The sequence below is a fragment of the uncultured Pseudoflavonifractor sp. genome (assembly GCA_904419835.1).
GTDB lineage: Bacteria > Bacillota > Clostridia > Oscillospirales > Oscillospiraceae > Pseudoflavonifractor.
The window spans coordinates 1-57,671 of the sequence record CAJFTA010000009.1; the positions used below are offsets into that span (position 1 = coordinate 1).

Below are 57,671 nucleotides of genomic sequence, written 5' to 3' on the forward strand. Positions count from 1 at the left end.
CGCATCATCGCGGCGCAGGTGATTGTAAAGCCGGAGTGCGTGCTGGGCCTGGCCACGGGGTCCTCCCCGGTGGGCACCTACCAGCGGCTGGTGGAGCGGTACAAGGCGGGCAAGCTGTCCTTTGCCGGGGTGACCACGGTGAATCTGGACGAGTACAAGGGGCTGTCGGGCGCCCACGACCAGAGCTACCGGTACTTCATGCAGCACAATCTGTTTGACCACATCGACGTGCGGCCCGAGTGCACCCACGTGCCCAACGGCCTGGCCGAGGACGCCGAGGCCGAGTGCGCGCGGTACGACGCCTTTGTCCGCAGCCTGGGCTGCGCGGACCTGCAGCTGCTGGGGGTGGGGCGCAACGGCCACATCGGGTTCAACGAGCCCTGCGACGAGTTCGTGGTGCCCACCCACGTGGTGGACCTGACCGAGAGCACCATTGAGGCCAACGCCCGGTTCTTCGCCTCCCGGGACGAGGTGCCCCGCCAGGCCCTGACGATGGGCATCGGGGTCATCATGGGCGCCCGGAAGATTGTGATGGTGGCCAGCGGCGCGGACAAGGCGGACGCGGTGTACGGCATGGTGAAGGGGCCCGTGAATCCCCATCTGCCCGCCTCCATCCTGCAGCTCCACCCCGACGTGACTCTGGTGGCGGACAAGGCGGCCCTGTCCAGGCTGTAAGTACACAGGCGCCTGACGGCGCAAGGAGGAATACACGATGAAGATTACAGGCGCGCAGGTATTTGAGGCCCGGGGCACGTTTGTCAGCCGGGACCTGTATGTGGACGGCGGCATGCTGACCGACCGGGACTGCGGCGGCGAGGTGCTGGACGCGGAGGGGTGCTATGCCATCCCGGGACTGACGGACATCCATTTCCACGGCGCGGTGGGCCACGACTTCTCCGACGGGGACGCGGAGGGTCTGGCGGCCATTGCCGAGTATGAGCTGAGCCGGGGCGTGACCCAGATCTGCCCGGCGGGCATGACGCTGCTGCCCGAGGCGCTGGAGAAGATGTGCGCCGTGGCGGCAGAGCACCGGAGGGCGGAGAAGCCTGGGGCCAGCCTGTGCGGCATCAACCTGGAGGGCCCCTTCCTGTCCATGGCCAAGAAGGGGGCCCAGAACGGGGACTGGCTCCAGAAGCCCAACATGGAGCTGCTGCGGAAGCTGGAGGAGGTATCCGGCGGGCTGGTGAAGCTGGTGTCGGTGGCGCCGGAGGTGGAGGGCGCCATGGACTTTATCCGGGAGGCCTCCAATGAGGTGCGGGTGTCCATCGCCCACACCACCGCCGACTACGACACCGCCATGGCCGCCTTTGGGGCGGGGGCCAGCCACGTGACCCATCTGTTCAACGCCATGCCGCCCTTCACCCACCGGGCTCCCGGCGTGGTGGGCGCGGCCTTTGACACGCCGGACTGCTGGGTGGAGCTGATCTGCGACGGCATCCATATCCACCCGTCGGTGGTGCGGGCGGTGTTCAAGCTGTTCGGCGCGGACCGTGTGGTGCTGGTGAGCGACACCATGCGGGCGGCGGGCATGGCCGACGGGGGCTACTCCCTGGGGGGCCAGCCGGTGGTGAAGAAGGGCAAGTACGCCACCCTGGCCGACGGCACCCTGGCCGGCTCGGTGACCGACCTGATGGACTGCATGCGCACGGCGGTGTCCTTCGGCATCCCCCTGGCCGACGCGGTGCGGGCGGCGGCGGTGAACCCGGCCCAGTCCATCGGCATTTACAGCCGGTGCGGCAGCCTGGAGAACGGCAAGTGGGCCAACGTGGTGCTGCTCAACAGGGACCTGTCCATCCGAACTGTGATGTTCAAGGGCAAGATTGTGAAATAACAGTGCAGAGCCGAAAATAGCCGTCCCACGCCGGGACGGCTATTCAGGCTGTCGAAAAAGTCCCTGGACTTTTTCGACAGCCTTTCAAAATGCCGTTACTTTCACGCCGCACAGCGGCGCAAAAGTCCTCGCTCCGCTCTCCGCAAGCCTTGCGCGGCAAGGCATTGCGGGGCATTCGATTCCACGCGAGGCGGGCGGCTGCCCCCTCGCGCTCCCCCGCCCCAGCTCAGGCGGGTGCTGTTCGACTGAAATTTTTCGACACGCTAAATAGCCGTCCCACGCCGGGACGGCTATTTTTGATCCAGGGCAGGCCGCAGCACAGGGAGGAAGCGTATGAGCCGTTTTGCAATCAGAGCGCAATTCTGCCTGGACGGCGCACAGGAGGCCGTGAAAAAGGGGCTCAAGCAAAAGCGAAAAGACCCGTCCCGCAGGAAACAATGCGGGACGGGCTTTACGCAAACAAAGCCTGGTGGTACAATCAAAAGCTGCAGATAAGGAGGAATGATATGCTGAACCAGGAAGGTTTTGATTTATGGGCGGATGGTTATGACCGGAGCGTCGGACGTTCCGACGAAAGCGACACCTATCCCTTTGCCGGATACAAAAATGTTCTAAGCGGAATTTACAGCCGGGTTCTGTCGCGTCCGGGAAGAACTGTATTGGATATCGGGTTTGGCACAGCCGTTCTTACGGCAAAGCTCTATGCTCGGGGCTACACGATCTTTGGGCAGGATTTTTCGTCCAGAATGCTTGCGCTGGCGCAGGAGAAAATGCCGGAAGCGCGGCTGTACCAGGGTGATTTCTCCCAGGGGCTGGCGGAAGCCTTGAGGCAGAACCAATACGACGCAATCGTCGCCACCTACTCGCTGCACCACCTGACGGATGACCGGAAGGCCGCGTTTTTACACAGTCTCCTGCCCCTGCTGCGCAAGGGCGGCGCCATCTATATCGGGGATGTGGCCTTTCGTACCCGCGCCCAATTGGAGCAGTGCAGGGTGCAGGCGGGCAATCAATGGGATGAGGACGAGATCTATTTCGTATATGAGGAGCTGAAACGGTCTTTTCCTGAGATGGAATTCCAGCAGGTCTCCCACTGCGCGGGAATCCTCTCTCTTGAATGATGAACACCGGCTTGACGGGCAAAAACCGACACCGCGAGCCCGCCGGAGCATGACGGGCGGATACAAAGCAAAAAGCAGCAGCCGGAGCACCTGGTTCCGGCTGCTGCTTTTGCTGTATATGGCGGCTTTTGCTCAAAAAACATGGAAAAAGCGGAGAATTTAATAAAAATGAAAAAATATTTTAGCTTTTACAAGGCCATTGACGGCTTGCGGCGGCGCGGCGTACAATATGGCTGAAACTTAAAATTATAATTTGTAACAGAGGCTCGATAAAAGAACTTGCCGGGAGGCGGAAAACAGGCATGGAGCAGGCGTTTAATCCCTATCTGCCCGGCTGGGAATACGTCCCGGACGGGGAACCCCACGTGTTTGGCGACCGGGTGTATGTATATGGCTCCCACGACCGGTTCGGCGGTCCTCTCTTCTGCATGAACGACTACGTCTGCTGGTCCGCGCCTGTGAGCAATCTGAAGGACTGGCGGTATGAGGGCGTCATCTACCGCAAGGACCAGGACCCAATGAACAGGGGCGGCCGGCGGTGCCTGTACGCGCCCGACGTGACCCGCGGGCCGGACGGGCGCTATTATCTCTACTACGCCTTTGACTTTCTGGGGGTCATGGCGGTGGCGGTGTGCGACACTCCGGCAGGACAGTACCAGTTCCACGGCCACGTGAAGTTTCAGGACGGCCACATCTGGGGCACCAGATCGGGGGAGCCCCTTCCCTTTGACCCGGGCGTACTGACCGATGATGACGGCCGGGTCTGGCTCTACTCCGGCTTTGCCGCCAAGGTGCCCGCCGTGGCCTCCGGATTCCACAGCCTGACCAACCCGGGGGGCGTGGTCCTGGAGCTGGAGCCGGACATGGTGACCATCAAGGCGGGACCCGACCTGCTCTTCCCCACCAGGGGCAAGCCGGGCGCCTTTGCGGGCCACGCCTTCTTTGAGGCCAGCTCCATCCGCAAGGTGGACGGACAGTACTGCTTTGTCTATTCTTCGGAGCACAACCATGAGCTCTGCTACGCCATGGGGTCCAGTCCCAGGGGACCTTTCGCCTTCGGCGGAACTCTGGTGGACATCGGCGATCTGTTCCTGGACGGCAGGGAGGATGAGCGCAGGGCGGTGAACTACCTGGGCAACACCCACGGCGGGATTGTGGACATCGGCGGACAGTGGTACGTGTTCTACCACCGCCAGACCAACCGGCACTCCTACTCCCGCCAGGCCTGCGCCGAGCCTCTGGAGCGGCGGGCGGACGGGGGCTTCTGTCAGGCAGAGGTCACCTCCTGCGGCCTCAACGGCGGGCCGCTGAAGGGCAGCGGCCAATACCCGGCCCGGATCGCCTGCAGCCTGTGGAGCGGGAAAGGGACGGCCCGGTACGACATCCGGTTCCCCCGGCTCCGGCTTGCCGCCCACCCCTACTTCACCCAGGAGGGGAAAGACGGCGAGGAGCGGGACAGCCAGTACATTGCCAACATGCGGGACGGGGCGGTGGCCGGCTTCAAGTATTTCGCCTTTGCGTCTCTGAAATCCCTGTCCGTTCAGGTTCGGGGCAGCGCCAACGGAGCGCTTCTGGTGTCCGATACGCCGGATTTCGAGGCCCCGGCGGCCCGGATTGAGATAAAACTCAGCGGGGGAGACTGGGAGGAGCTGGGCGCCCCCTGCGCCATTCCGGACGGAACCCGGCCGCTGTACTTCAAGTTTACGGGGAAGGGAAGGCTGGACTTCCGCTCCTTCACGCTGACGGGCGGCGCACTGTGATGTCTGCCGGGAGAGCTTTCTGCCGCAGATGATAAGATTTCAAGAATAGGGGGAGCGGCCCTGCCCCACCCAACGGAAAATTCATTTGCCTGGTGTCCGGCCCCTCCCCCTGCTCAAAGGGGGAGGGGCCGGAGCACATTTTCCCGCCGGGGCGCGCCTCCGGCCGGGCCCCTAAACAGGACTCAGGCGGGACACTGCCTGCCGGTATGGTCGATGGTGTAGTCTGTGCCGCAGGTGCCGGGGAGGATGAGCTGGGAGATGGGCACAAAGGCGTAGCCCTCCTGGAGCAGGGTCTCCAGAATGGTGGGCAGAGCCTCGGGGGTGTGGAGGGCGGCATTGTGGAAGAGCACGATGGATCCCGGCTGAACCTTGCCGGTGACCCGCTGGACAATCTCCGAGGCGGGCAGATCCTTCCAGTCCAGGCTGTCCACATCCCACTGGATGGGCTCCATGCCGATGGAGCGGATAGCGCTGATGACAGTGTCGTTATACTCGCCGTAAGGCGGGCGGATCAGGGTGGGGCGCACCCCGGTGACCGCCTCAATTTTGTCGCTGCACGCCTCGACATCGGCAATGATCTCCTCCCGGGAGAGCTTTGACATGTGGGCGTGGGTGTTGGAGTGGTTCATCACCTCGTGACCTGCGTCATGGAGCGCCTTGACCGACTCGGGGTATTTGTCCACCCAGTCCCCTACCACAAAGAAGGTGGCCTTGACGTTGTACCGGGCCAGGATATCGATGAGCTCCTGGGTGTCCTCGTTCCCCCAGGGTGATGTCATGTTGCGGCGGGGGAGGAGGCGGCCTTTTTTGCATCAAAAAGCAGATCCAGCACTTCCCGCACAGCGCCCTCGCCGCCTCTGGCGGCACAGACATAGTCGGCCTGCCTGCGCACGGCGGGGTGGCGTCTGAGGGGCAGGCGCTGATTCCGCAGACCTCCATACAGGTGAGGTCATTGCAGTCATCGCCGATATAGAGGACCTCTTCCGGCGCGCACTGGTACCGCGCTGAGGCGCAGGCCGCCAGCGCGTCTCCCGGCACCAGCGCCGCTGTGGTGCTGGAGGTGGGGGACAGCTCAGCGATGGATAACTTTGTAAATTATGCGATTTAAAAATTCCATGAATTTGGAAAATTCAGGTGTATGATGAAATGATAAAAAGAAGACAATATTTGCAATGGCACTGCAAAGAATAAGCTTTAGAAGAGTGCGAATAATCAGAGACATCTCCGTTAAAAATTGAAAAAAAACCCAACAAATAAGGGCTGCAATTATTAGGACAAAAATATACCTGACGATTTTTTTTACATATTCTCTGACGGGGCGGTCAAAGCCATATCTGAATACGACGTAAGGGTCATACCATAGGCTAGTCATTGCTCGGGCGATAAAGGTGGCAAATAAAATGCCAAAAAGTCCAAGATATGTTCCTAAAATTACAGAAAACACTACATTTAAGATGCCGGTAAAAAACTGAATGAACCGGCCATGGTGAAATAAGCCCAATGTATGTTTATAAGTCCAGACGGCATTCATTATGCCTACACTGAAAAAATTTAATGCCATCACAAAGGGAATATCAAGAGAAAGTACATACTCCTCGCCAAAGCAGAGCCGGACCAGATCGCTGGAACAGAAGAAAATTCCCAATGCGCCCCAACCAAATAGCCAAAAATTAGCGAAATTTAAAAAGCTAAATAATTCGTAGCGCTTCTCTACAGACTCGCTGGCATTATGGTTGCCGATGCTGGCAGTTAACCCATTAAATACCTGCCCGAGGAGGGAATTAAGGGTGTTTATCAGAAGCGTGTAATTGGAGGCGATGCCGGTAGTGGCTAAGCCATTAAAAAAGGTAATAAGGATATTGTCGGTACTGTTTACCATCAAGCCGGATACCTTGTAGATCATCAGGTCCCGTATATTGGAAAACAGGGCGCGCTGTTCCTCTTTGGGCAGCGGTTTGACGTCCTTGCTTTGAATATAAGGAAATTGTTTAACAGCCACCTTGGAAACAATTACGTTATACACAAGGGTGCCGATGGTCTGGATTAGAAGATATCCTAAATAGTTCCGGAACAGCAATAGAAAAATCATCTGGAGGATGCTCTGAAGGATAGTAACAGCATAGTTAACGCCGCTGACGATGTAGTTGCGCTGGGCGGCGATCAGCAGAGAGCTTCTGTAGCTGAAGAAATAGGAACTTGCTGTATTAAACAGATTGATCACATACAGCAGATAGATGCTTTCGGAGATATTTGGCTGTTCCTGAATAATGAGGCTAATAAAAGGCATCAGAATAAGACCAACTACGAAGATTACCGCACCGATGATACGGTATGCTTTGGCATATACCTTCATGAGAGAGGCGATCTTCTCCTGATCATTTGAAGCCAGAGGCTTATATAAGGCAAAAACGATTGCCCCACCAACCCCCAACTCTGCAAGAGAGAGCATAGTCAGGATGTTGGTAAACAGACCGTTGACACCTAAATAGTCCGCAGATAGGCACTGGACAAACACCATCCGGCATACAAAACCAAGAATAGTATTAAAAATATATCCACCGATGCCTACAAAAATATTTATTATTGAGTATTCGGTGCGTGAGCGCTCCTTCATAACAACTCCTAAAAAATAATCTGGATTACAAAGCTCCTATGAATAAAAAATCCACCAATGATTCATTAACCATTCAAATGCTTCAAAACGGCGTAACCGGAACAACTTCTCAATTTCTGTTAAACTTTTATCTTGAGTAGCTCCTTTTTTGGGGAAAAACCTGCTAAGCAGATTTGACTCGATGACAAAAATTGCCTTTCTTGTGTTTTTTGGCATATTTTGTGTTCGTATCCAGTTAAGCCTAAATTGTTTTAACAAGTCGTCCAAGGAAAAGGCGTACCCCCTCTTTGAGGCTTCGTTAAAACAATAGTAGGTCAAAAAGAGTGTATCTATACTTTCTTTTCGGGTATACAGCTTTTTGGTAATACTTTCAGGGCTTTGCCTATAAAAATAAATTATATCCGAGATAGTGCATATTGTCGAACAGTTGGGAATTAATAAAGTGGAGATAATAGTATCTTCATATACATAACCTGTTGGGAAGCACAAATTGAGCATCTTTTCTGAAGATATAATTTTTCCCCACGGGAAACCGTTGACAGCGACGGGGGTATCGTCTTTCAAATGTGTATAAATATCTACGTCTTTGTCATTTGAAAACTCTTTGTATGCCCCCTGAATAATGTCGGCACTTTCTTGAACTGCTGTATTCATTAGTACTTCAACAGCATTGTCTGCAAGCAAATCATCAGAGTCCACAAACATAACATATCGTCCTATTATGTGCTGTAACCCGCGATTTCTTGCACCAGCTATTCCGCTGTTTGATTGGTGGAAAACAGTTACCTTGTCCAAATGACTGTAGCTGTCTAAGATTTCCGACGATTGATCGGTAGACCCGTCGTCAACAAAGATAATGTGATAAGAGTACTTCGTCTTTTGGTCCAAAAGCGACTGAATGCAATCGTCAATAAAATGAGCTGAATTATATACAGGGACAATAATCATTAAATCAAATTTTGGTTGGTAAATAGTTTCTTGATTGAACTTAGGAGGAGCACTCGGCCAATTCAAAGTGCTCTTTGCTTCTCCAAGTGGAAGTTTCTCGACAATAGGGAACTTAAGATAGTAGGCAAGGAAAACGTATAGTTTTCGAATCAGGTTTTTTACAGTGTTCATGTTGCTTTCCTCATTTATAAGTTGTGGAGAACTGGGCTTTCCAAGCTTGGATATGCTTAAAAGGCATTTTAATATTAGTAGAAAATTCAGAATATACCTTCTGGCGCAGCTGGAAAGGAATATCCTCCCGAAGAAGGATAGGCAAACCTGTATCGTTTCCAATGTTTTCAGCTCGGTTATCAATGGAGATGACCAGGCTCCGGTGTCCTTTGCTCAATGCACGAATTCCAGCATGAAGCCGGGTTCCCACATAGTCCAGACCCTCCTGGGAAAGCACTGCGTCATAAGCTTCCAGAGTGGAATCGATCAATTCTAGTTTGTCCGCATAGCCCAGGGAGCGGATATAGGCAAGATCATCCTGACCTTGAAGCCAGAGATAGACTTTTTCGTAGCTGGTGAGAAGGATATCCAGCATAGCCTTGTCGTTTGTCTCATCCCGGTTATAGTCGGTGACGGTACAGACCACTTGGGAGGCCTTGGAAGTGGGGATACTTGCACAGTGTTCCGGGGTCAGGTTCCACATGGTAGGACAACCAGTGTTCAGTACATTGTGAATGCCCATGGATTTTAACTTCAGTTCAGAAAAGCTGTCCCGCACAGAATGAATACTGTCTTTGGAGAGAATCGTTCGAAATAATTGCCTTGTATAGACGTCGGAAGACACATCCTTGCTGTCAAAGCCCACTCCCATCAGAATTGTATTTTGATAGGGTGCGATTTGTGCACCTAGTCTCCAAAGCTTATAGGTGCGCATATGGCCGGAAAGGATATTGGTCCCGCACAGAATCTTTTTGCCAGCAGTATTCAGCAGTGAATACTCGGCATCAGTTGGAAAACGGTGGGTAGGAACGTGGCTCAGTCCAGAAAGAGACATACAATCTGACAGCTGCAATATGCAGCTTTCCATAATAATGCGGTCGCCGCAGTTGCCGCTATCCAGACTAGTGTCCAGAATGACTGGAGCCCCAGTGCCAGGACGAGTCAATTTAGCCTCAGCCAATCCCTGGTAATAGGGGATAGAATCGTGGAGTGCAATCAGCTTGGCTTTCAGCTTCTGCGCGCCGCGGCGGGGAATGGCATTCACCAGATCCTTAGGGGTGTATTTCTGGAACACACTTTCAGCATAAAGCACATAACCGCCCAGCTTTTTGCCAAAGCGATTTTGAATCTTCTGCTGATGCTCCATCTCAAATTTTATCTTTTCATCCACCCAGCTTGCAGAAAAGTGATGGATGGACACGGTTTGGGGAGTTTTGTGAAGTTTTCCGGTGCGGAATGTCTTGGGGCAAAGTACATCCGAACTGTAGATCTGTATCCCCTGCAGGGACTGGTTGCAGTTTTTTTGAATGAGGCCGAATTGCCGCAAAACTTGAGTAGTATAGTGGGGAGAGGCCAGAAGGTTAAGTGAGCCATCTGCATTAGTAAAACTGAGATGTTCATACAAATCCCTGGCCTGCCTGATTACTTCATGATGCGGCACAGCACCGAAACCGTGACCGCAATTTACAAAAAATTCGCCGTCGCCGGTGTCCTCAAAACCGAAAAAGCACTCATTTTCAAGAAGTGAGTCAAAGCTGCGTACCATCTCCACATCGGTGTCCAAATAGATGCCGCCATGCTCATAAATAATATCCAATCGGGCATAGTCCGGCACAAAGCCCCATTTTTTGGCCTCATAGGCTTGGCGCATATAATTGTTTTTAGTAAAATCGTAATTGGTCTCATTCCACTCCCGAATTTCATAATCCGGACAGTTTCGCTTCCAGCTTTCGATGCAGTAAAGTACGGATTGGGGTTTGGGATTTCCGCCAACCCAGCAGTAATGAATAATCTTTGGAATTGCCATAGGACACCTCTACCGCCTGTTCAAAAACGAGACATAATCAAAATCGTCGAGATAGCGCCGGACAAGGAACTGGTCCTTGAAATTCAGCGCTACACCCATACCGGACTCATTTTCAAAGCCGGGAATATAAAACGCGGATTTGATTTCCGGCCTTGGAATGTGGGTAAAAATCACTTTGTTTTTATAAGGAAGCGCATCGAAACGCCTCAGGCTTTCGTAAGTACAGTTATCGCCGTCGATGCCGAGAATGAAAAGATTATCCCAGTCAATGCGCCGTTTCCGTTCCTCCCACTTGGCAATGGCCTCATCAAAAGTTTTATAGTGGTTGAAACGGATTTCAATGTCCCCAAGCATACCACAGGGATACGCAAACCGATCATCCGGATAAGGGGTAATGGGTTGTTCCATATACCAGCGCAGATTCTCCAGGAATCTGACGTAGTCGTTCATGTCGAAACTCAGATTAATGGTAGGGGAGAGAAAACGCAGGCGCATATCATAGTAGATAAACGTGCCATTGCAGTTTGAAGAGATAATAGTTGCATTTTTATTCTTTAATCTCAGACGCTTAATTTCCTTGTAGAGGCGCCATTCGATTCGTTGAAGCAGGTTCATCATATTCTCCAATCAATACATCTAGCCTGGTTTTGCGAGTAAGCCTGTTAACCCTAAGACGGCTGCATCGAAAACCACAATTAGCGGATAAGTGTTTACGGAGGCAATTAAGTTAGTGGGGAGTGGGGGCAGGCAGATGACAAAGCTGTTGCGTTCAATCTGCTGCACAACAAAATTCTCTGCCCTTTTGATGGGCAAAAACAAAAAGATAATCTGAACGACAGAAAAACAAAGGCACATGAGGGATATCAATTACGTTCTTAAACAAGAGCAAGAAAGGAACCTGCCGGGTAGTTTTACAGCGTTCCCACCCGGCAGAATATAGAATGATGCTATGGTCTAGAACAACTAACCTAGTCAAAGCGGGACGAATAGTTCCAATTTGGACGAATTGCTTTTTCACGGAATTCTCCCGGTTAGAAGAGTGCGCTATGAATACGTGGGAAATACCGCAGCAAGCCTAACCGAATCTTCTGTTTTGCTCCGATGCGGGGAGCGCGCATCAGCAGTTGATATGCTGCTCGGTACCAGCTGTACATTTGGTGAAATTTTTCTGCGTTTTGAGTTGTTTTCTGAATATACTTTTCAGCGTTTGCAGCTGCAGCATACAGACTCAGCCCAGCCTCTTCCCCATAATATGGAACATTATGCGCAACCAAATATGTCATTCTTGCATAGACAGCCTCAATAAAGTCGAAGTAACGATCTGAATATTTGGGCTGCCCTAGAATGCTCTCTCTCCGGGAAAGGTAAAAGTAACCATTTTGGCCAGTCAAAGCAATACTGGATGCCCGATGGGCAAGAATGTGATATACAAAGGTATCTTCGTAATACTTCCCCTTGGGAAAGCGGAGATCTCGGAATAATTCCGCAATAAATAACTTATTGCATACAGAGGGCTGCTGTAGAGTCTCAAAACGCTGTTGACCAGCCAGTACCGTCAGCTTATCTGCCGGGTGGTAAAAGGGTTTCGTAGAGCCATCATCGTAGAGCCGGACCATATTGCACACCGCGATTTGGCAGCGCTGCTCTGTGGCGGCCTGATACAGCCGCGCTGTTGTATCCGCCGAGATGGAGTCATCCCCGTCGATGAACATCAGCCATTTTCCAGTAGCAATATCAATGCCGGAATTCCGGGCGTCGGATAGCCCTCCATTCTCTTTATGAATGACCTGAATACGGTGATCCCTTTGCGCCCATTGGTCGCAAATCTTACCGGAACCATCAGTAGCACCGTCATCTACCAGTATAATTTCTAAATTTCGGTAAGTCTGATTGGAGATGCTTTGTATGCATTTATCAAGATAACGTTCGACGTTATAAACAGGGACTATAATGGATACCAACTCATTAGACATCTATGCTCCTCATTTCATATAGCCAAAAGAATCTTTTAATATCTCACGCATCGCAATCTTTTCCTCTGATGTACTGGTGTGCCACTTGGACACGGGACCGTCGAAAACCGGGACCTTATCTAATTGTCCCATATGTTTGGCTTTGAATTCCTGAAGCGTACATCGGAGTGATTGCGGAAGTTTGATCCGATTATCAGACCTTGAGAGCATAAATACTCCATTTCTGCCTGTGCGGGTGTTTTACCCCTGAGCTTATTCAGAATCTTCCGCAGCAGAAAGCTAATAGGCATAATTACTCACCCAATTTTAATTGATTTCTGATTCTACAAGTCAGCTTTAACGAGAGACAAGCCATCAGAAGCCATATGGACTCTTTTGGGCTAAAAATAGAAAAAGAATGGAAAGAAATCGGATTTCTTTTTAAGACAGCGGATATATAGCGAAAGGCGGCATTCCTTTCGGTACCATCAAGGCCGCTCATTGCAAACTGCCCCTGATATAAGCAGGTAAACCAGAGATTTTTCAGGCTCTCTGCTGTGAGGAGCGGAAAGCGTGAAAGAATGTACTGGTGGCGCTGCTCTTTTGCTGCCAGCGCCTGCAGCCGTGCCTGGGGAGTCAGGGAGTGCATAATCGAAACCTGCTGCTGTCGGTAGGCGTAACAGATCCGCTCCGAACGGATAAGGGTTTTTGCGTTTCCCAGCACCTGATAGGTAAAGAATTCGTCATCTATTTTTGTCCCTGCAGGGAAGCGGATATCACCAATCATTTCTCGCCGGTAAAGCTTATTCCAAATTAGCTGACGAAAAATATGGTCACGAATATGCTCTTCCATGGCTTCCCGAGCGGTGTAGGTATGCACAGAGGTGTCGCTGCAATCAAAGGGCGCACTGTCATCATATACGTTCATATGACCGCATTCAGCGATATCTGCCCCTTGCTCCAAGAGGGAGTACAGATGGGTGTACATATCCGGCGACAGGTAGTCGTCGCTGTCCACAAAAGCGATCAAATCCCCCTTGGCAATATCCAGAGCGACGTTTCTAGCAGCACCAGCGCCGGCGTTTGACTGATGGATGACTTTAATCCTGCCGTCTCTCTCTGCCCACGCATCGCATATGGCCGGACAGTTGTCCGGCGAACCGTCGTCCACCAGGATAATCTCCAGGTCTGTATAGGTCTGCTCCACAATGGAGCGGACGCACCGGTCCAGATACGGCTCAACCTTGTAAACTGGGACAATGACGCTGATCATGCGCTTCACTCCACATCATACTTGCGGTAATTCCCGGTTGCGCGGTCATAGCACCAGCGCACCAGCCTGTACAGCGGCAGCAGCTCCGCCGCCCCCAGCGCCATATACTGCTCTTTCCTGGGCAGGCGCTTATGCTCTTCCTGCACGCTCAGCCGCTTCAGCTCCGCCCGGGCCTGCCGTGATACTTCCGGGCATGCCCGCTGGGCCGCGTTGGCGATCAACACCCTCACGTACCTCTGATAGGCGGCCTGATGAAGCTGCTCCCGGCCCTCTGTCGCCGTCCAGATCCTGTGGAGCACACGCTGCGGGTCAAGCAGTTTATAAGGCTGGATCTCCGCCTTGCTGGCAGAGCCTTTCCGCAGCATATAGTGATAGAGACACTCGTCCCGGAACACAGCCTTCTTTGCCCGCGAAAAGAGCAGGAAGTTCATCAGCAGGTCCTCATTGATTCGGATAGTCCAGTCCATCCGGTCTTCTGCCAGAAACTGCTCTATGAGCTCCCGGCGGTACAGCTTATTACAGAGACCGGGCTCCACAAAGTCGCCCCGCAGCAGGTCCAGCACGCCGGTCTCTCCATTTTGCTCCACAATGCGCCCGGTACCGTAGTATCGGTCAATGCGCCCGTTGGGAAACACCATTTGGTAACCACAGTGGGCTATCTCTGCCCCGTACTGCTCCGCGTCTCCAATCAGGGTCTCAAACATCCCCGGCTCTGTCAGATCGTCCCCGTCCACAAAGCCGATATAGTCTCCCCCAGCCCGCTTCAGGGCCGCAAGCCTTGCAGAGGTTACGCCGCCGTTTTTTTGATGGATGGCGATAATTTGGGGATGTTCCGCGGCATACCGGTCCAGAAGCGCCCCTGTGCTGTCGGTGGAACCGTCATCCGTCACGATGATCTCCAGTTCGGGGTAGCTCTGTGCCAGCAGGCTGTCCAGACATCTGCCAAGATAGGGCTCGATATTATAGGCCGGTACAATTACGCTGATCTTTTTCTTATTCATTGGTCCACACACCTATGTTTTACACTGGAAGAAATGATTTTTATACAGCTTATCTTTACAATCTCTCCAACATCTCTTCCACAGCTGCAACAGTTCTCTCTGTACAAAAGTCGCCGCCCCGCTCTCTGGCCCGCGCTCTGTACGCTTCCAGCTTGCCGGGCGTGGTCAGCATATTCCTGATACCCTGATACAGCGCTTCCTCGTCGTTTTCGGTGATAATACCGTATTCGCCGTTGGCGCCCAGCATCTCTTCCATGCCGGAAACCCGAGTGGTGATCACAGGTGTTCCAACAATCAGCGCCTCGGTGGCCGCCGTGGAAAAACCCTCGGCATGGGAGGCGCATACAAAGAGATCACATGCCGCTACATACTTATAAGGGTTTGTATGATATCCAAGCAGGGTAACGGAACGCTGTAAGTTGTTCTCCTGAATCCACTGCTCCAGCTGCGTTCTCTCGCCGCCCTCTCCGAGCAGATAAGTGTGGACCGGCAGATGCTCCTCGGCAAGAAGCCGCTTGTGAATGCGGAGAAGGCGGTCAAACCCCTTGCTTTGCACCAGCTTTCCGACGCCAACCAACTTAAGCTCTTCTTTGCAAAATATCTCGGGCTCTATCTGTTCGGCTGCTTTTGCCAAAATGACATCGCTTTCTACGGTGTTATAGAGCACCTCTGGCGGAGGATTTAATGAAAAAATTGACTGAAAATCGGCCGCTACGCTTTGAGCGACACAGATTGTGCGATCAAAGCGCTCATAGCAGCGCATGGCTTCACTGGGGCTGCGGAAAGAACTGGCGGCCTTCTTCATATTGTGCTGCTCAATATGGATCCAGGACACAAGCTTCGTCCCATCATCAGGGCACCCGCTGACGATTCGGGCACTGGGGCCCTCCAGGTAAGAGACGATTACATCATATTTCTCTTTTATGTAATGCCGGAACAGCATTTTGGGGGAGAACAGCTTCATGATATGGCTGTTGCCGGGAATCATCCGTGCATGCCCGTGGAGCAGCCGCACTTCCGGCGAGAGAAATTGCTCATTGACGCCGCCGCCGAACAGGGCCAGAATGGAGATGTCAAACCTGCTTTTATCCATGTGATTGACCAGATTGACCAGGACCTTTTCCGCGCCGCCGTGGCATAAATCATGGATAACAAATAGTATTTTCAACGAACTACTCCTTTGCGCGCATACGTATGTACCGACTTAATAAATATCCAGGAAAAACGCAGAATGCAGTTTTGACTTTGCGGGGAGACTCTAAAATAAAACTGTTGTTTTTTGCAAGGATACTATCGGCAACATAATGAATGCAATCAATCCATTCTCTTCTAGGAGACTGCGGATACTGCATACAAACCTTTCTCCAAAATGCAAAGCCCTTTGGATTATTCAAATACTGCCGCCACATGGTATTGCTGGAGCCATCCTGCTGATACTCCACATTGCAGAGGACCTCATTCAGCACAGCCAGCTTATAATCCTGATCGATCAGGCGGTATTTGTATGCCAGCGCCACATATTTTTCACCTTCAAAAACGGGATAGGGCGGATATTGGCGCATTACATCTGTCCGGTACACCAGCTTTTTATCTCCGCGGCCTCCTGCGGCATAATAGCCGGAAAGCGTGGTTTCGATCGTGCCGGCAGGAAAACCTGTCCCGATTAGATTACCCTGTAAATCGGCGTCAAGGCCGATGATACCGGCGTACTTGTCCTTCTGAACAGAATCCCACTTGGCCAGAATCTTTCGAACTGCTCCAGGCGCAAGGCAGTCGTCTGAGTCAATACAGACGTTTAATTCCGTGTCAATTACTTCATAAGCGGCATTATGCGCAGTGTGCATGCCGCCATTTTCCTTATAAAGATACCGGATTTCAAAGCTATGCTCCTGCGTCTGCCAAGATTTGACCAGTGCCCGCGTATCATCTGTTGATCCGTCGTCTATAATCAGCCAGACAAAGTCTTTGCAATCTTGACGGGAAAGGGAGGCATATGTCCGCGGAAGGGTATGCGCACGGTTGTATGTGGGTGTAAATACGGTCAATCTGGGCATATTACTTCTTCACGCTCCATTGCTCCAGATAATAGCTTTGCAGCCACTCGGCGTTTTGAACAATGTCAAACCTGGCTTTTATAATTGTTGCACTTGTATCTGGCCTTATTTGCTCCGTTTCCAATATCTTGTCTGCCCAGACCGTCACATCATCCTTCAAGGAAATGCGGTGGATTAGTGCTGTAAGATCACAGTCACCGGGGATCTGACTGGAAATCATGCATGGAAGTCCAGAAGCTTGCGCTTCTACCAAAGTGACGGGCAATCCCTCATAAAGCGATGGAAAGACGAACAGATCCATTGCCTGCAGAAGGTCGGGAACATCGCTGCGGACTCCGGTTAGAATGACTGAGCCTCCAAGGCCTAAATCCTGTATTTTTTGCTCGATTTGCGGACGCAACTCACCATCACCTACAAGCAATAGGGTGGTTTCGGCGTTTTTGGAATGAACGGAAGAAAAAACATCCAGCAAGAAAAGATGATTTTTGGGGGGAGAAAAGCGGCCGACATGTCCGAGCACCAAATTTTTCTCCGGAATACGGAGAGCGCTGCGACCACGCGCTCTCTTTTCGGGATGAAATTGATAGGCAGATACGTCAATGGCGTTTTGCAGTATACAGAAATCTGCGCCGCCAAACATCCATCTTCCGGCATCCTCACCGCAGGCAAACAGCTGTGTCGCATAACGTGGAATAAACTGTTTATAGTAGAGCTTAATTAAGTATTTGATATTTTTGTCCTGACTGCTGCTGTGGCTATGGGCGATCCTTACAGGGACGCCATTATGCTGCGCCGCCTTGAGAATGACCGAACTCAAACAGTCCTGATGGACATGGACGATCCGGTATTCCGGGTGGGATTGAAAAAACTGATTCAATGCGCGGCGGTACCCCATGCTCCAAGGAACCAGGCGGGGCAGGTGATAGATCTTCCCGCCAAGATGCTCTATTTCATCATCGTAATCTGCCTTTTCCTGTCTGTGCGTCAGGAAGTCAAACTGTACACGAGAGCGGTCCATGTGGCGGTAATAATTCATCAGCATGGTTTCGAGCCCACCGCGCCCCATATAGGTCACAACCTGCAATATACGTATCGGTTCATCCATAAGACAAGACCTCCTAAATACAGAAGGCTTTCATACAGAGCCGGCTCATGAGGAGCGCTGCCAATGCCCGTATTCCGCCCGCCGCCACACCGACGGCCACCCGCCCCGGAAAAGGTGCAAAATTTTGTTGAACTGTATTATAACACTTCTTTCCAGAAAAGGCTATTCAAACATATCAAAATCGTCATTTTTTGGAGCTCAGACAGGGATGCGGATGTTGATATATGTTATCTTTTGCCCCGGGGTCATTAAATTGGGATTATTGCGCCGTCATTTGTCGGGTAAAGGGGGAATTGCAGTGCCTCCAAATGGCTGAGGAGGGGAGGTGATAAGAGGGGGCACGCAGGCGCCGGGCGGGCAGCAATGACTTGCAGAGCTTTTGGCGCCGGAATGCCAAATATAAGTGGCTTTTTGGGGCGCTTTGTGCTATGATACAGGAAAACAGCACAGAGCGGCGGAGCGGCCCGGAACCGCCGGAGCAGGGAGCGAGCCTGTGTCCAAGCCGCAAAACAGAAAACGGAAAGATGGGAGGCCCCATATTGATGAACATCACGATTCCTGAGCTGCTCGATCTGTCCCACACCATGGCGGGGGAGTACCTCAGCCAGTTCCAGTACCCCTGGGAGGCCCTGGACGGCATCAAGGAGCTGATTCTCTCCCTGGGCAGCCGCCTCTCCCCGGAGGAGTACAGCCAGCCCCAGGAGCACGTCTGGGTCCACAAAACCGCTGTGGTGGCCCCCACCGCCTACCTGGGCGCGCCCTGCATCATCGGACCTGAGACCCAGGTGCGCCACTGCGCCTTTATCCGGGGCTCCGCGCTTGTGGGGGCCAACTGCGTGGTGGGCAACTCGGTGGAGCTGAAGAACGTCATCCTCTTTGACAGCGTCCAGACGCCCCACTACAATTATGTGGGAGACTCCATCCTGGGCTACAAGAGCCACATGGGCGCCGGTTCTGTCACCTCCAACATCAAGTCGGACAAGACCCCGGTGGTGGTGAAGGGAGAGACCGACATCCCCACCGGACGGAGAAAAGTAGGCGCCATTTTGGGCGACTTTGTGGATGTCGGCTGCAACGCGGTCCTTAACCCGGGTACCATCCTGGGCCGGCACAGCAGCGTATACCCCACCTCCTGCGTCCGGGGCGTCATCCCCGCCAACTCCATCTACAAGGACAAGGAGCACATCGTTCCCAGGCGGGAGAAGTAACGGGCTGGGACCGGCAAACAGCAAAGCCCCGTGCGCTGGACGGGATACAACGGATAAGACAGGAGAGAGCCCTCACACCGACCCACCTGAAGCAGGTGACGGAGTCGGTGGAGGGCTCTTTTATTTTCCCTGTCAGCCCGCATATTTCTGCTGCGAGGCCACATACAATGGGAGCAGAACGCCGGAGGGGAGGACACGCTGTGGCAGAACGGAATATGCCGGGGGAAAAGTGTGCGTGGCGGATATTCCGCCGGTTCGACGGCACCAGGGACCCGGAGGCCCTGGTGCGGGCCCTTATCCGGGCCCACAAGAACTGAGGGATTTACACCGAAGGGGGCGGGGATGTGGAGATTTGGAGCGCGGCGGGCTACCTGCGCCTGTCCCGGGAGGACGGGGACAAGGCGGAGAGCGACAGCATCGCCAACCAGCGGGGACTGCTGGAGCAGTACATAGACGCCCATCCGGAGCTGCGCCTGGCAGGCTTTTACCAGGACGACGGCTATACCGGCACCAACTTTGACCGCCCCGCCTTCCGCCGCATGGAGGAGGATATCGCCCGGGGAAAGGTGAACTGCGTGGTGGTCAAGGACCTGTCCCGGTTCGGCCGGGACTACATCGAGGTGGGGCGGTACCTGGAGCGGGAGTTTCCCGCCCGCGGGGTCCGGTTCATCGCCGTCAACGACCATGTGGACAGCGCCCGGGGCCGGTACGACATGCTGCTGCCCATGAAAAACATCTTCAACACCCAATATGCCCGGGATATCTCGGACAAGGTGCGCTCCGCCATCCGCACCAAGCAGGAGCGGGGGGAGTTTGTGGGGGCCTTCGCCAGCTACGGCTACCGGAAAGACCCGGAAAACCACAGCCATCTCCTCATCGACCCGCCCGCCGCCCAGGTGGTGCGGCGGATTTTCGGCCTGTTTGAGAGCGGGTGCGGGAAAGTCAGGATTGCCAAAATCCTGAACCAGGAGGGGATTCCCAGCCCCAGCGAGTACAAGCGGATTGTGGGGGAGCGGTACCGCAACGGCCGCAGGCTGGACAAGACCACCTACTGGACCTACGCCACCGTCCACCGGATTTTGCAGAACCAGATGTACGCCGGCAACATGGAACAGGGGCGGGAGAGCCGCTCCGCCATGCACGGCAGGGCCAGGCGGAAGGCCAGAGAGGACTGGGCGGTGGTGCCGGACACCCATGAGGCCGTCATCCCGCCGGAGCAGTGGGAGCGGGTGCAGGCCCTGCTGGGCAGGCGGACCAGGGAACTGAGCTTTGAGCAGAACCGGAGCCCCTTCGCCGGGTTTCTCCGCTGCGGCGACTGCGGGCGGGCCATGGTAAAGACCAGAAGCGCCGGAGGCATCTACTACAGCTGCGGATCCTACAAGCGCTACGGCCCCGCCGCATGCAGCAGGCACAGCGTCTCCCACAGCCTGCTGGAAGAGATTGTGCTGGAGGACCTGAACCGGATGATCGCCGCGGTGGAGGACATCGCGGCCATTGCGGACCAGGAGACGGCTCAGGCCGCGCGGAGCTCCCGGGCCGGGCGGGAACGGCTGGAGGGTGGGCTGGAGCGGATCTACCGGCTGAAAAAGGCCGCCTATGAGGACTTCCGGGAGGGGCTCATCAGCCGGAGGGATTTTCTCCGCTATCAGGAGGACTACGAGCGCCAGGAGCGGGAGGCGGCCGCCCAGCTGGAACAGCTCTCCGGCAATGGGGAGGACGGCGGCCGACGCCCCTGGGTGGACGACCTGATCCGGCAGGGGAAGCTGACTGCGCTGGACCGGGTCACCGTAGCGGAGACTGTGAAGCAGATTTTGGTTTTTGAGGACGGGCACATCGACATTGCCTATACCTTTTCTAATTCTGGTGGGTTTGAAAAATTACAGCGGTAGGCGGCCTCTTCGGGTTTGGGAAGGGTCCGCCTGCCGCTGTTTTTTGTGTTCCGGCCTCTCAATCCTCCCTGGCCGGTGAAAAACGCCGGCGGGCGCCCGGGAGTGGAGAAACTGTAAATTGCAGATGAAATCAATTGCCCGGCACAGCAGAATATGATTATGATATTATTATAATCAAAAAGAGACATAAAAATTCACAGAAGCGAGGCGAGCGTTCCGTTCAATACAGGCTGACGAGATGTGCGGCGCTCGCTTCCCGGGAAAGGACGGGCACAGGGAAGGTGAGTAAAATGTTCAATATTGCAGTGGTTGAGGACAATGACCAGGACGCAAAGACCATCATAAATTCCCTGACGCGGTATGCATCAAAAAAATCAGCTGGAGTTTCGGATTACGCGGCATCCCGACGCGCTCAAGCTGATCAACAAATACAAATCAAACTATGATCTGATCTTTATGGACATTGAGATGCCCCATATGTCCGGCATGGAGGCGGCGAAGGCCATCCGGCGGATAGATCACGGGGTGACCCTTGTATTTGTGAGCAACATGGCGCAGTATGCCGTGGAGGGCTACGCTGTGGAGGCATTCGACTACATCCTGAAGCCGGTCAACGACTACGCCCTTGACCTGAAGCTCAACCGGATTATAGCCCACGTGGGCAGCACCGTGGGGGAGCGGATTGTGATTCGGACGGAAGGGGAGACCGTGGGCCTCCAGGTGCGGAAGATATACTACGTGGAGGTGGACGGGCACTACCTCAACTGGCACACCCGGGACCAGGTATACCGTTCGCTGGGGACGCTGAAGTCCATTGACCAGCAGCTGCCGGAGAGCTTCTGCGCCATCAGCCGGTGGCACGTGGTCAACATGCAGTATGTGCGCAGCGTGGTGGGCGACGACGTGCTGGTGGAGGGGGAAAAGCTGCACATCGGCCGGTCGTACAAGCAGAAGTTCCTGCAGGCCTATGCGGAATACATGGTAGGTGGGACCTAGACGATGGATGAATTTCTCCTGGTATACATTGAAAATCTGATGTGTTTCTCCCTGTTTTTTGTAAATTTTTCCCGGAAAAAGCATTTTACGGCGCGTTTTATCACCTCTGTGGGCCTGGGGGCGGGGGGAGTATGCCTGATTGGCCGGCTGCTGTCCGTTTCAAACCTGCTGGTATTCGTCTACTACCTCCTCGAATTCTGCATGCTGCTGGCGATCTTTCACTTCTGCTTTCAGACCGGCTGGGAACAGGCGCTGGGTTGTGCCAGCGCCGGGCGCGCGACGCAGCACCTGATTTATCAGATTCTGCAGATCATCAGCCTGAGATTTGACCCGTCCGCATACCTGGACCCCAATTCCTGGATGTATTTTGCCGGGGCGCTCCTCTCCTATCTTCCCTTCTGCCTGGCCGTCTATCTGATCTTTTCCAGAAGGATTGGCGCCTTTAACATCGATTTTGAAACAATGGAATTTCGATTTGGGCTGGGCCTGCTCAGCGCGGTCATGGTGCTGATCTGCGTCGGAATCACCCGGCTGGTCAAAAGCGGCGGAGTCCGGTCGGAGAGCACCATCATTGCGGAGAGCCTTTACGCCATTATATGCTGTCTGCTGTGCCTGGTCATGCAGTTTGAGCTCTATCAGAAGGCCAAGCTGACCAAGGAGATTGAGATGGTGCGCATGCTGTGGAAGAAGGACAGCAAGCAGCTGGCCGAGCGGAAGGACACCATTGAGCTCATCAACATGAAGTGCCACGATATCCGCCACAAGCTGGAGGACTATCACCTGCCCATCACCGACGATGAGGAGAAGGAGCTCAAGGACCTCATCCGCATCTATGACCAGACCTACCGCACCGGCAGCCAGACGCTGGACGTGCTGCTGGCCGACCGGGCCCTTCTGTGCGAAAAGGACCACATTCAGCTGAGTTTCCTGGGGGACGGGAGCTGCCTGAAGTTCCTCACGGAGGCGGACGTCTATTCCCTGCTGGGCAACGCCCTGGGCAATGCGGTGGAGGCCGCCCGCAGGGTGGAGGAGGAGAAGCGCCAGATCAGCATGATTATCCGAAACAGCGGCGACCTGGTGTCCATCAGCGTGACCAACTACTACCAGGGGCAGCTGCACTTTGAAGAGGACCTGCCCGTCACAACCCAGCCCGACACAGAGGACTTCCACGGCTATGGCATGAAGAGCATGCAGGCCATTGCCGGGAAATACGGCGGAAAGCTGAAGGTAAAAGCGGAGAACGGCGTATTTAAGCTGACGATCTGGCTCATTGACAGCAGCCGGCAGCCGGCGTAGCATTCGGCAGAATGCCGGGCGGCGGGCAAAGCTTCATGCGCCGCGGCGACTGCCTGCGTGCAAGGCGCACCTCATCTGAGTTTTATACCTGTACCAGTCCAAACGGGGCCGGTACAGGTATTTTTTCGCCTCTGCCGGGATTTTCCGCGCCGGAAGGGAAGAAAACGGCCTTGGGCCGGGGATGGGAGGTGCCCGGGCACGGTTGATGCAGTTCGTGCAAAAAATCTGCGGCTTATGCATGGTTTGCTGTTCAAAATGGATAATTCGCATATAATGTATTCGGCTCGAAATTGGCCATATTTATGAGGAAGGAGAGTTACACATGAAGAGAATCGTTCCCCTGCTGCTCTCGGCAGCCATGCTCGTCTCACTGGCGACCTCCTGCACCAACACGGCTGAGAATACCCCCAGTCCCAGCCAGACCCAGACCCCCGCACCCACTCCCAGCGAGACCGCCATTCAGGACGGCTACATCCCCGCGCCCTACACCGTATCCAGCGAGGATGAGCTGACCGCCGAGTTCCTTGACCCCGTGTTCTATGAGAATGAGGACGGCCCCACCATCGGCGTGACCCTGCTGGGCGTGGTGGTTCAGGACGGCAAGTACTTCCGCGACCTGGACAACGACCAGGAGCTGGACGACTTTGAGGACTGGCGTCTGGACGCCCAGACCCGCGCCGAGGCCATGGCCGCGGCCCTCACCGACACCCAGCTGACCCACCAGGTTGTCAACGTTATGGCTTACAGCCCCAAGAGCACTGCCACCGCCGACGTGGTGGATGAGAACGGCGAGCCCGTCTGGACTCTGATGTACGCCCCCACCGGCGGTTTTGGTGGCGGCGACGACGAGGGCGCCACCAACATCGAGTGGCTGAACACCTCCAAGTCCCGCACCTTCGTGCTGCGCGCCAACCCCGAGACCGAGGTGGCCGTGTGGTTCAACAACGGCCTGGAGCAGTACAGCGAGTACGACGCCATCGCCAACGGCGAGGTGGCTGTCCCGTTCTTCATGTTCACCAACCCCATCGCCCACGGCCTGCCCAACTCTGAGGGCGTGGCCGCCGCCTCCCTGGGCGCGGGCAACGCCGACGCCGTGCTGGAGGACGCCCAGATGGACCGCCAGGTCATGTGGGCCAAGGGCGTGGACGGCCTGTACGGCCCCCAGATCGACCTGGCCACCGACCCCCGCTGGAGCCGCAACAACGGCACCTACGGCGAGCGTGAGGACATGAGCGCCGAGATCGCCGCCAACCTGGTCAAGGGCTATCAGAACGGCGACCAGGGCATGGTGGAGGGCAGCGTGCTCGTCACCGTGAAGCACTTCCCCGGCGACGGCGCGGCCTACAACGGCTTCGAGTCCCACGGACAGACCGGCCGCTACCGCATCTACTCCACCGAGAACTCCCTGGCCGACTATCAGCTGGTGCCCTTCATCGCCGCCTTTGAGGCCGGCGCCGCCGGCGTCATGCCCGGCTACTCCCAGCCCATCATCGACGAGCGTATCGCGCCCCAGTCCATTACTTACAACGGCGAGACCTACGACATCCGCCTGGAGGGCCGCGGCAACGCCTTCAACGAGGACGTGCTGCTGTACCTGCTGCGCGAGGTTCTGGGCTTTGACGGCCTCATCAACTCCGACTCTCTGCAGCCCAACTCCCAGCAGGGCGTGGAGGACCTCACCAGCTATGAGCGTATGGTCCTGTTTGTGAAGTCCGGCTGCGACGCTGGCGTTATCAGCTTTGAAGATGCCACCGCCTCCGAGCTGCTGGATCAGGCCCTGGCCGCCGGCGACGTGACCCGGGAGGACCTGGAGCGGGCCGCCACCAACCGTCTGCTGCCCCAGATGCAGAGCGGCAACCTGGACAACCCCTACCGCGACCTGGAGGAGAGCGTGGCCACCGTCGACGGGGTGACCCCCCAGGTGGAGGCTCTGGCCGAGGAGATGCACCTGAACTCCATCGTCCTGATGAAGAACTCCGAGTCCGCCCTGCCCCTGAGCGACACCAGCGTGAGCGTCTATGTCCAGGGCTTTAACCAGAACGACGACGCCGATGTCAGCGGCATGGTCTCCGCCCTGGAGGCCGAGGGCTTCACCGTTGTGGACGATTACAACGAGGCCGACGTGGCCTATCTGCGCGTGGATCCCACCATCGTGGGCACCGGCAAGAGCGAACTGGCCATTCTGGACCTGGCCGAGGACGTAGAGACTCCCGTCTATGACAACAACGCCAAGCGCACTGACGAGACTGCTCTGGTGACCACTGTGGCCAGCATGGATAAGTTCCAGGAGATCGCCGACGCTGTCCACGCCAACGGCGGCAAGGTTATCGGCGAGATCAACGCCTCCAACGCCTGGATCCTGACCAACATGGAGCCCTACTGCGACGCCCTGCTGGGCACCTTCAACAACACCGACGACGCCATCACCCAGATCGTGTCCGGCGCCGCCAGCCCCACCGGCAAGCTGCCCCTGACCATGGTGGCCGACGCCTCCGTCATCGCCCTGGTTGAGACCGACCTGAACGGCGAGGTCTGGGACGTCTGCGTCTCCCCCAACGACGTGCCCGGCTATGTGAAGGACCAGTACATGGACGCCGACGTGCTGGCTGCCTCCCCCTCCGGCTCTTACGCCTACATGGATGCCGACGGCAACCTCTATCAGTCCGGCTTCGGTCTGAGCTACTAACTCAGTCCGTTTTCCCGCCCGGACGGATGTCCCGGCGGAACACATGGGACAGGCCTCGCCCATCTGAGGCCTGTCCCCATGTGGCTATTTTCAAGTTATTCAACCGCAAATAAGTGCAAAAGGAGCGAATTGTCATGAACATGAAGAAGATTCTCAGCGCTGGCCTGGCCCTGAGCCTGAGCCTGATGATGCTCGCCGGCTGCGCCAACGAGACCACCCCCGCCACCGACGACGTCCAGCCCACCGGCACCACCCCTGTCACCGAAAGCGTCCAGCCCAGCGAGACCACCCCCGTGGAGCCCAGCGAGAGCACCCCCGCCGAGCCCTCCGAGGACGTGGCCGCCGAGCCCGACCCCAGCGCCCCCGTCACCCAGCTCTATTACAGCAGCGACGTGTCTGAGATGGAGGGCAGCTGGACCCTGTCCCAGGTCTACGCCGGCGGCTCCACCTATGACGCGGTGGAGAACGCCGCCACCTTCGCCATCACCTTCTCTCTGGATCCCTCTGAGCTGGTGGACGAGGCTGCCTACATCCACAACCAGGTGTACAACCTGACCGGCGACCTGACCTTCGGCGTGGCCGCCATCAACGACGCCCTCACCGCCGAGGGCCTGGACGCCGGCTACCGCGGTTCCACCGCCTGGTCCGACTTCCCCCAGGGCGAAGTGGTGACCGAGGGCGAGTTCTACAAGCAGCCCGGCCCCGCCACCATGCGCTTCCAGGACGTGGACGTCTGCGGCCTGTTCCTGGACCAGCTGGCCACCGGCGCCCCCGCTGACGTGGACACCACCGAGCGCAGCCTCATCATCGGCATCAACAACCAGGGCCAGCTCCTGCTGGGCGCCAGCGAGGAGCACCTGGAGCGTCCCGGCACCGAGGGCGACTGGACCTACTGCCTGATCTTCGACAAGGCCGCCTAACAGCCCGTTCCAACGCTGCGTATCATATGGTCATTTCCCGGACGGACAGGAGCGCGCTCCTGTCCGTCCGCCGAAAGGAGCGTTTTTCATGAAGACAAGCAAAAAAGCATTCGGCTTTTATGTCGGCATCTTGTCCTGCGTGCTGGCCGTGGCCGCTGCTATCTGCTACGGGGTAATCTTCCCCGGCATCGAGTACAAGGAGCAGGTGTTTGATGTCCGCATCTGCGTGATCCTGGCGGCTGCCGGCGTCATTGCCGCCGTGCTGCTGCTGGCGGGGGAGAAGACCGCTGGGTTTGCTCCGGCCCTTCTCTGCCTGGGCAGCGGAATCTCCCTGATGCTGTTTATCAACATCGCCATCTGGCCGGTTTCGGATACAATCTACGGAATCGAGCCCTTCCCCGCGTTTACGCAGCTGGTAGTCTGCGCCGCGCTGATTGCGGCGACCCTCGTGATCAGCGAGATTGCGCTCTATCTGAAAAAGTACCGGTCCGCCTGATGGAAAGAACTCGCAGAGAGGAGAACTTCCAATGAAATCCTCAAAGAAAAGAACACTGAAGAAACTTTTTGCCAATGTTACGGTGGGATTGCTGATTGTGGCCTACTTCGGCGGCACCATCGCCGGCCAGTTCTCCGGCCAGATCAACAGCTTCCTGGGCACCTCCACCTCCATGACGGTGACGGACGGCGAGGACTCCGGCGAGTATGTGCGCTACTATGAGTCCACCTTCAGCTCCGTGGCCGACCTGAAGGCCGCCGGCCTGGCCAAGGCTGAGGAGGTGGAGGCCGAGGGCGCGGTGCTGCTGAAAAACAACGGCATCCTGCCCCTGCAGAACCCCGAGGTCTCCCTGTTCGGCGCCACCGCCAACTCCCCCGTGTACGGCGGTACCGGCTCCGGCGCGGTGAATACCGCCGACGCCCCCTCCTATGTGGACGCCCTGACCGAAAGCGGCCTGACCGTCACCAACGAGGCCCTTCTGGACTGGTACACGGAGGAGGAGTACGGCCGTGATTTCTCCTCCAGCGGCGAGGAGATCAACGAGGCCCGCTGGAACGCCATCGCCGAGAGCGACGCGGCCAGCACCTTCGGCAACGGCGAGGTGGCCGTCTTTGTGGTGGGCCGCGTGGGCGGCGAGGCCAACGACCTCAAGAGCACCGGCCATATTGACGGAGGCACCAACCCCCTGGGCGCCGACGTGGGCGCCAACTCCGACTACCTGATGCTCAACCGCAACGAGCTGGGTATCCTGGAGGGCCTGAAGGCCATGAAGGACGCCGGCGAGATCAGCGGCATCGTGGTCCTGATCAACAGCGCCAACCCGGTCTCCGCCGCCTTCCTGAACGACGAGGCCTACGGCATTGACGCGGCCGTGTGGATCGGCTCGGTGGGCCAGAGCGGCCTGTACGCCGTGGGCGACATCCTCAGCGGCGCGGTGAACCCCTCCGGCTCCCTGCCCGACACCTGGTGGACCAACAACCTGCTGGATCCCGCCATGTCCAACTTCGGCGTCTACACCTATACCAACGCCGGCGACTACACCTACGCCTCCAGCCCTGCCAAGTTTACCAGCTACGTGGTCTACCAGGAGGGCATCTACGTGGGCTACCGCTATACGGAGACCCGCTATGAGGACGTTGTCCTGGGCACCGCGGGCGTGGGGGACTACGTCTATAACGACGTGGTGGCCTACCCCTTCGGCTACGGCCTGAGCTACACCACCTTTGACATGAGCGACATGCAGGTGGAGAAGACCGGCACAGGCACCGATACGGCCTATACCGTGTCCGTCACCGTGACCAACACCGGCTCCGTGGCCGGCAAGAAGGCGGTGCAGGTGTACGCCCAGAAGCCCTACACCGACTACGACCGCGAGAACCAGATCGAAAAGGCGGCGGTGGAGCTGGTGGGCTACGGCAAGACCAGCCTCCTGGAGCCCGGTCAGAGCGAGACCGTGACCGTCAGCGTCCCCGAGTACTTCCTCACCAGCTATGACGCGCTGGGCACCGGCGTGTATATCCTGGAGGATGACACCTACTACCTCACCGCGGCGGACAACAGCCACGCGGCCATCAACAACATTCTGGCTGCCAAGGGCTACACCACCGCCGACGGCATGACCGCCGACGGCAACGCCGCCATGACCTATGCCGCGGACTACACCTTTGACGCCCAGACCTACTCCAAGGCCTACGGCACCGGAAACGACGTCACCAGCCTGTTTGCCTCCGCGGACATCAACCGCTACGAGGGCAAGGGGGACAACAGCGTCGCCTACGTGTCCCGCAACGACTGGGAAGGCACCCTGATGCTCTGGGCCGACGAGAACCAGGACGGCGAGAACGACAACTATGTCCAGCTGTCCATGACCGACCAGATGTATGAGGACACCATTCTGGACGCGGCGGATCTCCCCGCCAACGACGACCAGTGGCCGGTGATGGGCTCCGACGAGACCAACTACAGCCTCATCCAGCTGCTGGAGAATGAGGACGGCAGCGAGATTGCCTACGACGATCCCATGTGGGACGACCTGCTCAACCAGCTGACCTACGAGGACATGTCCCGCCTGTGCGCCGTGGGCCTGCGGATGACGGTCTCCCTGGAGTCCATCGGCAAGCCCGAGACCCTGGACCACAACGGCCCCTCCGGCGTGACCCAGAAGTACTCCGCCGGTCCCAACGGCTACGCCAACCAGACCAATGACCCGGACAAGGAGATGACCGGCACCTGCTACCCCTGCAACGGCATCCTGGCCGCCACCATGAACGACCAGCTGGTCCAGGAGGTGGGCGAGCTCATCGGCGAGGACGCCATGTGGGCCGGCTACGCCGGCTTCTACGGCAGCGGCCTGAACATTCACCGCACCCCCTATGCCGGCCGTGTGTTCGAGTACTACTCCGAGGACGGCATCCTGACCGGCCTCATCGACACCTATGAGACCATCGGCATCCAGTCCAAGGGCGTGTATGTGTACAACAAGCACTTCGCCCTCAACGACCAGGAGCTGCAGCGGCAGGGCCTGGGCACATGGTGCAACGAGCAGGCCATGCGCGAGATCTACCTGCGGGCCTTTGAGCTGCCCATCGTCAATGCCGACGCCAAGTGCGTCATGACCGCCTTCAACCGCATCGGCGCGGTGTGGTCGGGCGCCTGCTCCGAGCTGCTCACCGACTGGCTCCGCGGCGAGGCCGGTATGACCGGCTTTGCCGTCACCGACATGTACGAGGGCGACTACATGAGCAAGCCCCACGAGGTGCTGGCGGGCAACGACATCCCCGACAACTTCCCCGGCACCACCGGCACCGGCGTGGACACCGCCTCCGGCGGAGACCTGGGCTTTGAGTTCGCTGCCTACGGTCCCGACGGCGCCACCCCCAACGCCCAGATCGCCCAGGCTCTGCGGGAGTCCTCCCACCGGATTCTCTACACGGTGCTGCACTCCCGCGGTATGGACGGCATCGGAGCCAACACCAGAATCGTGGCCGTCACCCCCTGGTGGCAGACGGCCCTTAACGTGACCCAGATCGTGCTGGCTGTGCTGAGCGTGCTGGCACTGGCGCTGCTGGTGGCCGACATGATTCCCAGCAAAAAGAAGAAGTCCAACCAGTAAGACAGGACCGGACCGGCCCTGCGGAAGCTGAATAGGTCCGCCGCAGGATCGGAGATTCTGCGGCGGACTTGCCTAACCCCCAATGCCTGCCGGCAAAAGACAGCCACAGGCGGGAGGGCCAACGAAAGCCCGGCGGGCCGGTATCCCCTGAAAGCAAACCTGATTGCAACCCTGTGCAAAAGAGCATTGAAATTAAAATTGGAACCAGAGATTGGCAGCGCTCGGACCTCGCTTCGAGCCAATGGATGCAGAGTTCCACCAACAGGAAGGAAGGAGAGGCCTGATGCGAAACAGCATTTGTTTAAACCAGGATTGGACCTTTTACGGACCCAAGGGAGGGCCGGAGAAGCTCGATCTGCCTCACACCTGGAATGCGGTTGACGGGCAGGACGGCGGAAACGACTACTGGCGCGGCACCTGTACCTATGAAAAGACGTTCCCCATGCCCGAATTTGACCCGGAGACCCAGGCGGTATACCTGGAGTTCCAGGGCGTGAACGCCTCCGCCGATGTGGAGCTCAACGGCAAAGCGGTGATGCACCACGACGGCGGCTACTCCACCTTCCGGGCGGAGGTGACCGGGCTGCTCCAGGCCGAGAACCATATGACCGTCCGGGTGGACAACAGCGTCAACGACCGGGTGTACCCCCAGAAGGCGGACTTCACCTTCTACGGCGGCATCTATCGGGATGTGACGCTGCTGGTGGTGAGCAAGCACCACTTTGACCTGGACTATTTCGGCGGTCCGGGCCTGCGCATCACCCCCGCTGTGGAGGGATCCACCGGCAAAATCCGGGTGGAGAGCTGGACCAACGCGGAAAACCCCACCGTGGAGGTGACCCTCACTGACGCCGGGGGAAGCACGGTGGCCAGCGGCCAGGGTACCGACGTGACCCTGGAGATCCCCAACGTACACCTGTGGGATGGCGTGAAGGACCCCTACCTCTATACCGCCACCCTGCGCCTGGTGGAGAACGGCGCGGCGGTGGATGAGATCTCCAGCCGTTTCGGCGTGCGCACCTTCCGGGTGGACCCCAAGGAGGGCTTCTTCCTCAACGGGCGGTCCTATCCCCTCCACGGCGTGTCCCGCCACCAGGACCGGAAAGGCCTGGGCAACGCCCTGACCAGGGCCCACCACGACGAGGACATGGCCCTTATCCGGGAGATTGGCGCCAACACCATCCGCCTGGCCCACTATCAGCACGACCAGTACTTCTACGACCTGTGCGACCAGTACGGCATGATTGTCTGGGCGGAGATCCCCTACATCTCCGAGCACATGCCCAATGGCCGGGACAACACCATCAGCCAGATGAAGGAGCTCGTCGTCCAGAACTACAATCACCCCTCCATCGTCACCTGGGGTCTGTCCAACGAGATCACCATCTCCACCAGGGACAAGGCGGACATGCTGGACAACCACCGGGTGCTCAACGACCTGTGCCACTCCATGGATGCCAGCCGGCCCACCACCCTGGCCTGCTATGCCATGTGCGGCCCCTTTAACCGCTCGGCACACATCTCCGACATTGTGTCCTGGAATCTGTACCTTGGCTGGTATGTGCCCGGACTGTTCCTCAACGACCTGTGGATCTCCTTCTTCCACCTGGTCTATCCCAAGCGGTGCCTGGGTTACTCCGAGTACGGCTGCGAGGGTATGCCCAACCTCCATTCCTCCAAGCCCCACCGGGGAGACCATACCGAGGAGTACCAGGCCATCTACCATGAGTTCATGCTCAAGTGCTTCCAGCGGCATCCCTATATGTGGAGCACCCACGTGTGGAATATGTTCGATTTTGCCGCCGACGCCCGGGACCAGGGCGGCGAGCCCGGCATGAATCACAAGGGCCTCATCACCTTTGACCGCAAGACCAAAAAGGACAGCTTCTATGCCTACAAGGCCTACTGGAGCGAGGAGCCCTTTGTGCACATATGCGGAAAGCGGTATGTGGACCGCCCCGAGGCGGAGACCACGGTGAAGGTATACACCAACCAGCCTGCGGTGTCCCTGTATGTAAACGGGAAGCTGCTCTCAGAGCAGACAGGGGAGAAGGTGTTCACCTTCCGCGTGCCCCTGGGCGAGGGAGAGACCCGGGTGGAGGCCCGGTGCGGAGCGCTGACCGATGAGGCGGTCTTCCGCCGGGTGGACACGCCCAATCCGGCCTATAAGCTGGTCAAGAACAAGAAGAGCCAGAACTGGGTGTAGGCAAAGGGCCTTAAGGCGCTCTTTTCATCCCGCTTCGGGGTGGGCAAATCTTAACGAAGAAGGAGCTTGAGCTTTTATGAAACGGGAATCCACGCCTGCTTCTGGACTGAACCGGGCAAAACCCTATCAACTTGTCCTGTTTCCCCTGAACAACGGCGCGACAAATGTGTACTACGTGCTGATACTGTCCTATGTAGCCACCTTCGGCAGCGCCGTACTGGGGCTGGCTGTGGCGTTCGCTTCCATCATGGTAACCGCCATGCGGGTGCTGGACGCCGTTACGGACCCCATCATCGGCGCCCTGATGGACAAGACCAACGGCAAATTCGGCAAATTCCGCCCCTTTATGGTGCTGGGCAGCATTATCATGGGAGCATCGGTGATCTGTCTGTACATGTTCACCCCCTTCGTACCGGACACCATGATGTGGCTGCGCTATGTGCTCTTCGTGGTGTTCTACGCGGTGTGGGCCATCGGCTACGCCTGCCAGACCTCGGTAACCCGTGCGGCCCAGTCGGTGCTGACCAATGATCCCAAGCAGCGCCCCCTGTTCACTGTGTTCAACACGGTGGGCTCCCTGCTGGGCATGGGCGTTATCCAGTTCCTGGGCCCCATCCTGGCCGGGGACGGAATGCTGGGCGACTACAACCGGACCTGGTTTGCCACCATGGCTCCCATCGGCATCGTGGTGTCTGTGGCGCTGACCATTCTGGCCATTATCGGCATCTGGGAGAAGGACCAGCCCAAATACTTCGGCATTGCCGGTGAAAAGACCGAGAAGGTCAAAATCTCCGAGTATGTGGACATCATCAGAAACAACAATCCCATTCAGCGCCTGATGGTGGCCGGCGCGGGGTGCAAGCTGGCCCTGTCCATCGCCACCAATATGAGCGTACTCATTATGCTCTACGGCTGCATGATGGGCAATTACGACAACCTGTACCTGCCCATGATGATCCTGGGCTATGTGTTCGCGGTGCCTTTCTTCGCCCTGACGGTGCGCACCGCCCAGAAGAAGGGACAGAAGGCCTCCCTGATGCGCTATGTGGCCGTAGCCCTGGTGTGCTATGTGGGCGTGCTGGTGCTGCTGCTGCTGTGGAAGCAGGACGACCCGGCTTTCAACTTCTCCATCTTTGAGGGCCAGCTCTTCGAGCCGGGCTTCCGCATCTCCATCAACCTGTACACCGTGCTGTTCATCCTCTTCTTCGGCATCGGCTACGGCGCCTACTACGCCACGGCGGATATGCCCATCCCCATGGTGGCCGACTGCGCCGACTACGAGACCTACCGTTCGGGCAAGTTTGTGCCGGGCATTATGGGTACGCTGTTTGCCCTGGTGGATAAGCTGGTGTCTTCCCTGAGCGCCACGGTGGTGGGCCTGGCGGTGGGCTTCATCGGGCTGGACGTGCTGCCCACCAAGGAGACCCCCTATGTGCCCGGGATGAACGTGGTGGTCATCGTCCTCTTCTGCATCATCCCCATGGTGGCCTGGATTGCGACGCTGATTGCCATGCGGAAGTACTCCCTCACCGGCGAACGGATGAAGGAAATCCAGGCTATCAACGCCGCCCGCAAGGCCGCCATTGATCAGGGCATGTCCCTGGAGGAGGCCATGGAGCGGTACCAGACCATGGATCAGGTACCCGAGCAGCTGAAAAACTGAACGGAAGGGGAGAAAAACAGTTGAAATCCTTTCTGAGCGATGACTTTCTGCTGGACACGGAGACTGCCCGGACTCTGTACCACACCTACGCGGCCCCCATGCCCATCGCGGACTACCACTGCCACATCGACCCCAAGGATATCTGGGAGGACCGGCGCTTTGAGAACATCACCCAGCTCTGGCTGGGGGGCGACCACTACAAGTGGCGGCTCATGCGCTCCAACGGTGTGGAGGAGAAGTATATCACAGGCGACGCCTCCGACTATGAGAAGTTTGAGAAGTTCGCCCAGACCCTGCCCCGGGCCATCGGCAACCCCATGTACCACTGGTGCCACCTGGAGCTGAAGAACTACTTCGGCTACACAGGGGTGCTCAGCGGGGAGACCGCCCGTGAGGTCTGGGAGCTGTGCAACGACAAGCTGCAGAACGACCCGGCCATGAGCGCCCGGGGGCTGATTCTGGGCAGCAACGTGGCCATGGTGGGCACCACCGACGACCCCTGCAGCGATCTGGTGTGGCACGAGAAGCTCTCGGGGGACGACTCCTTCCCTGTGCAGGTGTGCCCCAGCTTCCGGCCCGACCCGGCGGTGAACCTGCACAAGCCCGGCTTTGCCGCCTATCTGGACCAGCTGGAGAAGACCACCGGCCGGACCATCGCCACAGTGGACGACGTGCGCGCCGCCCTCAGCGACCGCATCGCCTTCTTTGACGCCCACGGGTGCCGCTCCGCCGACCACGGCCTGGACTATGTGATGTGCCGCATGGTCAGCGACGAGGCCGCCACTGCGGCCATGAACAAGGCCAGGGCAGGGGAGACCCTCACCCGGGAGGAGGCCGAGGGCTACCAGACCGCGGTGATTCTCCACTGCGCCCGGGAGTACCGGAGGCTGGGCTGGGTGATGCAGCTCCACTTCAGCTGCATGCGCAACCCCAACAGCCGCATGATGGAGCAGCTGGGGCCGGACACCGGCTTTGACTGCATCGCCGTCACCGACAGCTGCGCCGCCACCTACCGCCTCATGGACGCCCTGGAGCGGGAGGGGAACCTGCCCAAGACCGTGCTGTACAGCCTGAACCCGGCGGACAATGAGTGGATCGACACCCTGCTGGGGGCCTTCCAGGGCCCGGAGACGGCGGGGAAGATTCAGCACGGCAGCGCCTGGTGGTTCAACGACCACAAGACCGGCATGACTGAGCAGCTGACCAGCCTGGCCAACCTGAGCGTGCTTGGCAATTTCATCGGCATGCTCACCGACAGCCGCAGCCTCCTCAGCTACGCCCGGCACGAGTATTTCCGCCGGGTGCTGTGCGCCCTGCTGGGCCGCTGGGTGGAGAACGGGGAGTACCCCTGCGACCTGCCCGCCCTGGGCGGACTGGTGCAGGATATCTGCTTTAACAACGCCAAACGCTACTTCAATCTGTAATTAAAGGAGAACACAATGAAGCTTTCGTTTCGCTGGTACGGAGAGAGCGACCCCATCTCTCTGGAATATATCCGCCAGATTCCCGGTATGCGGAGCATTGTCACCGCTGTGTACGATGTCAAGCCCGGCGAGGTCTGGCCCGAGGAGAGCCTGGCGGCCCTGAAGAAGGACTGCGAGGACAACGGCCTGGTGTTTGACGTGGTGGAGTCCATCCCCGTCCATGAGGACATCAAGCTGGGCCGGGGCGACCTGGACCGCCTGCTGGAGGTCTACTGCGAGAACATCCGCCGCTGCGCCAAGTACGGCGTCAAGTGCGTGACCTACAACTTCATGCCCGTCTTTGACTGGACCCGCACCCAGCTGGACCGGAAAGCCCCCGACGGCTCCACCAGCCTGGTGATGTACTGGGAGCAGATGAAGGGCCTGGACCCCCTGAAGGACGATATCCACCTGCCCGGCTGGGACTCCAGCTACACCCAGGACGAGGTCCGCGAGCTTATCTCCGCCTACGGCGAGATCGGCGAGGAGGGCCTGTGGGCCAATCTGGAGCGGTTCCTGAAGAAGGTCATCCCCGTGGCCGAGGAGTGCGGCGTGAAGATGGCCATCCACCCCGACGACCCCCCGTACCCCATCTTCGGCCTGCCCCGCATCATCACCTGCGAGGCCAACCTGGACCGGTTCCTCAAGCTGGTGGATTCCCCCGCCAACTGCCTGTGTCTGTGCACCGGCAGCTTGGGCTGCGCCAGGAGCAACGACGTGGCGGCCATGGTGCGCAAGTACTCCGCCATGGGCCGCATCGCCTTCATGCACATCCGCAACGTGAAGATTATGGAGGACGGCTCCTTTGAGGAGCGGGCCCACCTGTCCAGCTGCGGCAGCCTGGATATGTACCAGATTGTCAACGCCCTGGTGGAGACCGGCTTTGACGGCTATGTCCGGCCCGACCACGGCCGCATGATCTGGGGCGAGACCGGCAAGCCCGGCTACGGCCTGTACGACCGGGCCCTGGGCGCGGCCTACATCAACGGCCTGTTCGAGGCCTGCGAGAAGGCAAGGAAGTAATCTGTTTTTTCTGAAAGAAGGAGCTTTATTATGATCAATCTGCCTCTGAATGTGGATTTTACCGGTAAGGTCGTCGTTGTGACCGGCGCCGGCGGCGTGCTGTGCGGCGAGATGGCCAAGGCCTTCGCCCAGGCGGGCGCCAAGGTGGCCGCCCTGGACCTGAACGAGGACGCGGTGAAGAAGCTGGCCGACGAGTGCAAGGCCGAGGGCTATATCTGCGAGGGCTACAAGGCCAACGTGCTGGAGCCTGAGGCTCTGGAGGCCGTCCACGCCCAGGTGCTCCAGGATCTGGGCCCCTGCGACATCCTCATCAACGGCGCCGGCGGCAACAACCCCCGGGCCACCACCGACAACGAGTACCAGCACGAGGCCAAGGAGGGTCAGAAGACCTTCTTTGACCTGGAGCCCAGCGGCGTGGACTTCGTGTTCAAGCTGAACTTCCAGGGCACCCTGCTGCCCACCCAGGTCTTTGCCAAGGACATGGTGGCCAAGCAGCACGGCTGCATCCTGAATATCTCCTCCATGAACGCCTATATCCCCCTGACCAAGATCCCCGCCTACTCCGGCGCCAAGGCCGCCATCTCCAACTTCACCCAGTGGCTGGCCACCCACTTCGCCGGCAGCGGCATCCGCTGCAACGCCATTGCCCCCGGCTTCCTGGTGTCCAACCAGAACCGGAAGCTCCTCTTCAATGAGGACGGCACCCCCACTCCCCGTACCGCCAAGATCCTGGCGGGTACGCCCATGAACCGGTTCGTGGAGAGCGACGAGCTGCTGGGCGGCGTGTTCTTCCTGTGCGACGACAAGGCTGCCAGCGCCATCACCGGCGTGGTCCTGCCCATCGACGCCGGCTTCGCCGCCTACTCCGGAGTGTAATAAGCTATGGCGCTTCATGTTATGGACGAGGCAGCGCGGTGCCTGGGCTGTAAAAAGCCCAGGTGCCAGGAGGGCTGCCCCATCGGAACCAATATCCCGGAGGTCATCCGCCTGCTGAAGGAAGGCAAGCTGGACGAGGCGGGCTGGATGCTCTTTGAGAACAATCCGCTGACCACCGTCTGCTCCCTGGTGTGCAACCACGAGAGCCAGTGCGAAGGGCACTGCATCCGGGGCATCAAGGAAGCGCCGGTCCACTTCTCCATCATCGAGAACTACATCTCCACCACCTACGCCAACAAGATGGTGAAGGGCCCTGCGCCGTGGAACGGCCGCCGGGCCGCCGTCATCGGCGCCGGCCCCGCCGGCCTGACCATCGCCATCATCCTGGCCCGGTACGGCTACCAGGTGACCATCTTTGATGGCCGGGACAAGATCGGCGGCGTCATGCGGTACGGTATCCCTGACTTCCGCCTGCCCGACGCCGTGCTGGACGACATCGCCTACCGGCACCTGGAGCTCAAGGGCATCAAGTTCCGCCCCAACACCTACATCGGCAACACCCTCACCATCGACGACCTGTTCCGGGACGGCTATGAGAGCGTGTTTGTGGGCGCGGGGCTGTGGCGGCCCAACCGGCTGAACATCAAGGGCGAGAGCCTGGGCCACGTGAGCTACGCCATCAACTATCTGGCCAACCCCGACGCCTTCCATCTGGGAGAGCGGGTGGTGGTCATCGGCACGGGCAACTCCGCCATGGACTGCGCCCGCACCGCCATCCGCAAGGGGGCCCGGCACGTGGTGTGCGTGGCCCGGGGGGACACCATCAGCGCCAGCCAGTACGAGACCAGCTACGCCAGGCTGGAGGGGGTGGATTTCCTCATGGACAAGACCACCCTGGAGATCCGGGACGACGGCGTGGTGCTGGCCGACAATCAGAAGGGGGAGGACGGCTCCGTTGCGCCCAGGGAGGGGACGGAGCAGCTCTACCCCTGCGACAGCGTGATCATCGCCGTCAGCCAGGGGGCGGAGAGCAACCTGGTCCAGACCACCCGGGGCATCGATACCACCGGAAAGGGCCTGCTGGCCGTGGACGAGGACGGCCGCACCAGCCGCCCCGGCGTCTTTGCCGCCGGCGACGCGGTCAACGGCGCCCGCACCGTGGTGGAGGCGGTGGCCAACGGCAAGCGGGTGGCAGAGGCCATGCACGCCTACATGCAGAGCCTGCCCATGCCGGAGCCCGACCGGTACGCGGACGTGCCGGTGGCCCAGGACGCCCAGGTGCTCCAGAACCCCGCCGGGTCGTAGACAAGATTTACTGCTGCTGAAAAGGAGCGTTATCAAGATGAATGCCATGAATGAAGCCATTTCCAACATCGGCGTCGTGCCGGTGATCAAGCTCAACCACCCCGAGCGGGACGCGGTGGCCCTGGCCAATGCCCTATGCGAGGGCGGCGTACCTGTCGCCGAGGTGACCTACCGGGCCGCCGGCGCCGCCACCGCCATCAAGCTGATGAGCCAGGCCAGGCCCGACATGCTGGTGGGCGCGGGCACCGTGCTCACCACCGCGCAGGTGGACGAGGCCGTGGCCGCGGGCGCCAAGTTTATCGTCACCCCCGGCCTGGACGTGGAGATCGTCAAGTACTGCCAGGAGAAGGGCGTGCCCGTCTACCCCGGCTGCACCACCGCCACCGACTACCACACCGCCTACAAGCTGGGCCTGGAGGTGCTCAAGTTCTTCCCCGCCGAGCAGTCCGGCGGCCTGGCCAAGATCAAGGCCCTCAGCGCCCCCTTCCCCATGTTCAAGGTCATGCCCACCGGCGGCATCTCCCTGAAAAACCTGAAGGACTACCTGTCCTGCCCAGTCATTTGCGCCTGCGGCGGCTCCTACATGGTCACCGCCGACCTCATCGACAACCAGAAGTGGGACGAGATTGTCAATCTGTGCAAGGAGTCCGTGGCCATCGTAAAGCAGGTGCGGGGCAATGGCTGAGTATACGCTGGCCCATGTGGGCATCAACGGCGCCAATGCGGAGGAGGCCCGGAAGGCGGCGGAGCTGCTGAGCACCCTGTTCGGCTTCACTGCCAAGGAGGGCAACAGCTCCATCTTTGCCGGCAGCGGCATTGAGGTCATGAAGGAGCCCTACAAGGGCACCCACGGCCACATCGCCATTGGCACCCCCGACGTGGCCGCGGCCCAGGCGGAGCTGGAGGCCAAGGGCTTCACCTTTGACCCCTCCACCGCCAAATACCTCTCCGACGGCACCCTCAACGCCATCTATCTGACCGATGAAATCTGCGGCTTTGCAGTCCACCTGGTGGGCAAGAAGTAAGGCGGCATACAGGAGGAATCCCGACATATGAAAGTTGTTACCTTCGGCGAGCTGATGGTCCGGCTCCAGCCCTACAACTACGAGCGCTTTGTCCAGGCCGACCACCTGGAGTTCAGCTTCGGCGGCGGCGAGGCCAACGTGGCCGTGTCCCTGGCCAATTACGGCGCCGACGCTCTGTTCGTCACCAAGCTGCCCGCCCACGCCATCGGCCAGGCGGCGGTCAACTCCCTGCGCCGGTACGGCGTGGATACCAGCAAGATCGTCCGCGGCGGCAACCGGGTGGGCATCTACTACAACGAGAAGGGCGCTTCCCAGCGGGGCAGCGTGTGCATCTACGACCGGGCCCACTCCGCCATCCAGGAGTCCCAGCCCTCCGACTTCGACTGGGACAGCATCTTTGAGGGCGTGGACTGGTTCCACTTCACCGGCATCACCCCCGCATTGGGCCCCAACCTGGTGGACGCCTGTGAGGACGCCTGCAAGGCCGCCAAGGCCCGGGGCGTGAAGATCTCCTGCGACCTGAACTACCGGGGCAAGCTGTGGACCCGGGACCAGGCCCGGGAGGCCATGACCCGCCTGTGCCAGTACGTGGACGTGTGCATCTCCAACGAGGAGGACGCCAAGGACGTGTTCGGCATCGAGGCCGAGGCCACCGACATCTACGCCGGCGAGATCAACCGGGAGGGCTACAAGTCCGTGGCCAAGCAGCTCGCCGACAAGTTCGGCTTTGAGAAGGTGGCCATCACCCTCCGGGAGTCCCACTCCGCCTTTGACAACGGCTGGAGCGCCATGCTCTACGACGTGGCCTCCGGCGAGTACTGCTTCTCCAAGAAGTACGATCTCCATATCATCGATCGCGTGGGCGGCGGCGACAGCTTCGGCGGCGGCCTCATCTACGCCCTGCTGTCCGGCAAGTCCACCCAGGAGGCGGTGGAGTTCGCCGTGGCGGCCTCCGCGCTCAAGCACTCCATCGAGGGCGACTACAACATGGTCACCGTCGCTGAGGTGGAGAAGCTGGCTGGCGGCGACGGCTCCGGCCGCATCCAGCGCTGAACATCACAAAAACAGGGCCGGCTGCACCAGCAGCCGGCCTTTTTTATCTATGACAGAGAGGAGATGCAGGCTATGATCCACCGCAATCCGCTTCTGAGCCAGCAGGGGGACACAGGGAAGTTCATCACCGTGGGCGAGATTATGCTGCGGCTCACGCCCCCGGACTACGGGAAAATCCGGGTGGCCACCAGCTTTGAGGCCAGCTACGGCGGCAGCGAGGCCAACATCGCCCTGGCCCTGGCCAACCTGGGCATTGACAGCACCTTTTTCAGCGTGGTGCCCAACAACAGCCTGGGCAAGAGCGCGGTGCGCATGCTGCGCAGCAACGACGTCCACTGCACCCCCGTCATCCTCAGCACCCCCCAGGAGACCCCCACTCACCGGCTGGGCACCTACTACCTGGAGACCGGCTACGGCATCCGCCCCAGCAAGGTCACCTATGACCGCAAGCACAGCGCCTTCGCCGAGTACGACTTCCGCCATGTGGATCTGCCCGCCCTGCTGGAGGGCTTTGACTGGCTCCACCTCAGCGGCATTACCCCCGCCCTCAGCCCCTCCTGCGCCCAGCTGGTGCTGGACTGCCTGAAGGCGGGGCGGGAGAAGGGCATGACCATCAGCTTTGACGGCAATTTCCGCAGCACCCTGTGGAGCTGGGAGGAGGCCCGGGACTTTTGCACCAAATGCCTGCCCTATGTGGATGTTCTGCTGGGCATCGAGCCCTACCACCTGTGGAAGGACGAGCACGACCACAGCAAAGGGGACTGGAAGGACGGCGTGCCCCTCCAGCCCAGCCTGGAGCAGCAGACGGCGGTGTTTGAGGCCTTTGTGGCCCGCTATCCCAACCTGAAATGTATTGCCCGCCATGTGCGCTACGCCCACAGCGGCAGCGAGAACAGCCTCAAGGCCTACATGTGGTACCAGGGCCGGACCTATGAGAGCCGCCTCATCACCTTCACCATCCTGGACCGGGTGGGCGGCGGCGACGCCTTTGCCAGCGGCCTCATCTACGCCATGCTGAAGGGCTGGAGCCCGGAGGAGACCGTCAACTTCGCCGTGGCCAGCAGCGTCATCAAGCACACCATCCACGGCGACGGAAATATTACCGACGACGCGGACACCATCCGCGCCATCATGAACCAGAGCTACGACATCAAGAGATAAAAGCGATGAACGCAAACAGGAGGCTCCGGACGGTCAGTCCGGAGCCTCCTGTTACGTTTCAGACAGGATCTCAGCCTCTGTCAGCCGCTCCGCCGCCTGCTGCCACTCCAGGGTGCCCTGGCCCCGGAATAACGTCTGAAATTCAGGCGACACACGGGTAAGGCGGGACAGGCGCTCCCAGTGGAGCCGCAGGCCATCCATGCCCAGGTGGTACCCGGTGGTGTAGTGGACCCGGCTCAGGCCGGCCCAGAGGGCCGCCCGCAGGGCGGCGGGGTCGGTATTGCGGTTCCGGGGGTCCCGGAGCGCGTCGGACAGCTTTTTCTCCAGCCCGGCGGCGGTGGGGATCTGCTGCTGGAAGAAGACACGGATGGCCGACTTCCACGCCTCCACGTCCAGCGGCACAGGCCGGAGGGGCCCGTACTCGGCCAGCAGCATGATGGTGAACAGATCCGGAGCATACCCCGCCTCCCTCCGCAGGCGGGGGCCGCACTGGCAGTCCTCCCACTCCCTGCGGTAGCGGCGCTCCAGCTCCTGCCCCAGAGCGGCCCTGTCCCGGATCGCGCCGTGGACATACAGCTCCGGCGTCTGCCGCTCCAGCAGCTCGTTGAGGAACCGGATGCGGCAGAGCTGGAAGCCCTTTCTCCCGCTGGTGCAGGAGCGGTTGGTGGCCTCCCACAGGAAATCCAGCTCCGCCTGGTTCCAATCCCGGTCCCGGCCTGGTCCGGGCAGGGCCTCTCCCGTCCCGCTCAGCCGCACCTGCCGCCGCAGCAGCAGGTCGGCCAGGCACCGGGCGGAGTAGGGCTGGAGCCCCCGCTGGATCTGGTAGATGCGCAGGTAGAGCTGCCAGGCGTGGAGCGCGTGGGCGCCGTCAAAGAGGGCCTCCCGGGGGATGGGGCTGTGCAGGTCCGGGTTCTGCTGGAAGAAGGCCAGTCCCGGGCTGTTCTCCAGCAGCTCCTGCTGGTTTTCGCAGAAGCAGCCCAGCATGTTCAGCGCCGGGCCGGAGGCCCCCTCGTGAAAGGCGGCGTAGATGCTCAGCAGTTTTGCCGTATAGGAGCACTCCACCAGGAACTTGACCGTCCCGCTGCCCATCCAGTCCCTGGACTGGTAGTGCTCCAGCCGCAGCCTGGCCCGGTCCGCCAGCGCCAGGAGGGCGGGGAGCACCGGGCGGCTCTGGGGCAGAAGCCGCCCCAGCACCGGGTCTGTCTCAGGCCAGTCCGAGCCCCGGGCCGCCAGGGTGTGCAGCGCTGACCAGACCTGATCGGCCAGGGCCCGCTCCTCCGGCGGAACGGCGGTAAGGGCCCGGTCTCCCGGGCTCCGGCCATTCAAGATCTGGGCCACCTGCTCCAGATAGACCTTGGCCAGGCTGTGGTATCCGTCGGAGTTTTTGAACTCCGGGTGGTCCCGGTGGACCCGGATGGCCTTTCGGGCGGCCTCCGCCCCCGGGGAAAACGCCCCCTCCAGCCGAAACTCCCGGGCCTGCTCGCACAGATCCAGCACGACATACTCCACCCCGATCCGGCCGGAACAGGCCCCGTCCATACCGGCGCGGAGGCCGGCGGCCGCGGAGAGCCAGGCCCGCTGCCGGGGCAATCCCACGGCGGCGCACAGCTCGGCGGCCAGCGTGCAGAGCAGATAGCCGGAGAAACCGGCGCAGGGGATGCGCTCCGGGCCGCCCTGGAGAATCTCCCGGACGGCCTCTTCTCCGCCAAACAGCTGGCAGAGGAAGCCGAAGGCCCCCTTCAGCACGGGCCGGGGCAGGTAGTGGGCGGGACAGTCCCAGAAGGGACCCTCCATATCCCCCTGATTTTTTATCGTTTGATGGTACGCGGCAAAAAACAGGTTGGCCAGGTGGAGCATGGCCAGATTGTCCCCCATGGCGTGGTTGACAAAGTGGTAGGCCCACTCCAGGGTATCCGGGTCAAAGCTGCGGTGCAGGACGGCGGCGGCCTGTCCGGCGGCAAGCCCCGCCGCGGTCAGAGCGTCGCCTTGGGTGGAAAGAATCTCCAGTCCGCCCCGCCGGTACTGGGGGAAATAGCGCAGCGCCTGCCGGAAGGCCGGGAAGCTCTGGCCGATGATCCGCTCCACGGCCGCGCTGTCCACCGGCTCGGCGGCAGAGGGCACATAGTAGCTGTCGCACACCCGGTGGGCCAGCATCCGGAAGGCCACGGCGGGCAGGGCAAACAGCAGGAAAAATGCGTCCAGCTCGCTGCGCACGTCATCCCCCGGGCAGCTCTCGCACCAGCGGCAGATCTGGACGCACAGGTAGCGGTAGAAGAGGGCCTCCTGCCCCTGCCCGGCGGGGGCGGGAAGCCATCGGTCCAGGACGCTCTGAAAGACAGGGGCGTGGGCCCCGGCGAGAAAGCGCCGGGTGGAGCCGTACAGGGTGAGAAGGAAGGGGGTGTTCAGGTCCTCACTGTCCTCCGGCTGCTCCTGGCCGCTGCGGCGGAGATAGTCCAGCCGCTGGGCAGGGGCGATGGTCTGAATCCGGCAGGGCACGCCGGCCCGCCACAGATTGGCCACGTCCCGCAGTCCAAGATGCCAGGCGGCGAGCTCCTCGGGGGGCAGCTTGCTGCTGACAATGATCCGCAGGGCGGGGAGCTGGCACAGAGCAACCAGGTCGTCGCACAGGGCCTGAATCCCCTCGGGGGCGGTGATCTCGTCCAGCCCGTCCAGAATGAGCAGTCGGCCCGACAGCGCCGCCTGGTCCGGCAGGGGGATACCCTGGAGCGCCAGCCAGGTGAGCAGTCTGGGCCGCCCGTTTTCCCGCTGAAGGCTGCGCATCGCGTAGGCGGCATACACCCGGCTCAGGGGCACGAAGATGGGCCGGAACTGGGGCGCGTACCGGCCCAGCAGCCGCAAGGAGGTGGTTTTCCCCGCGCCGGACACGGCGCTGTCCCGCTCCCCGCACAGGAGGAACAGCCGGGCGGCGTCCCATCGCTCCAGAATCTGCTCCATGGGTGTGCGGCAGGGACGGCCCTCCCCGGACGGGAGAGCGCGAAAGGTCTGACCCTCCACGGTCACGTCCGGGATCAGCGCCTCGGCGATCTCCTCCATATTCCACTGGAAGACGCCGCCGTCCCCGCTGAAATCCCAGCGGGGCGGGGCGGAGACGGCGCTGGCCGGACCGTCCTGGGCCCCGCCCTCCCCGGCCAGCCAGCGGCCCGCCGGGCTGCCGGGGGCGGGATAGCAGTCCTCGCTCAGCAGGGCCAGGATGAAGAGCAGGCTCAGCTGCCGCAGGGCCCGCTCACGCCCGTGGACCTGCCAGGAGACGGAGGGCCTGCCCAGCTCCCGGCGGACGCCCTGGAACAGTCCGTCGATCTGGAGCGCGGCCGTCCCGTCCAGCTGGAAGCCGCAGCGGGCGCAGCTCTCGTCCAGCCGGTCCCGCACCTGCCCCAGCCTCAGGGCGGGCTGGTCCAGATACTGGGCCAGCAGCCGGTCCAGGTACTCCCTGCACACCTCCTGCCGTCCCGTCTCCCGGTACTGATAACAGCCGTGCTGGAGAATGGACAGCTTATTCTGGACGCTCTTTTTGGTCAGGCCCTTCTCCCCGCGGAGCAGCTGGATGTCAAAGACGGTCCCGCCGAATACCCAGTCCATCAGCACATCCATTCCGGGCGACTTCCCCGCGCCCAGAATGGGAGGCTGGCCGGTACACAGCACCTCCCGCAGGCCCCACAGCGTCACGTGCCGCCGGGGCTCCGGGCCGACCCGGTGCAGCCGCTCCAGGGCCCTCCGGTACTGGCCGAGCTCCTTTTCCAGTTCCTCCGCACCGCCGGGCGGGGCGGAGCGGAGCCTGTCCTCCGTCCTGGCGATCTCTTTTGCCAGGTCAGCCGCCACGTTTTCCTGAAAGGCATCCAGCTTTTTGGCGCTTACCAGCCGTTCCCGCCAGGAACGCTCTCTCTTTCTGGACATGACAACGCACGCTCCTTAAAAGCATCCCGACAGCGTCGGGATGCTCAGTCTGTCGAAAAAGTGGCCTGCGCCACTTTTTCGAGGGAGATGCGCGCAAGATGGACCTCGATTCCGGACGGGAAAGTCGGTCCACCTTGCGCGAGAAGTGTCATTTCCAAGGCGCATGTCCTCGGAAATGACGGATTTTCATTTGATTCCTGCGGCTTCGGCCGCAGGAACGCTTCGGCCGCAGGAACTCTGCGAGGCTTTCCTTCAGGGAAGGTTTTTTAACACGCTCAAGCATCCCGACAGCGTCGGGATGCTTTTCTTCATATCAGCGCGAAAAAACGGGAATCAGAGGGGGAAAAACAAAAGAATCTTTTTGTCGCAATGGCAGGGGAAATAGCTGAATTTAGTGTACCATACAAATTTTTCTTCCGCAATCCCCGGAGAGGGGGGAGGGAGAGGTCCCGGCAGCGTCCCGACGGCTTCCCGGGGCGGCCGGTTGCGGGGTCGAAACATGGGGGGTAAGGTCAAATCAAAGAAAAACGGCAAAGGAGGACGGACCATGTCGAAGGGAGAACTGAGCCATAGAAGGGCGGCCCCGCTCCGCAGCGCAGCCGTGGGCCCCATGGCCGGTGTTGGATATGGCCGGCAGACCTTTGCGGAGCGCGCATACGCTGTTTCCGGGCAGTACTGGGCGGAGCGGCGCGCACAGGCCGGGGCGGACCGGCTGCTCCGGGAGGAGACGCGGCGCCTAATGTCCCGTCCTCTGTCCCGGCCCCGCCCGGCCTGACGGAGCGGCGGCTGTTCTCACAGAAAAAGGGTATGCACCGATGGAGGTGCATACCCTTTTTGCGTTTCCCGCACGGCCATGCCCCTGGGAGCGCTGCGCCGCTATCTTACATCACCCCAGGCCGCGTCGAAAGAGATGGAGACCATTTTTTGGTCGCGCTGGACGCAGTAGATGGGCAGCTGGCGGGTGGTGGCGGATACGCCCACCACAGCGGGGTGATTGACCACATAGAACATGGCGGCGGCTGCCAGCACACAGGCCAAGGCCGCCAGTATTTTGCGCCGGACCAGGAACAGCTTCATGATAAATTCCTCCTCTGATTTCTTATGGTATCTATATATGAGCCGGAGGCGGCCGTCATGTCGCCGGCAGCGCCGACCGGGCGATGGCCGGTGAGATCGAGGTCACGGGCATTGCCTGCGGCGTCACCGGCACCATAATGGACAGCGCTCCCCGCAAGGAGGCCCTGGCCCGATTTGTGCTGGATCAGAAGTAAAAACAACGCGAAAGCGCCCGGACCAAACGTCCGGGCGCTTTCGCATCATCAGAGAAGGCTGTGCGCTGAATCACAAGCCAAAGGAGGGGCCGGAGCGGGGCGGGAGAGGGACCGCGCCGCTCCGGCATAAGATGGGGGAAACAGAATGACTGCACAGCGGATTTTCGTTAGCTAAAGCTAACTATCCGTTGAAAAAATACTACCACATTGATGGGAATATGTCAAGCGGTTTTGCAAAAAAATGTGTCCGCGCCGGAAAAGAGCCGGAACGGACACAAAACGGAGCAATTGGAACAATTTACCCGGCCATAAACAGACGGTCCAGAAAGCGGAGGAAGATGCCGGGTACTGTGAGCCGATCCACCGCCCGCGCGGCCACGATGGGGATGGTCTGAAGCACCTGGCCGTCCACCGTCACCACCATCTCGCCCAGCTTCTGGCCGGCCTCCACCGGGGCTTCCACGTTCTCACACAGGTTGATCTGGGAGGTTACGCTGTTGAGCTGGGCCTTATCCACCAAAATGCGGCTGGACTGAGAAAGCACAGGCTGAACACAGTCCGCCTCGCCCAGAAGCACATCGATGGGGGGCAGGGCCTGGTCGGGGTAGACATCCATCAGCGTATAGTTGGCAAAGCCGTAGTCCAGCAGGGCCCGGGCCGCGTCAAAACGCTCCTGGGAGGTGGGGGACTTGAGCACCACCGCGATGAGCTCCATGCCGCTCCGCTCCGCCGTGGCCGAGAGGCAGTAGAGGGCGGAGTCGGTGGAGCCGGTCTTCAGGCCGGTGGCGCCGTCATAGAAGCGAATGAGCTTGTTGGTGTTGGTGAGCTGAAAGGCGCCGTCCCGCAGAGAGTCCATCCAGATGGTGGTGTACTCCCGGATGGAGGGATGGTTGAGAATCAGCTCCCGGCTCATGAGGGCGATGTCATGGGCGGAGGTCAGGTGCCCGGCGGCGGGCAGGCCGGTGCAGTTGACAAAGGTGGTGTCCGCCATGCCCAGCTCGGCGGCACGCTGGTTCATCAGGGCCACAAAACCCTCCTCGCTGCCCGCCACCAGCTCGGCCAGGGCCACGGCGCCGTCATTGGCGGATACCACGGCCACCGCCTTCAGCAGGTCGCGGACCGTCATCTGCTCCCCTTCCTTCAGCCAGATCTGGCTGCCTCCCATGGAGACCGCGCGGGCCGAGATGGACACCGTCTGGTCCAGGGAGATGCGGCCGCTGTCAATGGCCTCCATCACCAGGAGCAGCGTCATAATTTTTGTCACGCTGGCGGGCTCCAGCTTGTCGTGGGAATTCTGTTCATAGAGAATGGTGCCGGTCTCCTTCTCCATCAGCACTGCCGCGCCGCAGTTGACCGCAGGCGCACCGGATGCAGCCTGGGCGGCGGGGACGGGAAGCGCCAGAAGGGCGGCGGCCAGCACCGCCGCAAGGAGCTTTTTTCTGTGGTTCATATGGCAGTTCCTCCGTGGTTGATTTCTAACACAGAGGATATGGAATTCCGCCCGGTTCTATACAGCGCAGAGAAATTTTGATGAATGGATAAAAAACGCGTTCCCGACAGACGGCCCGGAGCGCGCTCAGCCCTTGGCCTTGGCGGCCATCTCCGCGGCGAAGGCGGACGCGGCGGCCAGGTCCGCCTGGTCGGGGTGGGAGAGGGCGTGGTCAAAGTTGGCCAGGAAGCTGGCAGGCTTCGGGTCATCGGGGTTTTGGGCGGCCATGGCCTCGTACCGGACCCGGACGGCGGCGGGCATCCTTCCCTGGCACATCCAGCCTCCCAGCACGATGTTTCCAGCGGGGAGCAGCGCCTGGGTCCGCTGGAGAATGGCGTCGAAATAGGCCTGACTGCCGCCGAAGCCGGCGGTGCCGAAGAGGGCCACCTGCTTGCCGCTCAGCTTGGCAAACAGCGCCTGCATGGCCGGGGGGCAGACGCCCTTGTCCGTCCAGAAGCCCAGAAAGAGCACCTCCTCCTCGGGGACGGCGGTGTCCGGTCCCACGGCCTCCAGCCGGGCCTCGCCGGCGGGAAGCGCGGCATAAATGGACCGGGCCACCTGTTCGGTGTTGCCGGTGCCGCTGGAATACAAAACTGCGTAACGCATGTACACACATCCTTTCAGGAGACAAAAGCGGAATGAAACGGCCGGAAGCGCTCCGGCAGAAGGAGCATACCACGTCTTGCCGCCCTTGTCGAGGGGGAGAAGGGATGTTATAATATGGTCTGCTATCAAAACGCGGGGCCGTGCAGCGGCCCATAAGGAGGCGCGCGGGATGGAAGGGATGTTTCTGCCGGTCCTGTCTCACTTTCAGAATGAGAATATCTGGATTGCCAGCGACGGCAAGCTGCGCTATCAGGTGACACCCACCACTGTGGCCGGTGAAGACGGAGCAGAGGAGCAGGTGCTGACGGCCGAGATCTGGGAGGGACCCTGGAGCCGGGAGTTCTCCGTCATCGAGTCGGTGGAGCAGTTCCCCATGAGCGGCGGCGGCATTGAGAAGCTGCGGGCCTGGCTGGGCCTGAAGAGCGGGGAGATCAACGCCCGGCCGGACAAGAGCCTGGAGGAGAACATGGCCCGCCGGGAGGCGGCCGTCCAGGCCAGAAAGGCCGCTGAGGCCGCCAAACAGGCGGAAGGGGAGAAAAGCTGACCTAATTTCTGGTTAAAACTGTAAAAAACCGCGCCTGTCAAAACGACAGGCGCGGTTCAGCTTGTCGAAAAACCTCCCAGAAGGGGAAGCCTCGCAGAGTTCCGTCATCCGCAGATGACGGAATCAAATGAAAATCCGTCATTTTCGGGGACATGCGCCTCTTTGCCGACAATTTCATCAGAAATCGAGGCAAAAATTTCATGAAGCTCCTTCGAAAAAGTGGCGGAAGCCACTTTTTCGAAAGCCTGAACCGCGCCTATCAAAACGACAGGCGCGGTTTTTGTTATGGCGTTCAGGCCTCCGCGGCGGCGAAGAGACCGGCGGCCCGGAGAACCAGGACAGCCAGCTCAGCCCGGGTGGCGGTGGCCTTGGGGGAGAGGGTGTCTCCCGTGCCGGTACCGGCGACCAGGCCGGCCTCCACGGCCCAGGCCATGGCGTCGGCGGCATAGCCGGAGACGTCGGACGCGTCGGCGTAGGCGCTCAGATCGGCCCTGCCGCTCACGTCCAGCCCCAGAGAGGCGGCGTAGTTGTACAGCATGACCACGGCCTGCTCCCGGGTGAGGGCGGCAGTGGGGTAGAAGGCGCCGCTGCTGCCCTGGACCACGCCGGCGGAGGCGGCCCAGTTGACTGCGTCGGCGAACCAGACGCCGTCGGCCACGTCGGAGAAGCCGGCGGACTCAGCCTCGGGAGAGCCGGCCAGCCGGTAGAGGACCATGGCCAGGGCGCTGCGGTCGGTGGTGCTCAGGGGGAGGAAGGCGCCCTTGCCGTTGCCCTGGAGCAGATCCTGGGCGGTGGCGCTGCCCACGGCCTCGGCGTACCAGTCAGAGGACTCCACGTCGGTATATCTGGCGGCGGCCAGGGCCTTGGCGTTGTCGCCGCTGTCGGCGCTGCCGGTGCAGATGCCACCCAGCAGGCTGGCAAAGGCGGTGTTGCTGATGAAGTTGAACTCATCCCGCTGGTGGACCTTGTTGGTCAGGGTATTGGCGAAGAGGACCAGGTTCAGGCCGCCGCCGTGGTACTCGATGGCCTGGACAGAGTTGTTGAGGAAGTCGGCATAGTGCGCGCCGGTGCTGGGCAGGAAGCCCTCCAGCAGCTCCCGGGAGCCGTCCAGCTGCACCAGCACCTGGGCGCCGTCGGGGATGGCGGAGAAGTATCCGGCGCCGTAGCCGTAGAGCACGTCGTCGCCCTCGGCCACATAGCTGGCGGTCACCAGGCTGTCGGCGGGGTAGGTCACATAGGCCAGGGCGTCCATGGCGGAACGGTCCACGGTCTCCCGGACCAGCTCGCCCTCGGCAAAGAGGGACACGGCGGAGCGCATGGCGTTGGAGCCGTAGCCGATATAGGGGGTACCGGCCTTGACGGCGGCCAGGGCCTGGTCGTCCAGGGCGGCGGCGCCGATGATGAGGTCGGCCTCAGCGGCGTTGTCGGTGACGGTGAAGCCCAGCAGCTCCATGGACTGCCGGTCGTAGTTGTACTGGGCGGCTCCGCTGACCAGGGTGCTCTTGACAAAGCCGGTCTCATTGTCGGCGGGCTTGCCGGAGATGTAGATCACAGGGGCCTTGGTGATGGTCAGGGACAAAGGGGCCTCTGCGGCGGCCACGCCCTTGCCGGTGAGCAGGTAGGTCTGGGAGACGGACTGCCAGTCGGCGTAGTCGCACAGGAAGGAGCCCTTGTCCTCGCCGGTGAGGATCATGGCCACGGTCTTGCCCGCCCGGAGCAGGTCGTTGACGGCGCTGGTGGAGTCCTCGGAGGCATTGGACAGGATGACCTTTTCACCGGTGACGCCGGTGAAGGAGGAGGACACATCCCAGCTGTCGGACACAGAGCAGGCGGCGGCGATGGCCTCATAGGCGGCGGGCTCGGCGCAGGTGATCATATCAAAGCCGCGGGTGTGGTTGAAGGCGGTGATGCCCTCGGAGTAGAGGACGGGCCACTCGGTGATGACAGTGCCGTCGTACAGCACGCCGTTGGCCACGCTCCGCTTGGCCTGATACATGGAGACCACGGCGGTGCCGGCGGGATACTCCACTCCGCCGTAGGAGAAGGCCTCGTCGGCCACCATCACGTCCACGCCGTTGCGGGTGAGATAGGTGAGCATTTCATCGGCGGCCTGGAGGTTGCTCTGATTGGCGCCGTCCAGGGGGATGATGTAGCACTCGGGATAGAAGTTGCCGTTCTGGCCCTCGCCGTCGTACTCGGGGCGGAACAGATCGGCCTCGGCGCCCTCCACGTCGTACTGGTCGGCGAACCACTGGCCCACCAGCTCGTAGGCGTCGGAGTTGGCGTTGGTCACGCCCCGCTCAAAGATTTTGGTCTGGCAGAGCAGGTAGCTCTCCTTGTTCTGGGCGATGTAGTCGCTCTGGCCCAGCTGGCCGTAGGCCAGGGCGGTGACCATATAGTCGTCGTAGGCGGGGACCTCCACGGTGTAGGACACCGTGCCGTGGAGCATGGCGTACTGGGGGGTATAGCTGGTGGACATGTCGTCCCAGGGGTCGTACCACTGGGTCTGATAGCTGCCGTCGGCGTTGACCTCGCCGGTGTAGCTCAGGTAGTCCCGCTGGGGGGTCACATAGCTGTTGTGGCCGCCGTTATTGGCCACGGCGGCAATGCCCAGGGCCTCGCCGCCGGTCATCAGGTGCTCGGCCAGCAGGTCGTACTCAAAGTTTGGCTCGTGAGGGGGATCGCAGGGCTCGCACTGGAAGGTCTCCACCCGGCCGTGGAACTCGGCGAAGCTGACAGGGTTCCACTCCGCGATGAGGGCGGTCATGTTCTGGGTCTCGGCCTGGGTCTGGAAGGAGTTGTCCCGGTTCAGGTCGAAGCCGCCGGAGGAGGTACGGGTCAGGTAAGTGCGGCCCTCCACGTTCTCCTCGGGCACCAGAATGAAGAACACGTCGCTGAGGAGGTCGTCCACATTGACGGTCTCGGTCTCGATGGTGTAGTACTTCTCCAGGTCCACCACGGTGGACACGTCGGCGGTGGTGCCGTCGGCGTTCTTACCCTTGATGTAGCCCAGGTAGGTGGCGGTGTCGGCCACCAGGTCGGGCACGGCCACGGAGCCGGCCTCCCCCTCGGGGCCCATCTGGGCGGCCAGCTCGGCCTCGCCCTCGGCGGTGAAGCCGGTGAGCCTGTCGTAGTCGATGGCGCCGTCGCCGGCGGCGGCGTTGAGGAGCATCCAGGCAAAGGCGGTGACGCCGTCGCTGGCGGCCACCTCGTTGGCGTGGACGTTGGAGTACATCACGGGCACCTGGTAGTCGCCCAGGGTACCGTTCTCAATCTTGGCGATGAGGGCGGAGGGGTCATTCTCGGCCTCCTCCTTAATCTCCTGCCACTTCTCCACGGCGGCCTTGTCCCTGGCCACGATGAGGTAGGGCATGTCCAGGCTCTCCAGCCCGTTGTCGCCCTGGCTCATGCCCATGGAGAACTTCTCCACGTACAGGTCGGTGTTCTCAGCGGCAAAGGCTACCATCTCGTCCAGTTCGGCATAGAGCTCGTCCATGGTGTGGAACTGGTCGTAGGGGGCAATCTTCACGCCCACGGAACCCAGGGTCTCCCCGTCGGCCTGAGCGGTCAGATTGAAGTAGCCGCACACGTCCATATAGTAGCCGCCGTTGGTGTGAGGCACGCTGAAGTCGTCCAGGAAGTAGCAGCTGTTGGCAAAGGTCAGGGTCACGTACACCTGGCCGTCCGCCTCCTCGGCGGAGGCGCTCAGGTCGGTGAAGAAGGGGGTCTCCCCGTCCTTGCACATCCAGGTGCTCAGGGCGCCGCCCTCAGTCTGGTTGGGGAACAGGGTGTCGTCCAGGTAGTCCTGGGTCTCGTCGGGCACCAGGGACCACACAGCCTCAGCGGCGGCGGCCTGGGCCTGGTCCAGGGTCATGTCCACCGGGAGCATGACCTTGAAGGTCCGCTCGGCGGTGAGGGAGATGGCGTTCTCTCCGCCGTCCTCCGTGGTGTTGACAAAGCTGGCGGCAGGGGCGGCGGTGGTCTCCGCCTCCGCGGCAGCGGCGGGCACAGAGACCAGCGACAGGCACATGGCCAGCGCCAGAATCAGAGACAGCCACTTGTTGGGGGTGTGGGTACTGCTTTTCATTTGCTTCACCTTTCCTTCTCTCAAATTGCAGGCACACAGAATAAAAATACGGAATACTCACAATTATGTGAATAATTATGAAAGAATAATACCACTGAGAAGGAAATGTGTCAACTGTCCAAAATAGTAAAAAATATATAAAAAATATAGTATAATATAGAAATATTTTAGACAAAAAAGAAACAAAGCGTGAAAAGAGGGCGGAGAGAAAGGGCGAAAACAGATAAAAAGAGGAACAGAAAAGGCGCCCTGTCAAAAAACAGGGCGCCTTTTGCGCCGGAATATTCAGAAAGCAAAATCTACGGCCACCCGCTGCTCGACGACCTTTTTGATGTAGTCCACCACCTCCAGATGTGCGGGGTGGTTGGCATAGGCGGAGAGGGTGGCGGTATTGTCGGTCTCCACGATAAGGGCCAGGTCGAAGTTGCCCTGGATGGAGCCGATGTCAATGCCGATCTCCATGCGCTTGACCTCAGGGATGACCCCAACCAGGGCCAGCAGGCGCTGCCGGACCAAGGCACAGTTCTCGGCCCGGGACTTGCCCTCGGCCTCGTCCTTGAACTTCCATACGACAATATGCTTGAGCATGGGAAAACCTCCTCTGTAAAGTCACCGGAGCCGCCGGGCGGGCAGGCAGACAAAAATCCGGGGAGAAACGCCGCTGTGTTTCCACCAGAATGACCGTTGCGCCGGACGTCTCGTTATATTATAATGCCTACGGTGCAGAGGGGCAAGCCCGGAGTGAGGCGGTCGCCTCTGCATGCCGGCAGAATCCGGCGCAGACGCGGACCCTGCGGCACTCTTCCTGAAAGAAGGAAAAAGCATGGAATATCGGATGAATCGAAGTCTGAGGACCTCTTACCTCCTGGCGGGCGCGGTGTTTGTGGCGGCGGCGGTGCTGCTGTGGGTGTGCAGCGCTCTGGAGCTGACAGGGGACGACAGCCTGCGGCTCCTGTGCCGCATCGGCGCCGTGGTGGTGGCGGTGCTGGGGGCGGCATCTCTGCTGCGGCCCGTCCGGGCCAGGGTCCGGCTGGAGGATGACGACACCCTCCTCTGCTGCGAGGGCTACGGCCCCGCCAGACGGATTCCCATGGGGGATATCGCCCGGGTGGACCTGCTGGGCGGCCGCCGGATGGCCATCTTCCTCAAGAACGGCAGGCGGGTAAACCTGGAGTTCCTCTTTGAGGGACGGGAGATCTTTCTGGCTGAGCTGCGGTCCAGAGGGATCCCGGCGGAGACCCCGGCCAGGCGATAAGAGAATCAGAATAGACGCGGAGCGCCGCGCCCCTCAGGGGCGCGGCGCTCCGTTTTTTTTGCACGGTGGAAAGGCGGCAGTCAGTATGCAGGGTTTATACCTGTTGTCAGGAGGGTGAGGGTGCCGTCGGGGGAGACGGTACAGAGGTATGTGACGGCTCCGCTGCCCAGCCTGAGGAGGGTCTGGTCGCCTGCCTGTGTGAGATAGACAGTGAAGTAGCTGTCCATCGGTATGAACAGATCCAGCGGTATGGGCGCACCCACGCCGTCGGAGAGAAAGAGCTGGGCCCTGTCATCTGAGGAGGAGGCGAAGCAGACTATGTTGGCGGAGGTGACCACGGCGAATTCATTGCCCTGGGTCAGAAACACCGGCTCGCCGCCGGCCCGGAGGGCGTAATAGTCGCGCGCATTCTCCGGGATGGCGGGGAGGGTGTAGAGCAGGAGGGACAGGTCGGGGGAGGCGCCCAGCAGGGAGAGTATATGCCCCTGGGCCAGCACCTGGGACACCGGGTCGCCCCACAGATCGTCAAAGCGGTAGAGCACGTTCGCTTCACTGCGGCCGGTGGTCTGGACCACAAGGCTGTTTCCGTCCTGAGAGACATAGGCCGCGGAGGGGATAGTGCTCTCCGGGAACACAGGCGAGGCAGCCGCCTCACGGTCCATCAGCCAGAGCCCCTGGTCGGTGTCCAGGACCTTTTCCAGAAGGGTGGATACGTTGTACTGAGAGATAGCGAGGGGGCTGTCCGTGACATAGGTGGTGCGGATCTCAGCATAGGAGGGGGCGCAGAGGGCGTTCAGCGCGAAGGACCCGATCCGATGGGGCTCCTCCCCTTCCCGGTAGAACCAGGTGGAAGCGCCGCTGTCATCCTCCGTGACATAGAGAAGCTGGGTGCCGTCCTGGTTGAAGAGCGGGCTCGCCGAGAGGGAGAGGCAATCGGTGATCTGGGTGCTCTCTCCGCCCTTCCAGGCGTACAGGTGGCAACTGCCGCTGCGCATAGAGACGTAGTACACAGTGCCGCTGTCGGTGACCAGGAGGGGAGAGATGTCATCCGCGGGCAGGCCCTGGGACTGGCCGCCGTCCAGGGAGAGGTAATAGTAGCGGGGCCCGGAGTCGGGGATGAGCGCCGTCTCCCACACAAGGGACTTGCCGCCGTAAGAGAGAAGGGCAGAGTAGGCGGCATCCTCCACCGCTGTCACCGGCGGGGCGTCTCCCTGCTGAAAATGGAGCCGGTGCTCCCCGTCCACCCAGACGGCGGTGCTCCCGTCGCAGGAGAGAGAGCAGCTCTGCGCCTGCTGCGCAAGCATGGCGCAGCTCTTGGAATCGGCCCGGTAGAGGTCGCCCTCGGCGTCCACCAGGAGGAGCACGGGCTCATCCTCATCCAGGAAGGAGGCAGAGACAGAGCGGAGGCCGGCGCTCTCCGCCGGAAGGGTCAGCAACCGCTCTGTACCGCTCCACAGCTCCAGCTGGGTGGCATCCTCATTTAACAGCAGGGAAAAGAACCAATCGGTGTACAGACCAAAGGAGGGGTCCAGCTGGGGCGGGCGGGTGAGGAAGAAGGTCAGCGCGCCTGCCGCCGCAGCCAGCACCAGCACTGCCGGAATCACAAACCGGGGCAGCCGCCGCTTTGGGCGAGGCGGGGAGGGGAAGGCTCCGGAGAGGGAGACGCAGGGGAAGCATCCTCCCGGGCGGGGAGGGCCGCGCCGCAGCGGCCGCAGAAGCGGTCGTCAGGGCCGTAGGGGAAGCCGCAGTTGGGACAGAACACGGAACATCGCCTCCAGAACGTCGGAAGTGACAGAATATACTGCCATGAAATCCATCCTAGCACACCGGCGGAGCAATGGCAAGAAGAGAAAAGAAAAAGGAGCGGCACTGGCCCCAAAGGTATGGAAATGGGTGACAGAGGGGAGAAAACGTGCTATACTGTCCACAGCTGCGCGTATGCCGCGTATCGGAAAGAAAGGACAATGCACAATGAAATGGATGAAACGTACGGCCGCCCTGGGGGCCGCCGCCCTGCTGGCGCTGTCTCTCGCGGCCTGCTCCGGCGGGAACGCCGATGAGACGGTAGCCGCCGCGCTGGAGAAGGTGAAGAGCGCCTCCAGTCTGGACGCTGTGATTGAGATTGCGGCGGAGTACACCTCCGAGGATCAGGACCTGTCCGTTACCAACCGGATGAATCTGACCACCTTCCAGGAGCCGCTGAAGATTAAGGCGGAGGTGGCGCTGGACATGGCCAGCGGCGAGGATACCTTCAATCAGACCATCACCATGTACGCCCAGAGGGAGGGGGAGGAGCTGGTGCAGTACGCCACCGACGGCAGCTACTGGGCCAAGCAGACCACCACCCAGGAGGTGCTGGACACCTATAATGCCGGGGATACGCTCTCCGACTACCTGGCCGGAGCCTCCGGCTTCAGAAACAGCGGCACGGAAACCGTCAATGACGCCCAGGC

Annotated in this window: 44 protein-coding genes (1 of these 44 running past the window's edge); 25 read left to right on the forward strand and 19 right to left on the reverse strand. The window is 59.9% G+C overall.

Annotated elements, in window-relative coordinates:
- Positions 1-3: 3 nt before the first annotated feature.
- The 4 genes from nagB (at position 4) to QZY67_RS02660 (ending at position 4,712) form a co-directional block, all read left to right on the forward strand.
- Positions 4-675, forward strand: coding sequence for a glucosamine-6-phosphate deaminase (gene nagB / locus QZY67_RS02645; RefSeq protein WP_295368444.1), 672 nt, complete (start codon positions 4-6; stop codon positions 673-675).
- A gap of 37 nt (positions 676-712) precedes the next feature.
- Entirely contained in the window at positions 713-1,831 is a 1,119-nt protein-coding gene (nagA, locus tag QZY67_RS02650; protein WP_295368408.1) for an N-acetylglucosamine-6-phosphate deacetylase, read from the forward strand.
- A 506-nt stretch (positions 1,832-2,337) separates the two neighbouring features.
- The gene (locus tag QZY67_RS02655) at positions 2,338-2,952 is read left to right on the forward strand and encodes a class I SAM-dependent methyltransferase (protein WP_295368409.1); all 615 of its coding nucleotides are present in this window, start codon (positions 2,338-2,340) and stop codon (positions 2,950-2,952) included.
- Positions 2,953-3,254: 302 nt separating this feature from the next.
- Entirely contained in the window at positions 3,255-4,712 is a 1,458-nt protein-coding gene (locus tag QZY67_RS02660) for a family 43 glycosylhydrolase (RefSeq protein WP_295368410.1), read from the forward strand.
- Between the two features lie 182 nt (positions 4,713-4,894).
- On the opposite strand, the gene QZY67_RS02665 is transcribed toward QZY67_RS02660, so the two are convergent.
- The 11 genes from QZY67_RS02665 to QZY67_RS02715 all read right to left on the reverse strand — a co-directional run bounded on the left by QZY67_RS02665 (position 4,895) and on the right by QZY67_RS02715 (position 17,676).
- Positions 4,895-5,491 carry a polysaccharide deacetylase family protein gene (locus QZY67_RS02665; RefSeq protein ID WP_295368411.1) on the reverse strand — a complete coding sequence of 199 codons (597 nt, stop codon included), beginning with the start codon at positions 5,489-5,491 and terminating at the stop codon, positions 4,895-4,897.
- A 293-nt stretch (positions 5,492-5,784) separates the two neighbouring features.
- Positions 5,785-7,326 carry a hypothetical protein gene (locus tag QZY67_RS02670; RefSeq protein ID WP_295368412.1) on the reverse strand — a complete coding sequence of 514 codons (1,542 nt, stop codon included), beginning with the start codon at positions 7,324-7,326 and terminating at the stop codon, positions 5,785-5,787.
- A gap of 36 nt (positions 7,327-7,362) precedes the next feature.
- On the reverse strand, positions 7,363-8,445 hold the full coding sequence (locus QZY67_RS02675; RefSeq protein WP_295368413.1) for a glycosyltransferase: 1,083 nt from the start codon (positions 8,443-8,445) through the stop codon (positions 7,363-7,365).
- 10 nt (positions 8,446-8,455) lie between these two features.
- Positions 8,456-10,291, reverse strand: coding sequence for a polysaccharide pyruvyl transferase family protein (locus QZY67_RS02680; protein ID WP_295368414.1), 1,836 nt, complete (start codon positions 10,289-10,291; stop codon positions 8,456-8,458).
- A gap of 9 nt (positions 10,292-10,300) precedes the next feature.
- Positions 10,301-10,906: a DUF1919 domain-containing protein gene (locus QZY67_RS02685; protein WP_295368415.1), complete on the reverse strand. Its 606-nt coding sequence runs from the start codon at positions 10,904-10,906 to the stop codon at positions 10,301-10,303.
- Between the two features lie 416 nt (positions 10,907-11,322).
- Entirely contained in the window at positions 11,323-12,264 is a 942-nt protein-coding gene (locus QZY67_RS02690; protein WP_295368416.1) for a glycosyltransferase, read from the reverse strand.
- 292 nt (positions 12,265-12,556) lie between these two features.
- Positions 12,557-13,516: a glycosyltransferase gene (locus QZY67_RS02695; protein WP_295368417.1), complete on the reverse strand. Its 960-nt coding sequence runs from the start codon at positions 13,514-13,516 to the stop codon at positions 12,557-12,559.
- A gap of 5 nt (positions 13,517-13,521) precedes the next feature.
- Entirely contained in the window at positions 13,522-14,517 is a 996-nt protein-coding gene (locus tag QZY67_RS02700; protein ID WP_295368418.1) for a glycosyltransferase, read from the reverse strand.
- Positions 14,518-14,572: 55 nt separating this feature from the next.
- The gene (locus QZY67_RS02705) at positions 14,573-15,685 is read right to left on the reverse strand and encodes a glycosyltransferase (protein ID WP_295368419.1); all 1,113 of its coding nucleotides are present in this window, start codon (positions 15,683-15,685) and stop codon (positions 14,573-14,575) included.
- A 4-nt stretch (positions 15,686-15,689) separates the two neighbouring features.
- A complete protein-coding gene (locus QZY67_RS02710) occupies positions 15,690-16,571 on the reverse strand; it encodes a glycosyltransferase family A protein (RefSeq protein ID WP_295368420.1) in 882 nt (293 codons plus the stop codon).
- Position 16,572: 1 nt separating this feature from the next.
- The gene (locus QZY67_RS02715; protein ID WP_295368421.1) at positions 16,573-17,676 is read right to left on the reverse strand and encodes a glycosyltransferase family 1 protein; all 1,104 of its coding nucleotides are present in this window, start codon (positions 17,674-17,676) and stop codon (positions 16,573-16,575) included.
- Between the two features lie 542 nt (positions 17,677-18,218).
- Between QZY67_RS02715 and QZY67_RS02720 the strand changes: the two genes are divergently transcribed.
- The 18 genes from QZY67_RS02720 to QZY67_RS02805 all read left to right on the forward strand — a co-directional run bounded on the left by QZY67_RS02720 (position 18,219) and on the right by QZY67_RS02805 (position 42,054).
- Positions 18,219-18,884, forward strand: a complete 666-nt coding sequence (locus QZY67_RS02720; RefSeq protein ID WP_294532382.1) for a UDP-N-acetylglucosamine pyrophosphorylase — start codon at positions 18,219-18,221, stop codon at positions 18,882-18,884.
- 344 nt (positions 18,885-19,228) lie between these two features.
- The gene (locus tag QZY67_RS02725; RefSeq protein WP_295368422.1) at positions 19,229-20,773 is read left to right on the forward strand and encodes a recombinase family protein; all 1,545 of its coding nucleotides are present in this window, start codon (positions 19,229-19,231) and stop codon (positions 20,771-20,773) included.
- 360 nt (positions 20,774-21,133) lie between these two features.
- Positions 21,134-21,769 (forward strand): LytTR family DNA-binding domain-containing protein, encoded by a 636-nt coding sequence (locus QZY67_RS02730; protein ID WP_295368423.1) that lies wholly within the window; start codon positions 21,134-21,136, stop codon positions 21,767-21,769.
- 3 nt (positions 21,770-21,772) lie between these two features.
- Entirely contained in the window at positions 21,773-23,065 is a 1,293-nt protein-coding gene (locus tag QZY67_RS02735; RefSeq protein ID WP_295368424.1) for an ATP-binding protein, read from the forward strand.
- A gap of 322 nt (positions 23,066-23,387) precedes the next feature.
- On the forward strand, positions 23,388-25,751 hold the full coding sequence (locus QZY67_RS02740; protein ID WP_295368425.1) for a glycoside hydrolase family 3 N-terminal domain-containing protein: 2,364 nt from the start codon (positions 23,388-23,390) through the stop codon (positions 25,749-25,751).
- 134 nt (positions 25,752-25,885) lie between these two features.
- On the forward strand, positions 25,886-26,671 hold the full coding sequence (locus QZY67_RS02745) for a hypothetical protein (RefSeq protein WP_295368426.1): 786 nt from the start codon (positions 25,886-25,888) through the stop codon (positions 26,669-26,671).
- Between the two features lie 88 nt (positions 26,672-26,759).
- Positions 26,760-27,167 (forward strand): hypothetical protein, encoded by a 408-nt coding sequence (locus QZY67_RS02750; protein ID WP_295368427.1) that lies wholly within the window; start codon positions 26,760-26,762, stop codon positions 27,165-27,167.
- Between the two features lie 31 nt (positions 27,168-27,198).
- Positions 27,199-30,279, forward strand: coding sequence for a glycoside hydrolase family 3 C-terminal domain-containing protein (locus tag QZY67_RS02755; RefSeq protein ID WP_295368428.1), 3,081 nt, complete (start codon positions 27,199-27,201; stop codon positions 30,277-30,279).
- Between the two features lie 283 nt (positions 30,280-30,562).
- Complete coding sequence (locus tag QZY67_RS02760) at positions 30,563-32,485, forward strand: glycoside hydrolase family 2 TIM barrel-domain containing protein (RefSeq protein ID WP_295368429.1); 1,923 nt, start codon at positions 30,563-30,565, stop codon at positions 32,483-32,485.
- A gap of 76 nt (positions 32,486-32,561) precedes the next feature.
- On the forward strand, positions 32,562-34,148 hold the full coding sequence (locus QZY67_RS02765) for an MFS transporter (protein WP_295368430.1): 1,587 nt from the start codon (positions 32,562-32,564) through the stop codon (positions 34,146-34,148).
- Between the two features lie 20 nt (positions 34,149-34,168).
- On the forward strand, positions 34,169-35,572 hold the full coding sequence (gene uxaC, locus QZY67_RS02770; protein ID WP_295368431.1) for a glucuronate isomerase: 1,404 nt from the start codon (positions 34,169-34,171) through the stop codon (positions 35,570-35,572).
- Positions 35,573-35,587: 15 nt separating this feature from the next.
- Entirely contained in the window at positions 35,588-36,634 is a 1,047-nt protein-coding gene (gene uxuA / locus QZY67_RS02775) for a mannonate dehydratase (protein WP_294532359.1), read from the forward strand.
- 30 nt (positions 36,635-36,664) lie between these two features.
- Positions 36,665-37,510, forward strand: a complete 846-nt coding sequence (locus QZY67_RS02780) for an SDR family oxidoreductase (RefSeq protein WP_295368432.1) — start codon at positions 36,665-36,667, stop codon at positions 37,508-37,510.
- Positions 37,511-37,516: 6 nt separating this feature from the next.
- Positions 37,517-38,815, forward strand: coding sequence for an NAD(P)-dependent oxidoreductase (locus tag QZY67_RS02785; protein WP_295368433.1), 1,299 nt, complete (start codon positions 37,517-37,519; stop codon positions 38,813-38,815).
- A 46-nt stretch (positions 38,816-38,861) separates the two neighbouring features.
- On the forward strand, positions 38,862-39,500 hold the full coding sequence (gene eda / locus QZY67_RS02790) for a bifunctional 4-hydroxy-2-oxoglutarate aldolase/2-dehydro-3-deoxy-phosphogluconate aldolase (RefSeq protein WP_366448928.1): 639 nt from the start codon (positions 38,862-38,864) through the stop codon (positions 39,498-39,500).
- Positions 39,493-39,840, forward strand: a complete 348-nt coding sequence (locus QZY67_RS02795) for a VOC family protein (RefSeq protein ID WP_295368434.1) — start codon at positions 39,493-39,495, stop codon at positions 39,838-39,840. Before eda ends, QZY67_RS02795 begins: the two co-directional genes overlap by 8 nt.
- Before the next feature lie 27 nt (positions 39,841-39,867).
- The gene (locus QZY67_RS02800; RefSeq protein WP_294532343.1) at positions 39,868-40,893 is read left to right on the forward strand and encodes a sugar kinase; all 1,026 of its coding nucleotides are present in this window, start codon (positions 39,868-39,870) and stop codon (positions 40,891-40,893) included.
- A gap of 63 nt (positions 40,894-40,956) precedes the next feature.
- On the forward strand, positions 40,957-42,054 hold the full coding sequence (locus QZY67_RS02805) for a sugar kinase (protein WP_366448929.1): 1,098 nt from the start codon (positions 40,957-40,959) through the stop codon (positions 42,052-42,054).
- 51 nt (positions 42,055-42,105) lie between these two features.
- On the opposite strand, the gene QZY67_RS02810 is transcribed toward QZY67_RS02805, so the two are convergent.
- The 4 genes from QZY67_RS02810 to bilS all read right to left on the reverse strand — a co-directional run bounded on the left by QZY67_RS02810 (position 42,106) and on the right by bilS (position 49,332).
- Positions 42,106-45,966, reverse strand: a complete 3,861-nt coding sequence (locus QZY67_RS02810; protein ID WP_295368435.1) for a hypothetical protein — start codon at positions 45,964-45,966, stop codon at positions 42,106-42,108.
- An 876-nt stretch (positions 45,967-46,842) separates the two neighbouring features.
- Positions 46,843-47,043 (reverse strand): hypothetical protein, encoded by a 201-nt coding sequence (locus QZY67_RS02815; RefSeq protein ID WP_294532328.1) that lies wholly within the window; start codon positions 47,041-47,043, stop codon positions 46,843-46,845.
- Between the two features lie 492 nt (positions 47,044-47,535).
- Complete coding sequence (locus QZY67_RS02820; protein ID WP_295368436.1) at positions 47,536-48,687, reverse strand: D-alanyl-D-alanine carboxypeptidase family protein; 1,152 nt, start codon at positions 48,685-48,687, stop codon at positions 47,536-47,538.
- A gap of 126 nt (positions 48,688-48,813) precedes the next feature.
- The gene (bilS, locus tag QZY67_RS02825; RefSeq protein ID WP_295368437.1) at positions 48,814-49,332 is read right to left on the reverse strand and encodes a flavodoxin family protein BilS; all 519 of its coding nucleotides are present in this window, start codon (positions 49,330-49,332) and stop codon (positions 48,814-48,816) included.
- Positions 49,333-49,501: 169 nt separating this feature from the next.
- On the opposite strand from bilS, the gene QZY67_RS02830 reads away from it, so the two are divergent.
- Complete coding sequence (locus QZY67_RS02830) at positions 49,502-49,876, forward strand: hypothetical protein (RefSeq protein WP_295368438.1); 375 nt, start codon at positions 49,502-49,504, stop codon at positions 49,874-49,876.
- Positions 49,877-50,168: 292 nt separating this feature from the next.
- Here QZY67_RS02830 and QZY67_RS02835 read toward each other — a convergent pair whose 3' ends face one another.
- Positions 50,169-53,963: a M14 family metallopeptidase gene (locus QZY67_RS02835; RefSeq protein WP_295368439.1), complete on the reverse strand. Its 3,795-nt coding sequence runs from the start codon at positions 53,961-53,963 to the stop codon at positions 50,169-50,171.
- Positions 53,964-54,248: 285 nt separating this feature from the next.
- Positions 54,249-54,551 (reverse strand): Dabb family protein, encoded by a 303-nt coding sequence (locus tag QZY67_RS02840; protein ID WP_295368440.1) that lies wholly within the window; start codon positions 54,549-54,551, stop codon positions 54,249-54,251.
- A gap of 247 nt (positions 54,552-54,798) precedes the next feature.
- Between QZY67_RS02840 and QZY67_RS02845 the strand changes: the two genes are divergently transcribed.
- Positions 54,799-55,218: a hypothetical protein gene (locus tag QZY67_RS02845; protein ID WP_295368441.1), complete on the forward strand. Its 420-nt coding sequence runs from the start codon at positions 54,799-54,801 to the stop codon at positions 55,216-55,218.
- Between the two features lie 80 nt (positions 55,219-55,298).
- On the opposite strand, the gene QZY67_RS02850 is transcribed toward QZY67_RS02845, so the two are convergent.
- Entirely contained in the window at positions 55,299-56,822 is a 1,524-nt protein-coding gene (locus QZY67_RS02850) for a hypothetical protein (RefSeq protein ID WP_295368442.1), read from the reverse strand.
- Positions 56,819-57,088: a zinc-ribbon domain-containing protein gene (locus QZY67_RS11920; RefSeq protein WP_366448930.1), complete on the reverse strand. Its 270-nt coding sequence runs from the start codon at positions 57,086-57,088 to the stop codon at positions 56,819-56,821. Before QZY67_RS11920 ends, QZY67_RS02850 begins: the two co-directional genes overlap by 4 nt.
- A gap of 101 nt (positions 57,089-57,189) precedes the next feature.
- Between QZY67_RS11920 and QZY67_RS02855 the strand changes: the two genes are divergently transcribed.
- Positions 57,190-57,671, forward strand: partial view of a hypothetical protein gene (locus tag QZY67_RS02855; RefSeq protein ID WP_295368443.1) — the 5' portion only. 430 nt of this gene lie beyond the right edge of the window; the window shows 482 of its 912 coding nt (coding positions 1-482); its start codon is at positions 57,190-57,192; the stop codon falls past the right edge of the window.

What these genes read in the sequence shown, in the direction of transcription:
- nagA (WP_295368408.1), top strand. Translation starts at nt 713, where the DNA reads ATGAAGATTACAGGCGCGCAGGTATTTGAGGCCCGGGGCACGTTTGTC.
- QZY67_RS02655 (WP_295368409.1), top strand. Translation starts at nt 2,338, where the DNA reads ATGCTGAACCAGGAAGGTTTTGATTTATGGGCGGATGGTTATGACCGG.
- QZY67_RS02660 (WP_295368410.1), top strand. Translation starts at nt 3,255, where the DNA reads ATGGAGCAGGCGTTTAATCCCTATCTGCCCGGCTGGGAATACGTCCCG.
- QZY67_RS02665 (WP_295368411.1), bottom strand. Translation starts at nt 5,491, where the DNA reads ATGACATCACCCTGGGGGAACGAGGACACCCAGGAGCTCATCGATATC.
- QZY67_RS02670 (WP_295368412.1), bottom strand. Translation starts at nt 7,326, where the DNA reads ATGAAGGAGCGCTCACGCACCGAATACTCAATAATAAATATTTTTGTA.
- QZY67_RS02675 (WP_295368413.1), bottom strand. Translation starts at nt 8,445, where the DNA reads ATGAACACTGTAAAAAACCTGATTCGAAAACTATACGTTTTCCTTGCC.
- QZY67_RS02680 (WP_295368414.1), bottom strand. Translation starts at nt 10,291, where the DNA reads ATGGCAATTCCAAAGATTATTCATTACTGCTGGGTTGGCGGAAATCCC.
- QZY67_RS02685 (WP_295368415.1), bottom strand. Translation starts at nt 10,906, where the DNA reads ATGAACCTGCTTCAACGAATCGAATGGCGCCTCTACAAGGAAATTAAG.
- QZY67_RS02690 (WP_295368416.1), bottom strand. Translation starts at nt 12,264, where the DNA reads ATGTCTAATGAGTTGGTATCCATTATAGTCCCTGTTTATAACGTCGAA.
- QZY67_RS02695 (WP_295368417.1), bottom strand. Translation starts at nt 13,516, where the DNA reads ATGATCAGCGTCATTGTCCCAGTTTACAAGGTTGAGCCGTATCTGGAC.
- QZY67_RS02700 (WP_295368418.1), bottom strand. Translation starts at nt 14,517, where the DNA reads ATGAATAAGAAAAAGATCAGCGTAATTGTACCGGCCTATAATATCGAG.
- QZY67_RS02710 (WP_295368420.1), bottom strand. Translation starts at nt 16,571, where the DNA reads ATGCCCAGATTGACCGTATTTACACCCACATACAACCGTGCGCATACC.
- QZY67_RS02715 (WP_295368421.1), bottom strand. Translation starts at nt 17,676, where the DNA reads ATGGATGAACCGATACGTATATTGCAGGTTGTGACCTATATGGGGCGC.
- QZY67_RS02720 (WP_294532382.1), top strand. Translation starts at nt 18,219, where the DNA reads ATGAACATCACGATTCCTGAGCTGCTCGATCTGTCCCACACCATGGCG.
- QZY67_RS02730 (WP_295368423.1), top strand. Translation starts at nt 21,134, where the DNA reads ATGCATCAAAAAAATCAGCTGGAGTTTCGGATTACGCGGCATCCCGAC.
- QZY67_RS02735 (WP_295368424.1), top strand. Translation starts at nt 21,773, where the DNA reads ATGGATGAATTTCTCCTGGTATACATTGAAAATCTGATGTGTTTCTCC.
- QZY67_RS02740 (WP_295368425.1), top strand. Translation starts at nt 23,388, where the DNA reads ATGAAGAGAATCGTTCCCCTGCTGCTCTCGGCAGCCATGCTCGTCTCA.
- QZY67_RS02745 (WP_295368426.1), top strand. Translation starts at nt 25,886, where the DNA reads ATGAACATGAAGAAGATTCTCAGCGCTGGCCTGGCCCTGAGCCTGAGC.
- QZY67_RS02750 (WP_295368427.1), top strand. Translation starts at nt 26,760, where the DNA reads ATGAAGACAAGCAAAAAAGCATTCGGCTTTTATGTCGGCATCTTGTCC.
- QZY67_RS02755 (WP_295368428.1), top strand. Translation starts at nt 27,199, where the DNA reads ATGAAATCCTCAAAGAAAAGAACACTGAAGAAACTTTTTGCCAATGTT.
- QZY67_RS02760 (WP_295368429.1), top strand. Translation starts at nt 30,563, where the DNA reads ATGCGAAACAGCATTTGTTTAAACCAGGATTGGACCTTTTACGGACCC.
- QZY67_RS02765 (WP_295368430.1), top strand. Translation starts at nt 32,562, where the DNA reads ATGAAACGGGAATCCACGCCTGCTTCTGGACTGAACCGGGCAAAACCC.
- uxuA (WP_294532359.1), top strand. Translation starts at nt 35,588, where the DNA reads ATGAAGCTTTCGTTTCGCTGGTACGGAGAGAGCGACCCCATCTCTCTG.
- QZY67_RS02780 (WP_295368432.1), top strand. Translation starts at nt 36,665, where the DNA reads ATGATCAATCTGCCTCTGAATGTGGATTTTACCGGTAAGGTCGTCGTT.
- QZY67_RS02785 (WP_295368433.1), top strand. Translation starts at nt 37,517, where the DNA reads ATGGCGCTTCATGTTATGGACGAGGCAGCGCGGTGCCTGGGCTGTAAA.
- eda (WP_366448928.1), top strand. Translation starts at nt 38,862, where the DNA reads ATGAATGAAGCCATTTCCAACATCGGCGTCGTGCCGGTGATCAAGCTC.
- QZY67_RS02795 (WP_295368434.1), top strand. Translation starts at nt 39,493, where the DNA reads ATGGCTGAGTATACGCTGGCCCATGTGGGCATCAACGGCGCCAATGCG.
- QZY67_RS02800 (WP_294532343.1), top strand. Translation starts at nt 39,868, where the DNA reads ATGAAAGTTGTTACCTTCGGCGAGCTGATGGTCCGGCTCCAGCCCTAC.
- QZY67_RS02805 (WP_366448929.1), top strand. Translation starts at nt 40,957, where the DNA reads ATGCAGGCTATGATCCACCGCAATCCGCTTCTGAGCCAGCAGGGGGAC.
- QZY67_RS02810 (WP_295368435.1), bottom strand. Translation starts at nt 45,966, where the DNA reads ATGTCCAGAAAGAGAGAGCGTTCCTGGCGGGAACGGCTGGTAAGCGCC.
- QZY67_RS02815 (WP_294532328.1), bottom strand. Translation starts at nt 47,043, where the DNA reads ATGAAGCTGTTCCTGGTCCGGCGCAAAATACTGGCGGCCTTGGCCTGT.
- QZY67_RS02820 (WP_295368436.1), bottom strand. Translation starts at nt 48,687, where the DNA reads ATGAACCACAGAAAAAAGCTCCTTGCGGCGGTGCTGGCCGCCGCCCTT.
- bilS (WP_295368437.1), bottom strand. Translation starts at nt 49,332, where the DNA reads ATGCGTTACGCAGTTTTGTATTCCAGCGGCACCGGCAACACCGAACAG.
- QZY67_RS02830 (WP_295368438.1), top strand. Translation starts at nt 49,502, where the DNA reads ATGGAAGGGATGTTTCTGCCGGTCCTGTCTCACTTTCAGAATGAGAAT.
- QZY67_RS02835 (WP_295368439.1), bottom strand. Translation starts at nt 53,963, where the DNA reads ATGAAAAGCAGTACCCACACCCCCAACAAGTGGCTGTCTCTGATTCTG.
- QZY67_RS02840 (WP_295368440.1), bottom strand. Translation starts at nt 54,551, where the DNA reads ATGCTCAAGCATATTGTCGTATGGAAGTTCAAGGACGAGGCCGAGGGC.
- QZY67_RS02845 (WP_295368441.1), top strand. Translation starts at nt 54,799, where the DNA reads ATGAATCGAAGTCTGAGGACCTCTTACCTCCTGGCGGGCGCGGTGTTT.